This is a genomic window from Streptomyces sp. NBC_01808 (genome assembly GCF_035917395.1).
Lineage (GTDB): Bacteria > Actinomycetota > Actinomycetes > Streptomycetales > Streptomycetaceae > Streptomyces.
In genome coordinates this window covers 4,389,732-4,447,105 of record NZ_CP109072.1, presented here as the reverse complement: position 1 = coordinate 4,447,105, position 57,374 = coordinate 4,389,732, and the positions used below count along the sequence as shown (strand labels likewise).

At 73.0% G+C, this 57,374-nt stretch carries 47 protein-coding genes and 1 pseudogene (2 of these 48 cut by a window edge); 30 read left to right on the top strand and 18 right to left on the bottom strand.

The window, feature by feature from the left end; translation table 11 throughout:
* From OG946_RS19430 to purD, 4 genes are all read right to left on the bottom strand, one after another.
* Positions 1–184: the 5' portion of a hypothetical protein gene (locus tag OG946_RS19430; RefSeq protein ID WP_326797329.1), read on the bottom strand. It extends 23 nt beyond the left edge of the window; only the first 184 of its 207 coding nucleotides appear in the window; it begins with the start codon at positions 182–184; the stop codon falls past the left edge of the window.
* A gap of 207 nt (positions 185–391) precedes the next feature.
* On the bottom strand, positions 392–1,843 hold the full coding sequence (locus OG946_RS19425) for a N,N-dimethylformamidase beta subunit family domain-containing protein (protein WP_326797328.1): 1,452 nt from the start codon (positions 1,841–1,843) through the stop codon (positions 392–394).
* 136 nt (positions 1,844–1,979) lie between these two features.
* Entirely contained in the window at positions 1,980–3,974 is a 1,995-nt protein-coding gene (locus OG946_RS19420) for a hypothetical protein (protein WP_326797327.1), read from the bottom strand.
* A 274-nt stretch (positions 3,975–4,248) separates the two neighbouring features.
* Positions 4,249–5,520, bottom strand: coding sequence for a phosphoribosylamine--glycine ligase (gene purD, locus OG946_RS19415; RefSeq protein ID WP_326797326.1), 1,272 nt, complete (start codon positions 5,518–5,520; stop codon positions 4,249–4,251).
* Positions 5,521–5,790: 270 nt separating this feature from the next.
* Between purD and OG946_RS19410 the strand changes: the two genes are divergently transcribed.
* Both OG946_RS19410 and OG946_RS19405 read left to right on the top strand, forming a co-directional pair.
* Positions 5,791–6,648 carry an SLATT domain-containing protein gene (locus OG946_RS19410; RefSeq protein ID WP_326797325.1) on the top strand — a complete coding sequence of 286 codons (858 nt, stop codon included), beginning with the start codon at positions 5,791–5,793 and terminating at the stop codon, positions 6,646–6,648.
* 204 nt (positions 6,649–6,852) lie between these two features.
* Entirely contained in the window at positions 6,853–7,815 is a 963-nt protein-coding gene (locus OG946_RS19405; protein WP_442814415.1) for a M23 family metallopeptidase, read from the top strand.
* Here OG946_RS19405 and OG946_RS19400 read toward each other — a convergent pair.
* Positions 7,808–8,458, bottom strand: a complete 651-nt coding sequence (locus tag OG946_RS19400; RefSeq protein ID WP_047017051.1) for a hypothetical protein — start codon at positions 8,456–8,458, stop codon at positions 7,808–7,810. The genes OG946_RS19405 and OG946_RS19400 overlap by 8 nt on opposite strands.
* Positions 8,459–8,586: 128 nt before the next feature.
* Complete coding sequence (locus tag OG946_RS19395; protein WP_326797323.1) at positions 8,587–9,267, bottom strand: GntR family transcriptional regulator; 681 nt, start codon at positions 9,265–9,267, stop codon at positions 8,587–8,589.
* Between the two features lie 188 nt (positions 9,268–9,455).
* Between OG946_RS19395 and OG946_RS19390 the strand changes: the two are divergent.
* From OG946_RS19390 to OG946_RS19380, 3 genes and pseudogenes are all read left to right on the top strand, one after another.
* A pseudogene (locus tag OG946_RS19390) lies at positions 9,456–10,010 on the top strand (MarR family winged helix-turn-helix transcriptional regulator); the annotation flags it as partial.
* A gap of 227 nt (positions 10,011–10,237) precedes the next feature.
* Complete coding sequence (locus OG946_RS19385) at positions 10,238–12,577, top strand: serine/threonine-protein kinase (protein WP_326797321.1); 2,340 nt, start codon at positions 10,238–10,240, stop codon at positions 12,575–12,577.
* Positions 12,578–12,607: 30 nt separating this feature from the next.
* Complete coding sequence (locus OG946_RS19380) at positions 12,608–14,479, top strand: protein kinase domain-containing protein (RefSeq protein ID WP_326797320.1); 1,872 nt, start codon at positions 12,608–12,610, stop codon at positions 14,477–14,479.
* A gap of 24 nt (positions 14,480–14,503) precedes the next feature.
* Here OG946_RS19380 and OG946_RS19375 read toward each other — a convergent pair whose 3' ends face one another.
* Positions 14,504–15,787: an adenylosuccinate synthase gene (locus tag OG946_RS19375; RefSeq protein ID WP_326797319.1), complete on the bottom strand. Its 1,284-nt coding sequence runs from the start codon at positions 15,785–15,787 to the stop codon at positions 14,504–14,506.
* A gap of 145 nt (positions 15,788–15,932) precedes the next feature.
* Between OG946_RS19375 and OG946_RS19370 the strand changes: the two genes are divergently transcribed.
* Positions 15,933–17,036: a diacylglycerol kinase family protein gene (locus tag OG946_RS19370; RefSeq protein ID WP_326797318.1), complete on the top strand. Its 1,104-nt coding sequence runs from the start codon at positions 15,933–15,935 to the stop codon at positions 17,034–17,036.
* Between the two features lie 88 nt (positions 17,037–17,124).
* Positions 17,125–17,325: a hypothetical protein gene (locus tag OG946_RS19365; protein WP_101423106.1), complete on the top strand. Its 201-nt coding sequence runs from the start codon at positions 17,125–17,127 to the stop codon at positions 17,323–17,325.
* A gap of 9 nt (positions 17,326–17,334) precedes the next feature.
* On the opposite strand, the gene OG946_RS19360 is transcribed toward OG946_RS19365, so the two are convergent.
* Positions 17,335–17,895 carry a GbsR/MarR family transcriptional regulator gene (locus OG946_RS19360; protein ID WP_326797317.1) on the bottom strand — a complete coding sequence of 187 codons (561 nt, stop codon included), beginning with the start codon at positions 17,893–17,895 and terminating at the stop codon, positions 17,335–17,337.
* A gap of 93 nt (positions 17,896–17,988) precedes the next feature.
* Between OG946_RS19360 and OG946_RS19355 the strand changes: the two genes are divergently transcribed.
* The 3 genes from OG946_RS19355 to OG946_RS19345 all read left to right on the top strand — a co-directional run bounded on the left by OG946_RS19355 (position 17,989) and on the right by OG946_RS19345 (position 21,592).
* Positions 17,989–18,912, top strand: a complete 924-nt coding sequence (locus OG946_RS19355) for an ABC transporter ATP-binding protein (RefSeq protein WP_326797316.1) — start codon at positions 17,989–17,991, stop codon at positions 18,910–18,912.
* Positions 18,912–20,621 carry an ABC transporter permease gene (locus OG946_RS19350; protein WP_326797315.1) on the top strand — a complete coding sequence of 570 codons (1,710 nt, stop codon included), beginning with the start codon at positions 18,912–18,914 and terminating at the stop codon, positions 20,619–20,621. The genes OG946_RS19355 and OG946_RS19350 overlap by 1 nt, the downstream gene beginning before the upstream one ends.
* Positions 20,622–20,860: 239 nt before the next feature.
* Positions 20,861–21,592 carry a class I SAM-dependent methyltransferase gene (locus OG946_RS19345; RefSeq protein WP_326797314.1) on the top strand — a complete coding sequence of 244 codons (732 nt, stop codon included), beginning with the start codon at positions 20,861–20,863 and terminating at the stop codon, positions 21,590–21,592.
* Here OG946_RS19345 and OG946_RS19340 read toward each other — a convergent pair whose 3' ends face one another.
* Positions 21,593–21,736 carry a hypothetical protein gene (locus tag OG946_RS19340; protein WP_326797313.1) on the bottom strand — a complete coding sequence of 48 codons (144 nt, stop codon included), beginning with the start codon at positions 21,734–21,736 and terminating at the stop codon, positions 21,593–21,595.
* Positions 21,737–21,808: 72 nt separating this feature from the next.
* Positions 21,809–22,999, bottom strand: coding sequence for a pyridoxal phosphate-dependent aminotransferase (locus OG946_RS19335; protein ID WP_326797312.1), 1,191 nt, complete (start codon positions 22,997–22,999; stop codon positions 21,809–21,811).
* Between the two features lie 100 nt (positions 23,000–23,099).
* Here OG946_RS19335 and OG946_RS19330 point away from each other — a divergent pair, with 100 nt between their 5' ends.
* From OG946_RS19330 to fbaA, 7 genes are all read left to right on the top strand, one after another.
* Positions 23,100–23,336 carry a hypothetical protein gene (locus OG946_RS19330; RefSeq protein WP_326797311.1) on the top strand — a complete coding sequence of 79 codons (237 nt, stop codon included), beginning with the start codon at positions 23,100–23,102 and terminating at the stop codon, positions 23,334–23,336.
* A 227-nt stretch (positions 23,337–23,563) separates the two neighbouring features.
* Positions 23,564–24,082, top strand: coding sequence for a DUF2617 family protein (locus OG946_RS19325; RefSeq protein ID WP_326797310.1), 519 nt, complete (start codon positions 23,564–23,566; stop codon positions 24,080–24,082).
* A gap of 118 nt (positions 24,083–24,200) precedes the next feature.
* Positions 24,201–25,883: a polyamine aminopropyltransferase gene (locus tag OG946_RS19320; RefSeq protein WP_442814414.1), complete on the top strand. Its 1,683-nt coding sequence runs from the start codon at positions 24,201–24,203 to the stop codon at positions 25,881–25,883.
* Between the two features lie 166 nt (positions 25,884–26,049).
* Complete coding sequence (locus tag OG946_RS19315; RefSeq protein WP_326797309.1) at positions 26,050–26,982, top strand: SRPBCC family protein; 933 nt, start codon at positions 26,050–26,052, stop codon at positions 26,980–26,982.
* 183 nt (positions 26,983–27,165) lie between these two features.
* A complete protein-coding gene (locus tag OG946_RS19310) occupies positions 27,166–27,921 on the top strand; it encodes an aldose epimerase family protein (protein ID WP_326800311.1) in 756 nt (251 codons plus the stop codon).
* A gap of 10 nt (positions 27,922–27,931) precedes the next feature.
* The gene (pyrE, locus tag OG946_RS19305; RefSeq protein WP_047017035.1) at positions 27,932–28,489 is read left to right on the top strand and encodes an orotate phosphoribosyltransferase; all 558 of its coding nucleotides are present in this window, start codon (positions 27,932–27,934) and stop codon (positions 28,487–28,489) included.
* A gap of 175 nt (positions 28,490–28,664) precedes the next feature.
* Positions 28,665–29,687: a class II fructose-bisphosphate aldolase gene (gene fbaA / locus OG946_RS19300; protein ID WP_027744095.1), complete on the top strand. Its 1,023-nt coding sequence runs from the start codon at positions 28,665–28,667 to the stop codon at positions 29,685–29,687.
* A 356-nt stretch (positions 29,688–30,043) separates the two neighbouring features.
* Here fbaA and OG946_RS19295 read toward each other — a convergent pair whose 3' ends face one another.
* On the bottom strand, positions 30,044–30,451 hold the full coding sequence (locus OG946_RS19295; protein WP_326797308.1) for a hypothetical protein: 408 nt from the start codon (positions 30,449–30,451) through the stop codon (positions 30,044–30,046).
* A gap of 277 nt (positions 30,452–30,728) precedes the next feature.
* Between OG946_RS19295 and OG946_RS19290 the strand changes: the two genes are divergently transcribed.
* The 4 genes from OG946_RS19290 (at position 30,729) to OG946_RS19275 (ending at position 34,291) form a co-directional block, all read left to right on the top strand.
* A complete protein-coding gene (locus OG946_RS19290) occupies positions 30,729–31,142 on the top strand; it encodes a DUF3151 domain-containing protein (RefSeq protein WP_326797307.1) in 414 nt (137 codons plus the stop codon).
* A gap of 168 nt (positions 31,143–31,310) precedes the next feature.
* Positions 31,311–32,225, top strand: a complete 915-nt coding sequence (locus OG946_RS19285) for a tryptophan 2,3-dioxygenase family protein (protein ID WP_326797306.1) — start codon at positions 31,311–31,313, stop codon at positions 32,223–32,225.
* Positions 32,218–33,546: a kynureninase gene (gene kynU / locus OG946_RS19280; RefSeq protein WP_326797305.1), complete on the top strand. Its 1,329-nt coding sequence runs from the start codon at positions 32,218–32,220 to the stop codon at positions 33,544–33,546. The genes OG946_RS19285 and kynU overlap by 8 nt, the downstream gene beginning before the upstream one ends.
* Positions 33,533–34,291 carry an alpha/beta hydrolase family protein gene (locus OG946_RS19275; protein ID WP_326797304.1) on the top strand — a complete coding sequence of 253 codons (759 nt, stop codon included), beginning with the start codon at positions 33,533–33,535 and terminating at the stop codon, positions 34,289–34,291. Before kynU ends, OG946_RS19275 begins: the two co-directional genes overlap by 14 nt.
* 24 nt (positions 34,292–34,315) lie before the next feature.
* Here the strand turns inward: OG946_RS19275 and OG946_RS19270 are convergent, their stop codons facing one another.
* Both OG946_RS19270 and clpB read right to left on the bottom strand, forming a co-directional pair.
* Positions 34,316–34,882 carry a YbjN domain-containing protein gene (locus tag OG946_RS19270; RefSeq protein WP_326797303.1) on the bottom strand — a complete coding sequence of 189 codons (567 nt, stop codon included), beginning with the start codon at positions 34,880–34,882 and terminating at the stop codon, positions 34,316–34,318.
* Positions 34,883–35,041: 159 nt separating this feature from the next.
* Complete coding sequence (gene clpB, locus OG946_RS19265; protein ID WP_326797302.1) at positions 35,042–37,648, bottom strand: ATP-dependent chaperone ClpB; 2,607 nt, start codon at positions 37,646–37,648, stop codon at positions 35,042–35,044.
* Between the two features lie 892 nt (positions 37,649–38,540).
* Here clpB and OG946_RS19260 point away from each other — a divergent pair.
* From OG946_RS19260 to OG946_RS19250, 3 genes are read left to right on the top strand one after another with little or no spacing between them, the layout of a single operon-like run.
* Positions 38,541–39,542: a hypothetical protein gene (locus OG946_RS19260; protein ID WP_326797301.1), complete on the top strand. Its 1,002-nt coding sequence runs from the start codon at positions 38,541–38,543 to the stop codon at positions 39,540–39,542.
* A 31-nt stretch (positions 39,543–39,573) separates the two neighbouring features.
* Positions 39,574–40,554 carry a helix-turn-helix transcriptional regulator gene (locus OG946_RS19255; RefSeq protein ID WP_326797300.1) on the top strand — a complete coding sequence of 327 codons (981 nt, stop codon included), beginning with the start codon at positions 39,574–39,576 and terminating at the stop codon, positions 40,552–40,554.
* Positions 40,555–40,561: 7 nt separating this feature from the next.
* Positions 40,562–41,527 carry a helix-turn-helix transcriptional regulator gene (locus OG946_RS19250; RefSeq protein WP_326797299.1) on the top strand — a complete coding sequence of 322 codons (966 nt, stop codon included), beginning with the start codon at positions 40,562–40,564 and terminating at the stop codon, positions 41,525–41,527.
* A 172-nt stretch (positions 41,528–41,699) separates the two neighbouring features.
* Here OG946_RS19250 and OG946_RS19245 read toward each other — a convergent pair whose 3' ends face one another.
* On the bottom strand, positions 41,700–42,017 hold the full coding sequence (locus tag OG946_RS19245; RefSeq protein WP_326797298.1) for a helix-turn-helix domain-containing protein: 318 nt from the start codon (positions 42,015–42,017) through the stop codon (positions 41,700–41,702).
* 221 nt (positions 42,018–42,238) lie between these two features.
* Here OG946_RS19245 and OG946_RS19240 point away from each other — a divergent pair, with 221 nt between their 5' ends.
* Complete coding sequence (locus tag OG946_RS19240) at positions 42,239–45,478, top strand: NACHT domain-containing protein (protein WP_326797297.1); 3,240 nt, start codon at positions 42,239–42,241, stop codon at positions 45,476–45,478.
* A gap of 16 nt (positions 45,479–45,494) precedes the next feature.
* Here the strand turns inward: OG946_RS19240 and OG946_RS19235 are convergent, their stop codons facing one another.
* From OG946_RS19235 to dnaK, 4 genes are read right to left on the bottom strand one after another with little or no spacing between them, the layout of a single operon-like run.
* Entirely contained in the window at positions 45,495–45,965 is a 471-nt protein-coding gene (locus OG946_RS19235) for a heat shock protein transcriptional repressor HspR (RefSeq protein ID WP_326797296.1), read from the bottom strand.
* Positions 45,966–45,970: 5 nt separating this feature from the next.
* A complete protein-coding gene (dnaJ, locus tag OG946_RS19230) occupies positions 45,971–47,158 on the bottom strand; it encodes a molecular chaperone DnaJ (protein WP_326797295.1) in 1,188 nt (395 codons plus the stop codon).
* A gap of 42 nt (positions 47,159–47,200) precedes the next feature.
* Entirely contained in the window at positions 47,201–47,992 is a 792-nt protein-coding gene (grpE, locus tag OG946_RS19225) for a nucleotide exchange factor GrpE (RefSeq protein WP_326797294.1), read from the bottom strand.
* On the bottom strand, positions 47,989–49,854 hold the full coding sequence (dnaK, locus tag OG946_RS19220) for a molecular chaperone DnaK (protein WP_326797293.1): 1,866 nt from the start codon (positions 49,852–49,854) through the stop codon (positions 47,989–47,991). Before dnaK ends, grpE begins: the two co-directional genes overlap by 4 nt.
* A gap of 382 nt (positions 49,855–50,236) precedes the next feature.
* On the opposite strand from dnaK, the gene OG946_RS19215 reads away from it, so the two are divergent.
* The 5 genes from OG946_RS19215 to OG946_RS19195 form a co-directional block, all read left to right on the top strand.
* The gene (locus OG946_RS19215) at positions 50,237–52,537 is read left to right on the top strand and encodes a (Fe-S)-binding protein (protein WP_326797292.1); all 2,301 of its coding nucleotides are present in this window, start codon (positions 50,237–50,239) and stop codon (positions 52,535–52,537) included.
* Positions 52,538–52,792: 255 nt separating this feature from the next.
* A complete protein-coding gene (locus tag OG946_RS19210; RefSeq protein WP_326797291.1) occupies positions 52,793–53,386 on the top strand; it encodes an FG-GAP repeat protein in 594 nt (197 codons plus the stop codon).
* Positions 53,387–53,554: 168 nt separating this feature from the next.
* On the top strand, positions 53,555–55,036 hold the full coding sequence (locus tag OG946_RS19205) for an FG-GAP and VCBS repeat-containing protein (RefSeq protein WP_326797290.1): 1,482 nt from the start codon (positions 53,555–53,557) through the stop codon (positions 55,034–55,036).
* 135 nt (positions 55,037–55,171) lie between these two features.
* On the top strand, positions 55,172–56,638 hold the full coding sequence (locus OG946_RS19200) for an FG-GAP and VCBS repeat-containing protein (RefSeq protein WP_326797289.1): 1,467 nt from the start codon (positions 55,172–55,174) through the stop codon (positions 56,636–56,638).
* Between the two features lie 329 nt (positions 56,639–56,967).
* Positions 56,968–57,374 carry the beginning of a Yip1 family protein gene (locus OG946_RS19195; RefSeq protein WP_326800310.1) on the top strand. Its footprint extends 469 nt past the window's final position, so the window shows 407 of its 876 coding nt (coding positions 1–407); the start codon lies at positions 56,968–56,970; its stop codon lies off the right edge, out of view.

Here is a 57,374-nt window from a genome sequence, read left to right as displayed (position 1 = left end):
CCTCCCTCAGGGTCTCTTCGGGAACCTCAACGAGCCCTTCGCCGTCCGGCGCGGTGAACGCCTCGGACACGTCCCCCTGGACCACGAACGAGCCGGAGGTGGTCCGGTAGACGTTCGGGCAGTCGTCGTTGTTGCAGTTGCCGCTCCCGGTGCCGGTCAGTCGCATCAGTTCCTCACGAGCCATAGCCACGAACCCCTTGGTGTGGGCCCCTTACGGGCCGGTCGTCACGACCGTACGAGCGGAGCGGGTGGACCGTCTATGCAGGAACGCGGCTATGCGCGTCTTTGCATAAACACGGTCGGAAGCCGAGGAGTTCCGTGGTCTCGGTGCGTGTCTGAGAGCAGCGAGGGCCAGGCGGCCGGAGTGAGCCGCGTCTGATGGTGAGTGCGCTCAGTCCCGTTTGCAGATACGGTCCAGCAGGTTCGCGGTCGCCCGCTGGATCACCGGGTTCACGTGGTCAGGACGGTCCAGTGCCGGCGACCACGCGAACGTGCCCGCCGCGAAGACCAGCCCGCCCGCCGGCGTCTCGTACAGCGACGTCTCCTGATACCGCCGCATGCCGCGCGAGTCCGGGTACGGCGAGTGGGCCAGCAGCTTGCGCCCGGTGTGCTTCGGGAGCGGGGCGCGCGGGAAGTAGCGGTCCGCCTCGCCCGCGACCAGGCCGGGCAGCTCGTCGCCCTCCAGGGCGCCGGTCGCCTCCCACAGCCAGTGGTCCGCGTTCCGTACGACCAGGGGGCGCGGCTCCGGCACCCGGCCCACGTACTGCACGCCCAGCAACTCCTGCTCCGGCGCGCCCTGTTCGCGCCAGAGCGCCGGGCGGCCCGGACCCTGGCGCTTGGTGCAGTGCAGCAGCCGGTCGGGCTCGCCGGCCGCGGAGGGGGCGAGGCCGACCTGCCAGTACATGGTGTTGGCGGAGAGGAACACCAGCGACGTGCCCGCGTCCCTGGCCTTCTCCGCGGCCCGGCGCATCGGCACCGACCAGTACTCGTCGTGGCCGGGGAAGACGATGCCGCGGTAGCGCGTCGGGTCGACCCGGCCGGCGTGCAGGTCGCGGGCGTCCGCGTACGCGAGGTCGTAGCCGTAGCGCTCGGCCCAGCGGATGAAGTCGTAGGCGTGGCCGGCGTGCAGCGGCAGCCCGGCGCCCGCGTAGGGCCGGTCGAAGGAGACCGTGGTGGCGGCCTCCGGCTCGCCGAGGAGGCAGCCCTCGTCGTCCCAGGCGTGGTAGAGGCTGGCGCCCGTACGGCCGTCCTCGGGATAGAGGTTGTACGCCTGCCACGTGACGTCCGGCAGCAGCAGGAGCAGGTCGGCGGGCTCGGTGGAGCGGACGGTGAACGGCGCGTGCGAGCGGTGGCCGTCGGCGGTGGTGAGCACCGCGACGTACGCGCCCGGGGAGAAGTACGACGGGATCTGCAGCCGCCAGGACAGCCACCAGTGGTGGCAGGAGACCGTGCGCCCGGCGGCCAGCGGCACCGGCTGCACGATGCCGGCGAGCCGCGGGCTGCTCGTCACCTTCGCCGCGCCGTCGCCCGCGTAGTGGCCGATGCGGTAGATGTCGACGGCGAACTCCTGCGGCGGGTCGACGGAGATGCGGAAGTCGATCGATTCGCCGGGCTCGGCGCAGGAGGGCGCCGCGAATCCCTTGATCTGCTGGAGTACGTCGTTCGCGAGGTGGACACCGCCGTCGCCGGTGGTGGCGGCGTCGACGTACCAGGGGACCAGGCGGCCGTCCTCGAAGGACTCCTCCCCGGCGTGCAGCCACGGCAGCGGCCCCGCCGCGAACGGGTCGGAGACCGCATGCGCGAGCGCCCCGGACTCCCATCGCCGGATGCTGTCGTGAGCCACGGGCCGATTCCCTCCCTCGCCCCCGCGTGGATCGGCGAGTCCAGGACATCACATAACGCGAACAGGTCTTCACGGAACGCCGACATTCGTTCGACATGACGCCCGTACGAGGGTGGCGGTTCCGGAAACCGTCAGGTCAGACCAGGAGAACCGGCTTCTCGGCCCGTACACCCGCGGCTGTCAGCCAGGAGCGCAACTGGGTCTCGTCGCGGGTCTCGACCAGCGTGCGGACCGCCGCCGCCGGGCTGCCGCCGCGGCGGGTGCGCAGCACGGGGCCGTCGAGCCAGTCGAGTCCCGGGGCGGCGCCCGCGGTGTCGACGGCGGCGCAGCAGACCATCGCGAGGACGTGGTCCACGAGGAGTTCGCGGCCGGTACGGGGCGGCGTCAGCGGCGCCGGGGCGCCGGCCGGTACGTTCTCCTGCTGCACCCGGGCGAGGGCGGCGCCGATCCGGTCGGCCTCGTCCGGGCCCGTGGTGAGCCGGTCCACGACGCGGGCGAGCGTGCCGCGGTCGGGGCGGCCGGCGGGCTCCGGGCAGTCCTCCAGCCGGTCGAGCACGGCGTGCAGCCGGGCGGCCTCCAGCCGCCACTTGCGGTCCACGACCTCGTCGGGATACTGGTCCCAGCTCACCCCCGCGAACCCGGCCGCCGGCTCGCCGCCGACCACGGCGCCGACCGCCGCGCCGCCGGGGCCGCTGAACAGCTCCGCGGCCAGCAGCGACGCCGCCTCGTCCACCATGCCGGGCTCCTCCAGCAGGTCGCAGGCGGGGCGCTCGCCGAGCCGGGTGGCGAAGCCCTCGGCGAGGCGGTCGCGGCGGGACAGCTCGGTGAGGGCGGAGACGACGCCCGCGTTGAGCCGGGAGGGCCAGCGGCCCATGCGCCAGGCGGGCAGCGCGACCCGGGTCAGCAGCCGGTCCCAGCCCGCGTACGCGAGCCCGACCTGCTCCTGCGCGACGATCCGCAGCCCGTAGTCCACGGCCTGGGCGCGCTCGGCCGCGGCGGCGGCGACGGCGCGCTCCATCTCGACGGGGTGCTCGCCGCAGGCGCGCAGCAGCAGCCGCGCGATGCCGCCGGTGAACCGCCGCCAGAGCCGGTCCGCGCGGGCGCGGGGGCCCGGGCGGGCGGCGCCGGGGGCCGGGTGGGGCCCGGCGGCGTACGGGTCAGGACCGCCGAGCGGCGCGCCTGCGCCCGCCTCGTACGTCCCGGGGCCCGCCTCGTACGTGCCGGGCCCCTCCGCGCTCCCCGGCGCGCGGGACGGCAGCGCCGCCGCCGCATCCAGGGCCCGTACGAAGCGGCGCGCCGCGGCGATGTCGGGCTGGGCCGAGGCCGCCGTCCCGGCGACGACCGGGGCGAGGACCGCGCGCAACTCGCCGACGCGCATCCACCACAGGAACGGCGAGCCGATGACGAGGACGGGGCCCTCCGGGTCCGCGGTGGCGCGCTCGACGACCTCGCGCCAGTTCGGCGCGTACGACGCCTCCGCCGACGCCTGCCGCCGGGCCGCAGCCGCGGCGGCGTGGCTCTCCGCGGCGGGGCCGCGCGGCGCGCCCTGCCCGTCGCCGGAGCCGAACACCGCGGCGTCGCCCGCGCCGTACGCACCCGGCACGCCCGAGCCCGTACGCGAACCGGGGACGGGGACGGAGCCGGAACCGCCGGGCCCGCGGGGGCGCAGCGCCCGGGCCACCCGGCCGCCGAGGCGCCGCAGCCAGCTCCGCACGCCGGTCGGGGCGGGGCCCGGGTCCTCCAGCCAACTGTCGCAGTCCGGGGTGAGCGCCACCGCCGCGGGCACCGGCACGCCGAGGCGCTCGGCGAGGTCGCCGACGAGGCGGTAGAGGTCAGGGGCGGCCCGGCGCGGCACCGGGACCGTCAGCGTGGCCGCGGGCTCCGCGCGCGAGATGGACCGCGCGACGGCGGCGGCCAGCGCGGGCGCCAGCACGGCGAGCACGACGACGGGCCAGCGAAGCGCCGCGAACACCCCGTCGACACGCCCCATGGCCGAGCCGGCCAGCAGCACGACGGCCGCCGCCCCCGGCAGCAGGACGACGCCGAGGGCCGCCCCCCGTACGCGCAGGACGGCGAGAGCGCGGGAGCGGGCGGCTTGCGCACCCGCGTCCGTACCGGTCGCTGTGGACACGTCCGTACCTCACCCCCTCAACCGCCGACGGGTAGGGCGACGGCCGTAACGAGGCGAAACGGCCGTACTCCACCACTGTCGCACCGGCCACGGCCAGTGCAATGCCGGTAGGCCAGTTGGCCTGATCAGGCCCCCACTGCCCGGACGAAGCCGACCGGACGGCCGGTACGTCGAGCAGGTGCACCATAGTTGGGGGGCGCGGCCACGTCAGCAGGACCGCCGCCCGGTCACCCGATGGTATGGCCTTGGGCAAAGGTCAGGACGCCGTGGAATTTCAGTCGGCGGCGGCCTCCGCGGCGCGCGCGGCGATGTCGCCGCGGTAGTGCGCACCGTCGAGATCGATCCGCCGAATCGCCTCGTAGGCGCGGTCGCGGGCGGCGGTGAGGTCCGCGCCCACGGCGGTGACGCACAGCACCCGGCCGCCCGCGCTGACGATGTGGCCGGAGTCATCGAGCTTGGTACCGGCGTGCAGGACGTACGCATCCGGGGCGTCCTCGGCCTCGACCGCGTCCAGTCCGGTGATGACGTCGCCCGTACGCGGCTTCGCCGGGTAGTCCCGGGCGGCGAGGACGACGGTGACGGCCGCGTCGTCGCTCCACACCAGCGGCGGGAAGGCTGCGAGCCGGCCCTGCGCGGCGGCCTGGAGCAGCCCGGCGAGCGGGGTGCGCAGCCGGGCGAGGACGGCCTGGGTCTCGGGGTCGCCGAAGCGGGCGTTGAACTCCACGACCCGTACGCCGCGCGAGGTGAGCGCCAGACCCGCGTACAGCAGACCGGCGAAGGGGGTGCCGCGGCGGCGCATCTCGTCGACGGTCGGCTGGAGCACGGTCTCGACGACCTCGTCGACGAGCTTCGGGTCGGCCCACGGCAGCGGCGTGTACGCGCCCATGCCGCCGGTGTTCGGGCCGGCGTCGCCGTCGTACGCGCGCTTGAAATCCTGTGCGGGGGACAGCGGTACGACGCTCTCGCCGTCCGTGACCGCGAAGAGGGACACTTCGGGGCCGTCGAGGAACTCCTCGATCACGACCTGCCCGGCGGCGGTGCAGGCGCGCGCGTGCGCGCGTGCCGCCGCCAGGTCCCCGGTGACCACGACGCCCTTGCCGGCCGCGAGCCCGTCGTCCTTGACGACGTACGGCGGGCCGAAGGCGTCGAGCGCCGTGTCGGCCTCCTCGGGGGTGGTGCAGACGTAGGCGCGGGCGGTGGGCACGTCGGCCTCGGCCATCACGTCCTTCGCGAACGCCTTCGACCCCTCCAGCCGGGCCGCCTCCGCGCCCGGTCCGAAGCAGTCGATGCCGCGCGCCCGTACGGCGTCGGCGACACCGGCGACGAGGGGCGCCTCCGGGCCGACGACGACGAGGTCCGCGCCGAGGCCGGTGGCGAGCTCGGCGACGGCGGGGCCGTCGAGTACGTCGACGGCGTGCAGCCGGGCGACGGCGGCGATGCCGGCGTTGCCGGGGGCGCAGTGCAGTTCGCGGACGCCGGGGTCGAGGGAGAGTGCGCGGCACAGGGCGTGTTCGCGGGCGCCGCCGCCGATGACGAGGACCTTCACGGGGTCAGCCTAACGGTCGGCTTCCGGGCCACCGGTCCGGGTGACGGCGCTTTCGCCCCCATACCCGGTCAACCACTCCTTACGAGGGTAAATAACGCCATTTTCGGCTCGTGTCCCCTCGTTCGGCGGTAGGAAGGCCGCCGCGGGCGCACCATCCGATTGCCCAGTCATCACACGTCACGCCCGTCACACAGAGCCCACAGAACCCAGAGGTCACGTCGGAAACCCGCAGAGGCAGGCGAGTTCGAGCGACGAGCAAGGAGACACGTCATGAACCACTCGGAGGAGACCCGGACGACCGGCACCGCGACCGGCGCCGCCCACGAAGGCGGCGGCGGGCGCGGCCTCTTCGGCCGCAGGAACCGGACGGGGCGCAGTGGCCGCGGGGACCGCGGCGCGGGCGGTGCCGGCGGCGTGGGCGGCCCCGGCGGCCCCGGCTCCGTGGCGCGGCCCGGCGAGCTGCTGGCCCGGCCGTTCCCGCTCGGCGACTGGGGCGACCCGGCCAAGCGGCTGGACGAGCTGTACCTGTGGGCGGAGGAGGGCGCGCTGGCCACCGCGGAGTCGTACCTCGCCGCCCGCCGCGTCAAGCGCCGCGCGGCGCGGGCGCTGCGCGCCTCGGCCGCGGTGTGCGCGGCGGCGGGCGCGGCGCTGCCGGTGCTGGACCTGACGGAGACGGTGCCGGACCGGTTCGCCGGCTGGGCGTTCGTGGCGCTGTTCGCGGCGCTGGCGTGCCTGGCGGCGGACCGGTTCTTCGGGGTGACGGCGGGCTGGATGCGCGACGTGGCGACGGCGCAGGCGGTGCAGCGGCGTCTGGAGGCGCTGCAGTTCGACTGGGCGTCGGAGTCGGTACGGGAGGTGCTGGGCCCGACGGAGGGCACCGCGAGCGAGGCGGCGGAGCGGTGCCTGGTGGTGCTGCGGCGCTTCACGGAGGACGTGACGGAGCTGGTACGGGCCGAGACGGCGGACTGGATGGTGGCGTTCGGCGGCGGCCGGGCGGCGCTGGCGACGCAGTCGCTGGCGTGGGCCCGCTGCCCCGAGACCCAGCCCCAGGCCCGCGCCCCCCTCCCGCCGGCCGGCCTACGCCCCACCATGCCCCGCCAACGCCCGCCGGAACCCCCGGCGCGTTAGCCGAGGGCCCGGGGGGAGCGGGAGGACGGGTTCGGACCCCCGCTCCGAGCCGCTTCCTCACCCCGGACTCACGGCGCGAGCCGCCACCTTCCCCGCCCTGCCCCCCCGCCCGTCGGGCACAGTGGTAAGGGGTAGTCGGCAAGGGACGAGTGGGGGTTACGTGTGAGGTGGGCACGGGTTGTCGGGGTGGTGCGGGGTGCGCAGGTGGTGGCCACCGTCGCGCTGGTGGGCACGGCGCTGACGGGCATCGAGACCGGCGGCGCCGCGCGCGTGGTGCTGTGGGGCGCCGTCGTCCTCTGGGGTACCGCCATGGCGGAGATCGCCGTGCGGCTGGCCCTCGGTGCCGTACGGGCCCTGCGGCGGCGCGGCGCGAAGGAGGCACCCGGCGCCGACGGGGCACTCCCCGGTGCCGTCGACCTGCACGCCCCCGTCGCCGGCCGGTGGCGCGCGTTCAACAGCCCCGCGGACAAGGTGCCCAGCCACGGCACCCACTTCCTCGCCCAGACCTACGCCATCGACATCATCCGCACCCCCGAAGACACCACCGAGGACGCCCCCGAAAACGCCCCCGACGGCACCCGGAAGGGCGCCTCCGCCCCCGCGCTCCGCTGGTGGCCGCCGTTCCCCGCCAACCGGGACTTCCCCGCCTTCGGCGCCCCCGTCCTCGCCCCCGCCGCCGGCCGCGTCGTCACCGTCGCCGGCTCCGCGCACCGCGACCACCGCGCCCGCAACACCGTCCTCGGGCTGGCGTACCTCATGGTCGTCGAGCAGGTGGTCCGCTCGGCCGCCGCCGGTACCGGCATCGGCGCGATCGTCGGCAACCACGTCGTGCTGGAGCTGGAGGACGGTTCGTACGCCCTCTTCGCGCATCTGCGCCGCGGCTCGGCGACCGTCCGCGAAGGCGAGGCCGTACGGGCCGGGCAGCAGCTCGCCGCGTGCGGCAACTCCGGCAACTCCAGCGAGCCGCACCTGCACTTCCAGCTCATGGACGGCCCCGATCCGCGGCGGGCCGCGGGCGTGCCGTTCACCTGGCGCGGCGTCGGCGTGCCGGGCAACGGCACGGACTTCACCGCCGCCCCGGCCCGTACCCCGGAAGCCGACCGCCCCGAAGCCGGCGGCCCCGGGGCGTCATCCGGCGACGGCCGCGCCGCCGACCGGGTCAACTGAAGACGATCATCGACCCCTGCGCCAGGCTCCGCGTCGCCGCCGCGTGCAGCCCCAGCCACACGTGCCGCTCCTGCGCGAACTCCCCGCCGTCCGCCGGCGCCGTCGCCGCCGGCTCCGACAGCTCCGTCGGCCCCGGCGGCGGGGCCGGGGCCGGGGGCGGGTTGTCCGGGTCGATGCCGATCGCCGGGGCGACGGCCATGAGTTCGCGTACGAGTCCCTGCGCCGAGCCCAGCGGCCCGCCGCCGGCCAGCAGTTCCTCCGTCACCAGCGGATGCGGGAAGTCGACGGGGACGTACGCCCCCGCGTGGTCGTAGTGCCAGACCAGGTGCGACTGCTGCGCCGTGGACTCGAACATCTCCAGCAACTGCTCGTAGTCCCCGCCCAGCTCGCCGACCGGCGTGACTTCGAGGCCGCACAACTGCAGCAGGTACGCGCGGCGCAGGAAGTGCAGCGCGTCGTAGTCGAAGCCGGCGACCGGGGCGACGTCCCCGGACAGGCCCGGCATATAGCTCTGCACCGGCACCGGCGGCAGCCCCGCCTGCGCCAGCGCGGCATCGTAGGCGGCGATCTCCTCGGCGAAGGGGTTGTCGGGGCTGTGGCAGAGGACGTCGACGAGGGGCACCAGCCAGAGGTCGCAGGCCAAGCGGTACGCTCCTTAACTGCGCGGTTCGGCTCAGCGTAGCCGCTGACGGCGGCCGCGCAGCACCCCCCGGCCGGGTAGCGCGCCCCGCCTCCGCCGGGTCTCGGCCACCCGGCCCCGGGATCGCCCCTTCAGCCGCCCGCGAGCCGTTCGATCAGCTCCAGCGAGTGCCGGTTGTAGGTCCGTACGACCTCCTCGGCGGCGGCCACGTCGCGCCGCTCTATGGCCTCGACGAGCTGCATGTGCCCCTGCCAGAACGTGCCGGGCACGCAGTCCTCGCTCGCCCCGCGCAGATACGGCACGGCGAACACCCAGCAGTGGATGCGCACCCGCTCCAGGAACTCGGTGATGTAGTCGTTGCCGATCAGGCTGGTGATCTCGCGCCAGAAGCGCAGGTCGTAGTGGACGAGCACGTCGAGGTCCCCGGCCTTCGCGGCCCGTTCGGCCTCCTCGCCGCGGCGGCGCATCGCGACGAGCGCGCCCGGCGGGGGGTCGACGGTGTGCGGAGGGGTGGCGCGGAAAACGCCCATCTGGACGACGGTGCGGGCGTCGGCCATGGCGCGGAAGTCGTCGAGGGTGAAGGCGTGCACGCGGTAGCCGCGGTGCTGCTCGACGTCGAGGAGACCCTGGGCGGAGAGGTCGACCAGGGCTTCGCGTACGGGGGTTGCGGAGACCCCGTACTGCTCCGCTATCTCGCCGACCGTGATGTTCTGCCCGGCCGCGAGCCGGCCGGCCAGGATCTCGTCGCGCAGGGCGTCGGCGATCTGTGCACGCAGCGTGTCGCGCCGGACCACGGCGCCTGCGGGGGTCATGCGGTGGGCCTTCCTGATGGGGGATGCCCCCACACGATAAGCGCACCGGGTGACGGTGATCGACAGCATGCTGTCCTTTTGACAGCATGCTGTCGTGACGGAACGCGGGCGCCGGGCCTGCAGAACCGTTTACCTGGCCGTCTGCGCGTAACCGGCCGAAAAGCGATGGAGCGGGAAGGCGGCGGACCATGCGCGAGAGCACCGGCGACGGCGGGGCGGACGAGGACGGCGTGGCGGCCCTCGACGCCGCCGCGCTCCTCGACGCCGCCGCGGCGGCGTCGTTCCGGCTCGGCGGCCAGTTCCTCGCCCGCGGCGACCGGTTGGCCGCGCCCGCCGGGCTGACGGCGGCGCGCTGGCAGGTGCTGTACGCGGTCCGCCGCGAGCCGCTGTCCGTGGCCGGGGTCGCCCGCGGTCTGGGCATGGCCAGGCAGAGCGTGCAGCGGATCGCGGACGTGCTGGTGGCGGACGGGCTCGCGGCGTACGAACCGAACCCCGCGCACCGCCGCGCCAAGCTGCTCCGCCCCACCCCCGCGGGGCGGCGGGCGCTGGCGCGGCTGGGGCCCGGGCACGCGGAGTTCGCCGGCCGGCTCGCGCACCGGCTGGGCGGGGAGGCCCGGTTCGGCGAGACGCTGGCGGCGCTGCGGCGGCTCTCGGCGGCGCTGGAGGCGCTGCGGGCGGAGGACGCGGAGGCGGCGGAGGAAGCGGGGGAGGCCGGGGAGCCGGGGGGAGCGGTCGGCGGAGGAGGAGGTGCGGCGGGCCGCGCCTCCGGTGCGGAGAAGACCGCTGACCTGGCCCGGAACCCCGCGGCGCCGAGGACCCGCAAGGCTCGTACCCGCCGCTGATCCGCCGCCCGCGGAGATCACCGCCCCACGACGATGGTGTGACAGCACCGCAACGACAATCCCGGCCCCCCTCATCCCCACCCCCGGTCACCGCCTACGCTCTCCGGGTAGACCACGGGGGTAGGGGAATGGAGAGCGTGGAACCGCTGGCGCCGCAGGATCCGCAACAGATCGGGGCGTACCGGCTGCTCGGCAGGCTCGGCGCCGGTGGCATGGGCCGGGTCTACCTCGGCCGGACCGCGGGCGGCAGAACGGTGGCCGTCAAGCTGGTCAAGCCGGAGCTGGCCGTCGAGGAGGAGTTCCGCGCCCGCTTCCGCACGGAGGTGCGCGCCGCGGCGCGCGTCGGCGGCAAGTGGACGGCGCCGGTGCTCGACGCCGACACCGAGGCGCCGGTGCCGTGGGTCGCCACGGGGTACGTCGCCGGGCCGACGCTCCAGGAGGTCGTCGAGCGGTACGGGCCGCTGCCGCCGGAGTCGCTGTTCACCCTCGCGTACGGGCTGGCCTCCGCGCTCCGCGACGTCCACGCGGCCGGGCTCGTGCACCGCGACCTCAAGCCGTCCAACGTGCTGGTCACCATCGAGGGCCCGCGCGTCATCGACTTCGGCATCGCCCGCGCGCTGGACTCGCTGTCCGACGGCACGGTCACGCGCACCGGCATCGTCGTCGGCTCGCCGAGCTTCATGTCCCCGGAGCAGATCATCGGGCAGGACGTGTCGGCGGCGAGCGACGTGTTCTGCCTCGGCGGGCTGCTCGCGTACGCGGCGACGGGGCGGGCGCCGTTCGGGTCGAGTTCGTCCGGGATGCACGCGGTGATGTTCCGCGTCGTCCAGGAGGACCCGGACCTGGCGGGTGTGACGGACCCGGCGCTGCACGGCCTCATATCCGGCTGCCTGGCCAAGCTCCCGGGGAACCGCCACGGCACGGAGGCGATCGCCGGGCTGACGGGCCCGCCGGACCCGGAGGCGGCGTGGCTCCCGGCCGCGCTGACGGCCGACCTGGGCCGCCAGGCGGTACGCCTCCTGGACACGGACACGCCTCCGGCCGGAGACCGTGACACGAGCCCGCTCCGCACGGTGCCGCCTGCGGACCCGACCCCGCCGACCCGGAGCCACCCGACGGCGGGCGCGGCGGTCGGCGACGGACCGACGAGCGCGGGGCCGCCGGGTGCGGGTGCCGGGTCGACGGGCGCCGGGGGCGCGGGCGACGCCCCGAAGGGCGCCGCCGCCACGGGCGAACCGGCCGATGACGGAACACCCCCCGGAGCGGACGCTCGCCGGAACTCCGGCGCGGAGCGCCGGGGGGCGGGCGGTGACGGCGCAACCGCCTCGGCCGGGGCCTGGCCCCGGGCCGCGGGCTCCGAGGACGTCACCGTCCAGCGTTCCGCGGGCGGCACCGCCGGCGCGCGGCCGCAGGCTGCGGGCCCGGGTCCGGGTCCGGGTCCGGGCCCAGGTCCGGGAAGGGGCACGGACGGGGAGGACTCCGGTTCCGGGCCGCGGCCCGACCCCTCCCGGCCGTACGAGGTCCCCGCCGCCACCGGCACCGCCGGCGACTCCCCCGCCCCGCCCCGGCGCCGCCGCCGTGCCCGGCTGCTCGCCGCGCTCGCCCTCCTCGTCGCCGCCGGCGTCGTCGTGCCGGTCGCCCTCGCCACCCAGCGCGACGGCGGCACCCCCGCCGCCCGCAGCTCCGATGTCCCCGACGAGTACCTCGGCGCCTGGCTCGGCACCCAGCTCAGCGACGGGGAACCCACGAACACCTACCGCCAGTTCACGATCCGCCCCGGGGAGAAGGGCGAGGTCGTCGCCACCAGCATCGTGCTCAGCGGCGAGTCGCAGTGCACCAGCGAGGGCGAGCTGACCTCCACGGACAAGGGGCTGCACCTCGACACCGAGGTCGTCGAGGCCGCCCCCGCCGGCGAGTGCAGGCCGGTCGGCGGGCACGTGCTCACGTACGAGGACGGCAAGCTGCTCTGGCGCGCCGACAACGGCCGCACCGCCGAGCTGACCAAGGTCGAGCCCCGCGACCGCCGCATGCCGCGCGAGCTGCTGGGGAACTGGCAGCGGCCCGCCGGGTCCGGCACCCAGGTGATGAAGGTCGTGCAGGCCGCGCCGGGGCGGATCGCCGTGCACTTCACGACCCGTACCGGCGACGGCGACACCTGCCAGGCGAAGGCCGACTTCGTCGGCGTCGACCAGCGCGACGACCGCGTGCTGCTCGGCCCCTCCGAAATCACCTCCGTCACGGGACCGGGGAACCCGGACGACCCCGGCACCGGCACCGGCGAGACCCCCGACGGCCTCGGCGACGACTCGGGCACCGGCAAGCTCGGCGGCCCCTGCGTGCCCGGCTTCCCGTCCGTGATGCAGGCGACCGCCGACGGCTCCGTGCTGGACCGCCAGTTCCTCGGCGGCGAGCAGCGCACCCGGCATTACACAAGGGCGGACGGCTCTCCTGCCGACCCGACACAATAGGCTCCCCCGACGAGGGGGGAAGGGGGCAGCATGGACAGCCTCGGACCGGACGATCCACGCCGCGTCGGCTCGTACCAACTGCTGGGACGGCTCGGCGAGGGCGGCATGGGACGCGTCTACCTCGCCCGCTCCGAGCGCGGCAGGACCGCCGCGGTGAAGCTGGTCAAGGCCGAGCTGGCGCGTGAGCCGGAGTTCCGGCGGCGCTTCACGCAGGAGATCACCGCCGCACGCCGGGTCGGCGGCGAGTGGACCGCCCCCGTGCTCGACGCCGACACGCACGCCGCGACCCCCTGGGTGGCCACCGGGTACGTCGCGGGCCCCTCGCTGCACGAGGTCGTCGCCAAGGACCACGGCCCGCTGCCCGACGCCTCCGTGCGCGCGCTCGCGGGCGGACTGGCGCGCGCGTTGCAGGCGATCCACGCCGCCGGGCTCGTCCACCGCGACCTCAAGCCGTCCAACATCCTCGTCACCATCGACGGTCCGCGCGTCATCGACTTCGGCATCGCCCGCGCGCTGGACTCGGTCACCGCCGCGGGCGACGGGCTCACCCGCACCGGCGCGGTCATCGGCTCGCCCGGCTTCATGTCGCCCGAGCAGGTGCGCGGCGAGCGGGTCACGGCGGCGAGCGACGTGTTCTGCCTGGGTACGGTGCTTGCGTTCGCGGCGACCGGGCGGATGCCGTTCGGTACGGAGGACAGCGGCGCGCACGCGCTGATGTTCCGGATCGCCGCGGAGGAGCCGGAACTGTCGGGCATCGAGGGCGAGTTGCACACGGTGATCGAGCGCTGTCTCGCCAAGGAGCCGGGCGCGCGGCCGCAGGTCGCGGAGCTGGTGGCGCTGACGGAGGAGGCGGCGCAGCTCAAGCCGTGGCTGCCGGGGGCGCTGCTGGAGCTGCTGGCGCGGCGGGCGGTGGAGCTGCTGGACGCGGAGACGCCGCAGGCGGCGGGCGGGATGACGGGGACGGCCGGGGCGGCCGGGTCAGCCGGCGCCGCGCCCGCGTACGGGCCCCCGCTCACGGGCGCCACCCCCGGCCCGTACGGGCACACCGGCATGCAGCCCCAGCACCACCAGCCGTACGGCACCCCGCCCCACGCCCAGCCGCACACGCCACAGCACACCCCGCCGCAGCAGCACCGCCCCGCCGCGTACGGCACCGCGCCCACCGCGCACCCGCCGCCCTACCGCACCCCGCCGCCGCCCTACGGCCAGACCGGCTGGCAGACCCCGCACCCGTCGCTGCCGGTTCGGCCGCGCTCGGCGCGGCCGGTCGCCACGGCGCTCCAGGTGCTGCTGGGCATCTACGCGGCGTTCGTCTGCCTCCAGGTCATCCAGGAGATCAACCTCCTGGTCCTGCTGGGCGAGGACGGCGCCGACACCTGGTACATGGCCGAGGACCTCGACCGGATGGAGAACTTCACCGCCGGCAACGTCCTCCTCTTCATGGTGTGCGCCGTGCTGTGGTCGGTCTGGTTCTACCGGCTGCGGACGAACTCGGAGGCGTTCGCGCCCGGCCAGGTGCGCTACTCCACCGGGCTGGCCGTCGGCTCCTGGTTCATCCCCGTCGCCCAGTTCTGGTTCCCGCTGCAGATCGCGAACGACATCTTCCGGATATCCAGCCCCTTCCCGCACCACGCGCGCCCTCCCGTCGGCTACGGGCCGCAGCCCGTGTCGTACGGGAAGGGCGTCGTGAACTTCTGGTGGGCCACCTGGGTCGCCACCATGGTGCTCGCCCTGGTCACGGCGGAGGACTGGGAGGTCGGCAGCTCGATCGACTCGGCGATCCAGGTCGTGCTGCTCGACCTGCTGTTCTCGTTCGTGCTGATCGTGACGAGCATCATGGCGCTGCTTGCCGTGCAGCAACTGACGACGCTGCAGGACCAGCGCCTCAAGGGAACGGTCTGACTGCTGACTGACTTAGCGGCAGGCTCAGAGGAACGAGTTGATCTGGATCGTCTCGTCCCGCCCGGGGCCGACGCCGATCGCCGACACGGGGGCGCCCGACATCTCCTCCAGCGCCTTGACGTAGCCCTGCGCGTTCTTCGGCAGCTCCTCGAAGGACTTGGCCTTCGAGATGTCCTCGGACCAGCCGGGCAGCATCTCGTACACGGGCGTGGCGTGGTGGAAGTCGGTCTGGCTGTAGGGCAGTTCCGTGACCCGGCGGCCGTCGATGTCGTACGCGACGCAGACGGGGATGCGCTCCCAGCCGGTGAGCACGTCGAGCTTGGTGAGGAAGAAGTCCGTCAGCCCGTTGACGCGGGTCGCGTAGCGGGCGATCACCGCGTCGAACCAGCCGCAGCGCCGGTCCCGGCCGGTGGTCACGCCGCGCTCGCCGCCGATGGTGCGCAGCCGGTCGCCGTCCTCGTCGAACAGCTCGGTCGGGAACGGTCCGGCACCGACGCGCGTTGTGTACGCCTTGAGGATGCCGATGACCCGGCTGATCCGAGTGGGGCCGACGCCGGCTCCCGTGCAGGCGCCCCCCGCGGTCGGGTTGGACGAGGTGACGAAGGGGTACGTGCCGTGGTCGACGTCGAGGAGCGTGCCCTGCCCGCCCTCGAAGAGGACGACCTTCCCGTCGTCGATCGCCTCGTTGAGCACGAGGGTGGTGTCGGCGACGTACGGGCGCAACTGCTCCGCGTAGCCGAGGAGCTGCTCGACCACGGCGTCGGGGCGGATGGCGCGGCGGTTGTAGAGCTTGGCGAGGACCTGGTTCTTCTGGTCCAGCGCCGCGTCGACCTTCTGCCGCAGGATCGACTCGTCGAAGAGGTCCTGCACCCGGATCCCGACGCGGTTGATCTTGTCGGCGTAGGCCGGGCCGATGCCGCGGCCCGTGGTGCCGATCTTCCGCTTGCCGAGGAACCGTTCCGTCACCTTGTCGAGGTCGGTGTGGTACGCCGTGATGAGGTGCGCGTTCCCGCTGAGGAGCAGCTTGGACGTGTCCACGCCGCGCTGCTGGAGCGCGCTCAGCTCGCCGAGCAGCACCTCGGGGTCGACGACCACGCCGTTGCCGATCACCGGCGTGCAGCTCGGCGACAGGATGCCCGACGGCAGCAGGTGCAGCGCGTACTTCTGATCGCCGACCACCACCGTGTGCCCGGCGTTGTTCCCGCCCTGGAAGCGCACCACGTAGTCCACCGAGCCGCCGAGCAGATCGGTGGCCTTCCCCTTGCCTTCGTCACCCCACTGAGCACCGAGCAGCACAAGTGCGGGCACAGGCGTACACCCCTTCCGGGCGGGGCATGTCCAACGTGCGGTGCGCCGTGCACCGGGGATCGGACCGGGCCCCGGATAGACGAAGCCCCTGGCACAAGTGCGACAGGGGCTCTTGCACCGAGAGATTACCTGAGGAAGGACCGTGGTGTCGGCTCCAGACCCCACCGGGCGCTCACTGCTCGTGCTCATCGACCCCGCTGCACGGCGGGCGGACGGGGAAGCCGTACGGATCGCGAGGGACGTGCTCTCCGCGGCGGCGGCCACGAAGATCTGCCTGCCGGAGACCGCGCCGGAACTGGCGCGCGCCCTGGCCCGCCGGGGCGCCCGCCGGCCGGTGGTCATCGGTGACGACCGGGCGTTCCTGCGGGTGGTGAGCGAGCTGCGCCGCCAGGAGACGCTGGCGGACGCGCCGCTGGCGCTGGTCCCTGTGGGCACGGCGAGAACGCTGGCGGCGACGCTGGGCGTCCCCACGGGCACGGTGGCCGCGGCCCGGACGGTGCTGGACGGCGAGGAGCGCCGGCTGGGGCTGCTGGTGGACGACGGTGGCGGGGTGGTGCTGGACGCGCTGCGCCTGCCGGCGGCGGGGGCGGGCCGGGAGGCGGGGCGGCCGGAGGCTGCCAGGACGCCGGAAGGCGCAACCGCACAGGCCGGTACGCCGGCCACTGCTCCGGCCGCCACTGCGCCCGGCGGCCTCGCGGGCCTGACGCAGCGGATGGGCTCGGGAGCGAGCGCGGTGGGCCGCCGGTGGACCCCGGCGGCGGGCCTGCGGGCGCTGGCGGCCCGTGCGGTGGGCCAGCGGAACGGAACGGGCCGCGAGCCGGGTACGCCGCCGGTGGTGACGGAGTGGGGCGCGGAGGACGCGACGGGCGGCTGGGAGTCGGGCGGGGCGGAGGGCTGGCCGCCGACGCCGGAGGACACGGCAGACGCGACCGGCGGCGGCCCGGCGGAGACGACGCCTCCGGACGCGGACTTCCGCCTCCGCGTGGAGGCGGACGGCGTGCTGCTGGCGGACCTGGACGGCCCGTCGACGCAGGTACGGGTGGTCACGGACCCGACGAGCGGCCTGGCCCAGGTGGTGATCCGCCCCCGCGGCCCCGGCGACCCGCTGCACGCGGAGGCCCGTAGCGTACGAGTCTGGGGCAGCGACTTCCGCTACCGCGCCGACGCCCTCCTCAGCCCCCCGGTAAGCCAACGCACCTGGACCGCCCACCCCAACGCCTGGCGCCTCATCACGGCCCCGATGCCGTGACGGTTCGCCGCTGAGCACACTCCGGCCCCGGGGACCCGGTTGCTGCGTTGGAGAGGCGGGGGGATGCGGGGCGGGGCAGGGTCGGGGTATGAGTGAGTTCGATCCGCCGCCGGGGGTGCCCGTTCGGTATCGCGGTGCACGGGGGCGGCGGGTCGAGGTGGTCACCGGGCTCGTGGTCGCCGCGACGCTGTTCGGGGGTGGCGCCGCCTTCGGGGAGTGGCTGGCCGTGGGGGAGGATGCCGGTGCCGCTACCGGGGTTTCTCTGGAGCGCTGCGCCGCGGACGACTGAGAGGCCCGTTCACTCCGCCGCCGTCGCCTCCTGGCGCCGTTTGACGTAGTCCCACCAGCGCTGTTCCAGGCGGCCGTTCTCCTCCCGCAGGAACGCGAAGAACTCCGTCGTCTCCTCGATCCGCCGGCCCGCCGGGGTGTCCGGGCCGAGGATGCCGACGCCCGAGTCCAGGGTGTGCTCGAAGCGCCTGATGATCTGCTCCCGCTGGGCGAAGATCTGGTACCAGCGGTCGCTCTCGATCCGGTACCGCTCGCGCCGCGAGCCCGGCTCGCGTTCCCGGCTGATGAAGCCGACCAGCCCGAGATAGCGCACCGCGCCCGAGACCGCCGCCGGGCTCACGTGCAGCCGCTCGCTCACCTCCGCGGCGGTGAGGGCGCCCGCGTCGTCCGCCAGGAGGCACGCGAAGACCCGGGAGGCCATGCGCTGCATGCCCATCTCGGTCAGCTCGCCGGCCACCCGTTCCACGTATCTCGCCACGGCCTCCTTGTCGCGGACCGCGCCTTCTCTGCGCTCCGCGCCGTCGCCGCGCTCTTCGCGCCCACCGCGCTCGTCACGCTGCTGATCTGCCACTTTTCTGCGTTCTCCCCGTCAAGCCCCGTCAGGGTCGACCCTAACGCTTCCTTAACTTCACAAATTTGTGAATGTTCGTGTAGCTTACATGCTATGACCAAGGCAATCACCGTCTCCGGCCTGACCAAGACGTTCGGCCGGACCCGTGCGCTCGACGGCCTCGACCTCGACGTGGAGACGGGCGAGGTGCACGGCTTCCTCGGCCCCAACGGCGCCGGCAAGTCCACCACCATCCGCGTGCTGCTCGGCCTGCTGCGCGCCGACACGGGCACCGCCCAGGTGCTCGGCGGCGACCCGTGGGCCGACGCCGTCACGCTCCACCGCCGACTGGCCTACGTGCCGGGGGACGTCGAGCTGTGGCCCAACCTCACCGGCGGTGAGGCCATCGACCTGCTCGCGCGCCTCCGCGGCGGCATCGACAAGCAGCGTCGCGACGACCTCATCGAGCGCTTCGACCTCGACCCGACCAAGAAGGGCCGGAGCTACTCCAAGGGGAACCGGCAGAAGGTGGCCATCGTCGCCGCCCTCGCCTCCGACGCCGAGCTGCTCCTGCTCGACGAGCCCACCGCGGGCCTCGACCCGCTCATGGAGGTCATCTTCCAGGACGTCATCACCCAGGCGAAGGCCGAAGGCAAGACCGTCCTGCTGTCCAGCCACATCCTCGCGCAGGTGGAGAAGCTGGCCGACAAGGTGAGCATCATCCGGCTGGGGAAGATCGTGCAGTCCGGCACGCTCAGCGAGATGCGCCACCTGACCCGTACGACCATCGAGGCCGAGACCGAGCGGCCCGCCACCGGCATCGACCAACTTCCCGGCATCCACCAGCTCCGCACCGACGACAGCCGGGTGCACTTCGCCGTCGACGGCGAGCACCTCGACGCCGCCGTACGGCGGCTCGGCGAGTTCGGCATCCGCAGCCTGGTGAGCCATCCCCCCACCCTGGAGGAGCTGATGCTCCGCCACTACGGCGACGAGCTGGAGCACAACGGCCACCACTCGGAGGCGGGAGCGGCCTGATGTCTGCCACCCCCTCCGCCACCAACGACACCGAGGGCATGGGCGCCCCCGGCGCGCCGGGCGGCACGAAGACCCGGCCGCTCGCGCCCCCGCGCGCCGCCGACGGCGGCGGTACGCTCGCCGGCACCGGGACGCTCTTCCGGTTCGCCCTGCGCCGTGACCGCGTACGGCTGCCCGTGTGGGTGCTCGCGCTGTTCCTCGGCACCGCCTCCAGCGTCAGCAGCTTCGACACGTCGTACGACACGGCCAAGAAGCGCGCCGACATCGCCGAGACCATGGACAGCCCCGCCGGCCTGGCCATGACCGGCCCGCGGCACTACCTCGACGACTACAACATCGGCTCGATGACCGGCCACCAGATGCTCGGCTTCACGGCCGTGCTCGTCGGCATCATGAGCGTGCTCATCATCTCCCGGCACACCAGGACCGAGGAGGAGACCAACCGCGCCGAGCTGGTGCGCTCCGGCGTCGTCGGCCGGCACTCCTACCTCGCCGCCGCGCTCGGCGTCGCCGTCGTCGCGAACGTGGCGCTCGGGCTGCTGCTGGCCGCCGGCATGTCCGGCATGGGCGTCGACGGCGTCGACGGCCAGGGCGCGCTGCTCTACGGCCTCGCGCACACGGCGGTCGGCATCTTCTTCGCCGCCGTCGCCGCGATCACCGTGCAGGTCACCGCGTACGCGCGCGGGGCGTCCGGCATGGCGATGGCCGTCATCGGCGCCGCGTACGCGCTGCGCGCCGCCGGCGACGTCGGCAACGACTGGGTGTCGTGGCTCTCGCCGATCGGCTGGGTCCAGCGCACCTACGTCTTCGTCGACAACCGCTGGTGGCCGCTGCTACTGGTGCTCGCCGCGGCCGTGGTCTGCGCGGCCGCCGGCTTCTACCTCAGCACCCGCCGCGACGTCGGCGCGGGCCTGCGGGCCTCCCGCCTGGGCAGCCCCGTCGGCTCGGAAGGGCTCACCACCCCGCTCGGCTTCGCGCTCCGGCTGCACCGCGGCCTGCTCGCCGGCTTCGGCGCGGGTGCGCTGCTGCTCGGCGTGATGTACGGGTCGATCCTCGGCGACGCCGAGGAGATGATCGAGGGCGTCGACGAGCTGGAGGAGCAGCTCGCCGAGGTCGGCGGCGCCAACGTGGCGGAGTCGTTCGCCTCGGTGGTGATGATCGTCATCGCGGTCGTCTGCTCGATCTACGTCGTGATGGCCGCCCTGCGCCCGCGCGCGGAGGAGTCCGCGGGCCGCGCCGAGCCGCTCCTCGCCACCGCGCTGTCGCGCGACCGGTGGGTGCTCAGCCACACGTTCGTCGGCGCGGCCGGCGGCACGGCGCTGATCCTGCTCGCCGGCATCGGCTTCGGCGCCTCGGGCGCGGCCTCCACCGGCGACGGCGGGCTCTTCCTCAAGCTCGTCGGCGCGGCCCTGGCCTTCGCCCCGGCCCTGTGGGTCACGATCGGCCTGGCGGTCGCCCTCTTCGGCTGGTTCCCACGGGCCGTGGCGGTCGCCTGGGTGGTCCCGGTGTACGGCTTCGTCGTCGACTACCTCGGCGAGATCCTCAAGTTCCCGGACGTCCTGGGCGACCTGTCCCCCTTCGGGCACATCCCGCAGCTCCCGGCGCAGGACATGTCCTGGCCGCCGCTGCTGGTGCTCACGGCGATCGCCGGGGGGCTGGTGTGGCTGGGCCTGCTGGGCTTCCGGCGGCGGGATCTGGAGACGAAGTAGCGGTACGGGGGCGGGCGTCCGGCCGTAAGGCGGGGCGCCCGCCCCCGACGCGTGCGCCGTACGGCCCGCAGGCGCGCCCGCGTACGACCGCAGGCCCACGCGCGTACGACCGGCAGCCCGCGCCCCGTACGCCCCGCAGGCCGGCGCCCGTACGACCCCCGCGCCCCGGTCCGTACGGCCCGCGCCCCCGCGTTAATTCGCTCGCCCCGCCCCCGCCCGCGCTGCTTGACTCCCGCCCCGTGACCGTCTTCCACGATCCCGCGTTCTTCGACCGCTACGCCCACGAATACGACCACGCCGACCCCTACGAGCCCACCCCCACCGTCGACTTCCTCGCCGGCCTCGTCCCGCCCGGCGCCCGCACCCTCGAACTCGCCATCGGCACCGGCCGCGTGGCGCTCCCCCTCGCCGCCCGCGGCGTCGCCGTCGAGGGCGTCGACGGCTCCACGGCCATGGTGGAGCAACTGCGCGCGAAGCCCGGCGGTGCCGACATCCCGGTGACCATCGGCGACATGGCCGACGTGCCGGTGGACGGCCCCTTCCACACCGCGTACCTGGTCTTCAACACCCTCTTCAACCTGCCCGACCAGGAGCGGCAGGTCGACTGCTTCCGCAACGTCGCCGCGGTCCTGGAGCCCGGCGGGCTCTTCGTCATCGAGTGCTTCGTCCAAGACCTCAAGGAGTTCGACCGCAACCAGCGCGTCGCCACCCGTGCGCTGACCGAGGACAGCGTGAAGATGGAGTTCCTCGTCCACGACCCGGTCGCCCAGGCGGTCACGTACCAGCGCGTGACGTTCGACGCGAACGGGACCGCGCTGCGCCCGCTGCGGCTGCGCTACTGCTGGCCGAGCGAGCTGGACCTGATGGCGCGGCTCGCCGGGATGCGGCTGCGGGAGCGCTACGCCGGGTGGGACCGCCGGCCGTTCGACGCGGCGAGCCGGTCGCACGTCTCGGTGTACGAGAAGGTCTGATCAGGCGGAACCGGCGGGCGGGAGCAGGAAGTTCTCGCCCGTACGGCCCGCCAGCCAGTCCCGTACGTTGGCGAGCGTCGCGGCGAAGGCGGGCTCGATCACCGGCAGCTCGTCGGCCTGCACGCCGTACGCGACGATCTCCATGGCTGCGCCTCCTCTGCCCACCCGTGCTCTGCCCACCATGCTCCGGGCGGGCCGTCCCCGCGGCCTCCCGGCTTACGCCGAACGGCCCTCCTTCAGCCGCCGCACCGCCTCCGTCAGCACCTCGTCCTTCTTGCAGAAGGCGAACCGCACGATGCTGCGCCCGGCGTCAGGATCGTCGTAGAACACCTGCGTCGGCACCGCGACGACCCCGCAGCGCTCGGGCAGCGACATGCAGTACGCGACGCCGTCCTTCTCGCCGAGGGGGGTGATGTCGGCGGTGATGAAGTACGTGCCGGCCGGGCGGAAGACGCGCAGGCCGGCCTCCGTGAGCCCGGCGGCGAGGAGGTCGCGCTTGCGCAGCAGGTCGGCGCGGAGGCCGGTGAGATAGGCGTCCGGCAGCGCCAGCGCCTCGGCTACGGCGTACTGGAAGGGGCCGGCGCTGACGTACGTCAGGTACTGCTTGGCGGTGCGCACGGCGGCGACCAGCGGCGCGGAGGCGGTGACCCAGCCGACCTTCCAGCCGGTGAAGGAGTAGCTCTTGCCGGCCGACGAGACGGACACCGTGCGCTCGCGCATGCCGGGGAGGGTGGCGAGCGGGATGTGCGCGCCGTCGAAGACGAGGTGCTCGTAGACCTCGTCGGTGACGACGAGGAGGTCGCGCTCGCGGGCGAGGGCGGCGACGGCCTCCAGTTCGGTGCGGTCGAGGACGGTGCCGGTGGGGTTGTGGGGTGAGTTGAGGAGGATGAGGCGGGTGGCGGGGGTGACGGCGGCGCGCAGCTCGTCGAGGTCGAGCCGGTACGCGGGGGCGCCGGCGCCGGCACCCGTGTCGGGGCGCAGGGTGACCGGGACGCGGCGGGCGCCGGCCATGGCGATGCCGGCGGCGTACGAGTCGTAGTACGGCTCCAGGGCGATCACCTCGTCGCCCGGCTCCAGCAGCGCGAGCAGCGCCGCGGCGACCGCCTCGGTGGCCCCGGCGGTGACGAGGACCTCCGACTCGGGGTCCCACTCCAGCCCGTACCACCGCCGCTGGTGCTCCGCGACGGCGTGCCGCAGCTCGGGGATCCCGGGCCCGGGCGGGTACTGGTTGCCGCGGCCCTCCCGGATGGCCCGTACGGCCGCCTCGGCGACTTCCGCGGGGCCGTCGGTGTCGGGGAAGCCCTGGCCCAGATTGATCGCCCCGGTGCGTACGGCGAGGGCCGACATCTCGGCGAAGATCGTGGTCACGAAGGGGGTCAGACGGCTGCTCAGCGGTGGGCGTCCCATGGGGACATGCTTGCACGGCGGAGGGTTGAGGAGGCCGTGCGCGGGGCACATCCGGTGATACAGCGGACCTCCGCGGGGGCGGGGGAGATGGGAAGGTCCGATGGGATTCATCGTTTTCGGCGTGGCCGCGATCGGGCTGGTCGTGGCACTGTCCGTCACCCTCTCCAGGCGTACCACCTACCGCGGCGCGCCGTCCGGCACGGGCCGCCGGGGCTTGGCGGGCGGGAGCGGCGGCGGGGCGGACACGGGCTACTGGGGCGGGGACAGCGGCGGCGGGGACTGCGGCGGGGGTGGCGGCGGGGGTGGCGGCGGTGACGGAGGCGGCGGCGGGTGCTAGTCGTCAGAAAAGTGAACAACTGATCAGTTGCGCGCCCGCGCGATGGAAACCCGGTGAAGAAGGGTAAAAACGCTGTCGGCGGGCCGCACTTCATGATTCCGTATTTCCCGGGCGCATTCCCCTTCTGCCCGGGGCGTGCCCGCCTGCCTCTCGGCCTGCGCCCGCACCCGTGGTCCCGCCATGTGGCGGCGGCCCGATGTCTTTCCACCTGCCTGCGGAGCCGACCCATGCTCACCACTCTCAAGACCTCGTACACGGATACCCGGGCCCAGGACCTCGCATGGCGGCTCGGGATGGACCCCATGCCGGCCCTCGCGGTGCTCGACCTGCGCCTCGGCTCCGCCGACGTACAGCTCAGACTGCTCGGCGCCTCACATCAAGTGCTGCTCAGCGACGGCGACTCGGCCTGTTCCGAGACCGTCGCCTGCCTGCCCGGCAGCAACACACCGCTCCCTCTCGGCGTGGCCAAACAGGTCGCCGGGTGGGAGTACGAGTTCGCCGCCCGGGTCGAGACGCTGACCCGGGGGGCCTTCGAATCCCGCGCGCAGGAGCTGCTGGCGCTGGTCGCCGACCACCCGCGCGGGCTCGCCGGCACGTTCCCCGGCAGCCCGCACGCGTTCACCGCGCTGCTGGTGCACCGTCAGGGTGACGTCGTCGGCTGGCGCACGTGGCACTCGTATCCGCAGGAAGGACGCCTGGTGGCGACGCGTACGACGATGGCCGCGCGGGTCGCGGAGCCGGTCTAGGACGGTCGCCGGGCGCGCCGCCGATGCCGTGGACAGGGGGCAATTCGCCTATGTTCAGGGCATATTGCACACGTGTGGGTGACAAGGGACGGCACCGGCGCAAACGTATCGTTCCTCCGTGATCGAACCGTACGAGCAGACGACGCGCGCCCCCGGCCGCGCCCCCGCGCTGCCGGGCGCGCCGCCGCCCGCCCTCCCGGTACGGCCCGCCACCGGGCGGTTTCTCGTGCTCGCCACGGTCTTCGTCTGCGCGGCCTGCGGGTTGGTGTACGAGCTGGAGCTGGTGGCCCTCGGGTCGTACCTGATCGGCGACTCCGTCACCCAGGCGTCCGTCGTGCTGTCCGTCATGGTCTTCGCGATGGGCGTCGGCTCGCTGCTGGCCAAGCGGCTGCGGATCCGCGCGGCCGTCGCCTTCGGCGGAGTCGAGGCGGTGCTCGCGCTGCTCGGCGGGCTCTCGGCGATGGCGCTGCACGCGTGCTTCGCGTGGTTCGGCCAGCCGCGGTTCGTGCTCGTGGCGTACGCGTTGGCGATCGGCGTGCTGATCGGCGCTGAGGTGCCGCTGCTGATGACGCTGATCCAGCGGGTCCGGCGGCAGGACCCGGGCGGCGCGGTGGCCGACCTCTTCGCCGCGGACTACGTGGGGGCGCTGGCCGGCGGCCTGGCCTTCCCGTTCGTGCTCCTGCCGTGGCTCGGGCAGCTCTCCAGCGCGCTCATCACGGGGGCGGTCAACGCCACGGCGGGGTGTGCGCTGGTGCTCTATCTCTTCCGGCACGACCTGAGCCGGCGCGCGCGCTGGGCGCTGTTCGCGGGGAGCGCGACGGTCCTGGCGCTGCTCGCGCTCGCCGCACTCCTTTCCGCCCCCTTCGAACGTGCGGCCAGAAACGCGGTCTACGGCTCGGAGGTGCGGGTGGCGCAGACGACCGACGTCCAGGAGATCGTCCTCACGGCGGACAAGGGCGGGGCGGTGGAGCTCTACCTCGACGGGCAGTTGCGCGTCGACTCCGCGGACGAGCAGCGCTACCACGAGGCGCTGATGCGGCCCGCGCTGACCGCGCCGGACTCGCGGCGGCGGGTCCTCGTCCTCGGCGGCGGCGACGGCCTCGCGGCCCGCGAGGCGCTGCGGCACGCGGACGTCGCGGAGGTGACGATCGTGGAGCGGGACCCGGCGCTGAGCCGGCTGGCGGCCGAGGACCCGCGGCTGACGAGGCTCAACGAGCACGCGTACGGGGATCCGCGGCTGCGGGTGGTGCACGCGGAGGCGTTCGACTGGCTGCGGCGGTCGGCGCCGCGGGGGCGGTACGACGTGATCGTGTCGGATCTGCCGGGGCCGCGGAACACGGGGAGCACGAAGCTGTATTCGCAGGAGTTCTACGGGCTGGCGGGGCGGGCGCTGGCGGACGGGGGCCGGCTGGCGGTGCACGCGGCGTCGTGGGCGGGGCGGGGTACGGAGTCGGGGTCTGCGGCCGGGTCTGGTTCTGGGTCTGCGGCCGGGTCTGGTTCTGGGTCTGGGGCCGGGTCTGGTTCCGGGACCGGGGACGGGGGCGAGGCCGGGACGGTGGCGGGGCCGGGGTCCGGGGACGCGGCGCACAGCCTGTGGACGGTGGCGGCGACCCTACGGGCCGCGGGGCTGGCCCCGTGCGCGTACGAGGCGGGCGACAGCGACGACCGCTGGGGCTTCGTGCTCGCCGCCCGCCGCCCCCTCGCCCCGACGCTGCCCCCCGGCGCGGGCCCCCTGGCGGCGCCGCCGGAGGCGGCGGACCTGGCGCCGTCAACGCTGCTGCACCCGAGGTATCGGCGGTGAATACGGGGCGGGTTGCGGTCGTGCGGGGTCGGTGCCGCGTCGGATCGGGTGGCCTTTCCGCTGGTCGGGGTGGGTGCGGTGGACTTCGGGGGCGGTGGAGTGACCCGTTCCCCCACCCGCCGCAGACCCTGTGCCGGGCAGGTTCCCCGTGGGTAGGCTCCGCTCCATGGAGCGAGAGGTGCACGTACCGCAGCCCGCAGAAACCGTTCGCCGCGCCCTGTCCGACGCCGAGCGGGTCGCCCGCAGCGTCCCGGGGCTGACGCCCGACGAGGACGGGGCGGAGGAGCCGGGCACTCTGCGCGGCCGGCTGCGGCTCCGCGTCGCCGGCTCCAGCATCACCTACCGCGGCACGCTGCGGCTGACGCCGGGCGGCCCCTCCGTCGCCGTGGAGGCCGAGGGCGAGGAGTCGCGCGGCAGCGGGTCGGTGACGGCGTCGCTGACCCTCACGCCGCGGGAGGCGGTCGAGGAAGGGACGACGACGCTGCTGTGCACAGGCACGGTGACGAGCACCGGGCGGCTGGCGGCGGTCGAGGCGGCGCAGGCGGAGGCGGCGGGCGTACGGCTGCTGGAGCGCTTCGTGGAGAGCCTGGCCGCGGACCTGGAGGCGGAGCCGCTCGCGGAGGGGTCCCCCGAGCCGGGCGGGGAGCCCGAGCACCCGGACGACGCCGTACAGCCGGGCGACGGCACCGACGTCGGGCTCGGCGACGACAACGAGCGGGCCATCCCCGGGATCCCGGCACCCGAGCAGTCCGGCGAGACGCCGCCCGGCACGGGCAAGGTCTTCGACGCCGAAGTGCCGCCGCCGTCGCTCGACCCGCTGGCCGACGACGTACTGGACGCCCTCGCCGACGAGGATGAGGACGCGGACGAGCCGGGCGACGGCATGCTGGAAGAGCCGGAGGCCGCGCACGCCAGGCGCACGATGATCGGCCGCAGCGCGGAGGAGGTCGACCACGCCCCGCCGCGGGGCCGGTACGCCCCGACCCCGGCCGCGGACGCACCGGTACAAGCGGCGGGCCTGCGCTGGCTGGCCCCGGCGGCGGCGCTGGCGGTGGCCACGGCGGTCATCCTGAGCCGAGCCCTACGCCGCCGCCACTGACCGCCTCCGGCGGGCGCGGAGGGGCACAGCCGGGCACGGGCGCCGGCTCCGGGTCCCACGCGTTCCTGCCGTACGCGCGGTCCGCCCCCGCCGTCCCCGGGTCCTGCGCGGCCGGGTGGCCTGACCCTCGTCTAGGCTCGGGGCGTGCCCACACGTCTCACCGCCGGTGACGCCGAGTTGACGATGGATCCCCGCAACGGCTGCCGGGTCGCGAGCCTGCGCGTGGCCGGGACCGAGTTGCTGCGGGCCGGCGATCGCTACGGCTGCTTCCCCATGGTCCCCTTCTGCGGCCGCCTGGAGCTGGGCGAGTTCCGCAACGGCGGCGTCAAGCACCGGCTCCCCGCCGACGCCCCGCCGCACGCCATCCACGGCACCGGCCGCGACACCGCCTGGCGCACCGTGCGCGCCGACGACGCCTCCGCGGCGTTCTCGTACGACCTCGCCGCCCCCTGGCCGTACCCGGGGCGCGTGACCCAACTGGTCGAGCTGGAGCCGGACAAGGTGACGCTCACGCTCGCCGTGGAGACCACCGGCGACTCCTTCCCCGCGCAGGCCGGCTGGCACCCCTGGTTCGTACGCCACCTCTCCGGCGACGGGAACGAGCCCGGCGTACGCATCGACTTCGCCGCCGCCTGGCAGGAGCAGCGCGGCGAGGACCACCTCCCCACCGGCAAGCGCATCGAGCCGCAGCCCGGCCCGTGGGACGACTGCTTCGGCATGCCCGACGGCGTCGACGTGACGCTCACCTGGCCCGGCCGGCTGGAGCTGACCGTCACCAGCCGCGCGGAGTGGGTCGTCGTCTACGACGAGCAGCCCGCGGCCGTCTGCGTGGAGCCGCAGTCCGGCCCGCCCAACGGGCTCAACACCCACCCGCGCCTCGTCACCCCCATCGATCCGCTGGAGGTATCGACCACCTGGGCGTGGCGCACGCTCGGTTAGGCTCACCGCCATGAGCGACGCACACGCCGACCTGCTGGGTCAGATCAAGGACAAGGCCGTCGTGCACGGCAAGGTGACCCTCTCCTCCGGCATCGAGGCCGACTACTACCTGGACCTGCGCCGCATCACCCTGGACGGCTCCGCCGCGCCGCTCGTCGGCCGCGTCATGCTCGACCTGGCCAAGGACTTCGCGTACGACGCGGTCGGCGGCCTCACCCTCGGCGCCGACCCCATCGCCGACGCCATGCTGCACGCCTCCGCCGCCGCGGGCGACCGCGCGCGCCCGCTGGACGCCTTCGTCGTGCGCAAGGCGAGCAAGACGCACGGCATGCAGCGCCGCATCGAGGGCCCGGACGTCGCGGGCCGCCGGGTGCTGGTCGTCGAGGACACCTCGACGACGGGCGGTTCCGCGCTGACGGCCGTGGAGGCGGTGCGCGAGGCGGGCGCGGAGGTGGTCGCCGTCGCGACGATCGTGGACCGCGACACGGGCGCGGCCGAGCGCGTGCGCGACACGGCGGGCGTGCCGTATCTGTACGCCTACGGGCTCTCCGACCTGGGCCTCGGCTGAGCCGAACGGAGCGCTCCCACGGACCGGCGCGGGGTTGTCCACAGGGCCGGGAAGCGCGGGCGGACATCTGGGAGGATGGGGGCACTCCAGGGGCGCCACGGCAACGGAGCCGGTCGCACTCGTACACGCACTGCAGACACCCGCACACACCCGCACGTCTCCAAGGAGCGGACAGATGCCCATCGCAACCCCCGAGGTCTACAACGAGATGCTGGACCGGGCGAAGGCAGGCAAGTTCGCCTACCCGGCCATCAACGTCACCTCGTCGCAGACTTTGCACGCCGCGCTGCGCGGCTTCGCCGAGGCCGAGAGCGACGGGATCGTCCAGATCTCCACAGGCGGCGCCGAGTTCCTGGGCGGGCAGTACAGCAAGGACATGGTCACGGGCGCCGTCGCCCTCGCGGAGTACGCGGCGATCGTCGCCGCGAAGTACCCGGTCAATGTCGCCCTGCACACCGACCACTGCCCCAAGGACAAGCTCGACGGGTACGTGCGCCCGCTGCTCGCCGCCTCCGAGGAGCGCGTCGCCCGCGGGGAGAACCCGCTGTTCCAGTCGCACATGTGGGACGGCTCCGCCGAGACCCTCGCGGACAACCTGTCCATCGCCCAGGAGCTGCTGCCCCGCGCCGCCGCCGCGAAGATCATCCTGGAGGTCGAGATCACCCCGACCGGCGGTGAGGAGGACGGCGTCACCCACGAGATCAACGACGAGCTGTACACGACGGTGGACGACGCGCTGCGCACCGCCGAGGCGCTGGGCCTCGGCGAGCAGGGCCGCTACCTGCTGGCGGCCTCCTTCGGCAATGTGCACGGGGTCTACAAGCCGGGCAACGTCGTGCTCCGTCCCGAGCTGCTGAAGGACCTCCAGGAGGGCGTCGGCGCGAAGTACGGCAAGCAGAGCCCGTTCGACTTCGTCTTCCACGGCGGCTCCGGCTCCTCCGAGGAGGAGATCGCCACGGCCCTGGAGAACGGCGTGGTCAAGATGAACATCGACACGGACACGCAGTACGCGTTCACCCGTCCCGTCGCGGCGCACATGTTCCAGAACTACGACGGCGTGCTGAAGGTCGACGGCGAAGTGGGCAACAAGAAGGCGTACGACCCGCGTGCCTGGGGCAAGGTCGCCGAGGCGTCGATGGCCGAGCGCGTCCGGACCGCGTGCGACCACCTGCGCTCGACGGGTACGAAGCTGAAGTGACGCCGCACGGACACCGCCCCGGCCGGGCCACCCGGGCCAGGCCAGTGGCCGGGGGTGTCCGTGAGGTGAGGGGCGCGTGAGGGGTGCCGCGGTGACCTCCGCGGCGTCGTCGGCAAGCCCGGACCGGACGGCGTCCAGGATCCGGCGCCTGAAGATACGGCCCGCTTCCTGGGCAGCCCCGAAGGGGTACGGGCGGCGGACTCGCGCATCGCTCCGCGCGCCTTCGAAAGCGCGTATCAGCGGGCAGCACACAGGAAAGAAACTCGGCGTCAGCGTGTGCCCAGGGGCACTGCCGACGCCGAGTTCCGTGTTCCATCAGACCTCTTCCCGAGCAAGAGGTCTATGGATCAACGACCTCAGAAGAGGTCCAGCAGGTCGCCCTCGTTCTCGGTCTCGGCCTCGCTCTCGCTGGAGTTCTCGTCGTTGCCGATGCCGCAGATGTTCTGGTTCGAGGTCGAGTCCGCGTTGCCCGAACCCAGGATCGGCACCGTGATGTCGCCCAGGTTGACGAGGCCGTACTGGCGCCGGTCGACGCTGTTGTCGATCGCCTGCTCACATTCGACGACCGTGGTGATCTTGTCGCCCTTGTCGTGGTGCTTGCCCTTGGGCGCCGACTGAGGCGCCGCCGTCGTGCCCTCGGTCGAGGTAACACCCTGCGGTGCCGCGGTCTCCGTGGTGTCGTCGGCGGAGGCCACACCGGCGCCGAGCATGGTGATGCTGCCGAGCATCGCGCCCACAACCACGGCCTGACGAAGCTTGCGCATTCCGTCCCTACTTTCTGTGTTTTTGAGTGTGAATATCAGTCATCACACACTTGGTAGCCTTTTTACCCGTTTTCCAGCACTACTTCGAGAAGACACGCCACGCGTCGCCGAAGATGTCGTCGAAATTTCGGTGCGACGACGGCCGGCCGGCGAGCACCCGGTCACCTCGCATCGACCAGGCAGGGCCGGCTCTCCGTGGTGAGGACCCGGCCGGGAACCGTCGTCCATGCCGACCGCGGCGGTCACCCCCTGACCCGGTCGTGGCAGGCTGGAGCCCATGGCGATTCACGAGAACCTCCTCGGCGGCACACCCCCCACCTACCTGCCCGAGGACCCGGGGCCGCGCGACCTGCTCGCGAGCGGCGCCGCCCCGTCCGAGGTGGCGGCGAAGTTCCCGGCGTCCTCGCTGGCCTGGGCGCAGCTCGCGGACGAAGCCTTCGAGGCCGGCCGCGCCGTCGAGTCGTACGCGTACGCCCGCACCGGCTACCACCGCGGCCTGGACGCCCTGCGCCGCAACGGCTGGAAGGGCCAGGGCCCGGTGCCGTGGGAGCACGAGCCGAACCGCGGCTTCCTGCGCGCCCTCGCGGCGCTCGCCCGTGCGGCGCAGGCCATCGGGGAGACCGAGGAGCACGAGCGGTGCAGCACGTTCCTGCGCGACAGCTCGCCGACCGCCGCGGCAACCCTGTCCTGACAGGCCGGGCCGGCCGGAGCGGCTGCTCTTGCCTCCCGCCGCCGTGCCGCGGATGATGCGAAGCGGGTACGGCACACCGGATGCGGCCGTACCCGAGGGGACCGGGGCCCTGCTGCCGGCAGGAAGGGGCGGACCGCTACCCGGTGGCTCTTGTGTGGGAGACAGCTCATGGACAGCCGTGCTCACGACCCCCTGCCGGCGGAGACCGACGGTCACCAGACCCCGGCCCAGCAGCCCGGCGGGCACCACCCCGACGGCCCTCAGCCCGACGGGCACCAGCCCCCGAACCTCGACTTCCGGGGCACCACTCCGTACGAGGACTACGTCCAGGCGGACGTCCTCACCCATCTGCAGCACCCGCTCTCCGACGACCCCGGCGAGCTGGTCTTCCTGGTGACCACGCAGGTCATGGAGCTGTGGTTCACCGTCATCGTGCACGAGTGGGAGACCGCCGCCGAGGCGCTGCGCCGCGACGACCTGCCGGTGGCGCTGGCGGCGCTGCGGCGCAGCACGTACGAGCTGCGCTCGCTGAACGCCTCCTGGGAGCCGCTGGCGCGGCTCACGCCGCGGCAGTTCAACTCCTACCGCGCCGCGCTCGGCGAGGGCTCGGGCTTCCAGTCGGCGATGTACCGGCGGATGGAGTTCCTGCTCGGCGAGAAGTCGGCGTCGATGCTCGTGCCGCACCGCGGCGCCCCGCGGGTGCACGACGAGCTGGAGAAGCAGCTCGGCGAGCCGAGCCTGTACGACGAGGTGCTGCGCTACCTCGACGCCAAGGGCCACCGCCTCTCCGCCGACGTCCTGGACCGCGACCCGGCGCGGCGGTACGAGCCGCACCCCGAGGTCGAGGCCGCGTGGGCGGCGGTCTACGCGGGCCCGCAGGACTCCGGTCTGATCAAGCTCGGCGAGGTGCTGACGGACATCGCCGAGCTGGTGTGGCGCTGGCGCAACGACCATCTGGTGGCCACCCGCCGCGCGATGGGCGGGAAGGTCGGCACGGGCGGCTCGGCGGGGGTGTCGTGGCTGGAGAAGCGCGCGGCGAAGCAGGTGTTCCCCGAGCTGTGGACGGCGCGGAGCCATGTCTGAGGCGTACGGGCCCGGGACGGCCCGGGCCGGCGGCGGGGCGGTGGCGGAGTTCGCGACGCTGGCGGAGCGGGCGGCGGAGCTGGACCTGACGGACCCGCTGCGGGCGAAGCGGGCGGAGTTCGTGCTGGACGACGCGGAGCCGCCCGGCGCGGTGCGGTCCGACGGGACGCCGTCCGGCGCCGCGTCCTCCGGTCCGCCGGTCGTCTACCTCGACGGCAACTCCCTCGGCGCCCTCCCGGCCGCCGTCCCGGCCCGCGTCGCGGACGTCGTGGCGCGGGAGTGGGGAGAGCTGCGGATCCGGTCGTGGACGGAGTCCGGGTGGTGGACCGCGCCCGAGCGGATCGGCGACCGGATCGCGCCGCTGCTGGGCGCCGCGCGGGGGCAGGTGGTCGTCGGCGACTCCACCAGCGTCAACGTCCTCAAGGCCGTCGTCGCCGGGGTGCGCATCGCGCAGTCCGGCGCGGGGGCGGCCCGGGACGAGGTGCTGGTCGACGCGACGACGTTCCCCACCGACGGCTACGTCGCCGAGTCCGCCGCCCGGCTGACCGGCTGCGCGCTACGGGCCGTGGAGCCGCACGAGATCGCCGCCACCGCGGGACCGCGGACCGCCCTCGCGCTGGTCAACCACGTCGACTACCGCACGGGCCGGCTCCACGACCTGCCCGGCACCACCGCCGCGCTGCACGCGGTCGGCGCGCTCGCCGTGTGGGACCTGTGCCACAGCGCCGGCGCGCTGCCGGTCGGGCTCGACGAGCACGGGGTGGACCTGGCGGTGGGGTGCACGTACAAGTTCCTCAACGGCGGCCCGGGTTCGCCCGCGTACCTCTACGTACGGCGCGACCTCCAGCCCCGCTTCGACTCCCCGCTGCCCGGCTGGAACTCCCACGCCGACCCCTTCGCCATGTCCGCCGGCTACCAACCGGCGGACGGCTCCGTGCGCGGGCGCGTCGGGACGCCGGACATCCTGTCGATGCTGGCGCTGGAGACGGCCCTTGAGGTGTGGGACGGCGTGGCGATCGAGGCGGTGCGGGAGAAGAGCCTGGCGCTGTCGGACTTCTTCCTGGAGTGCGTCGCCGCCCTCCCGGGCGGTCCTTCACTCACGCCGATCACCCCGCTGCCGCACGCCGAGCGCGGCAGCCAGGTCGCGCTGCGGTGCGCGGACGCGGAGGCGGTGATGGGCGAGCTGATCGCGCGCGGGGTGGTCGGCGACTTCCGGCCGCCGGATGTGCTCCGTTTCGGCGTGACGCCGCTGTATACCTCGTTCTCGGACGCATACCGCGCTGCCGGAGTGCTGGGAGAGGTGCTGGATGACCGCCGTTGACGAGTTGGACGACGAGGCCCGCACGCTGTTCGCCCTGAAGCGGGTCCCGCCCACCCGCACGCTGGCGTACGGGGACCACCCCTCGCAGGTCGTCGACCTCTACGGGGACCTGTCCGCCCGGCCGGTCGTGGCCCTGCTGCACGGCGGCTTCTGGCGGGAACGCTACGACCGCACGTACCTGACCCCGCTGGCGGCGGCGCTGGCGAAGGACCTGAACGGGTGCGTGGCGCTGATCGAGTACCGCCGCGTGGGCGGTGCGGAGGGCGACGGCGGCGGGGGGTTCCCCGCCACGTTCGACGATCTGCCGCCCGCGCTCGCCGCGCTGCCCGGGGCCGGGCCCGTGGTGCTCGCGGGGCACTCCGCGGGCGGCCACCTCGCGCTCTGGGCCGCCTCGCGGTGCCCGACCGCCGTCTCCCGCGTCGTCGGCGTCGCCGCGGTCGCGGACCTGGCCCGCGCCCACGAACTGGGCCTCAGCGACGGCGCCGTCGCCGGGCTCCTCGGCGGCGCCGAGCGCGTGGCGGAGCGGCTCGACGAGACGGACCCGATGCGGATGCCGGCCCCGGCGGCGCCGGTCGTGCTGCTCCACGGCGAGGCCGACGCCGACGTACCGGTGGAGCTGTCCCGCCGCTACGCCCGCGCCGTGGGCGGGCGGTTGCTGGAACTGCCCGGCACCGGCCACTACGCACCCGTCACCCCGGGCACCCGCGCGTACGAGACGCTGCGCACCGCACTGACGGAACCCTGACCACCGCGCCGGACCGCCGCGCCCTCAGCCCTCCTTCGGCCCTTCGCCCCCCGCGTCGTCAGGACCGTCCTCGCCGTCACCGCCCTCGTCCAGCTCCTGCTGCAGCCCCAGCGTCTCCACCAGCCACTTGTCGAACTCGATCGACGCCCGCACCCAGCTCACGGTGCTCGACACGAAGTGCTCCAGCGCCACGCCCGTGCCGATCAGCATCTGCGCCTCGCCGATGAGCCGGACGGAGCCGTCGTCATGCGTGTGCGTGTAGACCTTCGGCCACAGCGTGCGCCGGTTCCAGTCGTCGATGGCCTCCAGCAGCTCCGGCTTGTCGTCCAGCGAGTGCTGCCGGTCGTAGAAGGTCCGCACCGAGTAGAGCTGCTGCTCGTCCTCGCCGCGGAACATGAAGTACGTACGGAACTGCTCCCACGGCGCCGCGAGGTCCCCCTCCTCGTCGACGACGTACTTCAGCTCCATCTGGTCCAGGAGCTGCTTGACCAGATCCTGGTCGGGCACGATGGGCCCCTGCGGGCCGCCGCTGCCGCGGGATTCGGGCTTCTGGCCCCCGAAGTTCGGAATCGAGGACGGGTCGATGCTCACGTGGGGTTCCCTTCGAACGGTTCGGCGCCCATCCTCCCCCACCGAGGGCCCGTGCCCGCAACCCGGCGGCGACACCCTGTGGATAACTCGCTGCGCCGGAGCAGCGTGCCGGGCGGCACCACCGCCCGGCACGGAAGAACAGGCTCCGCTCAGCCGCCCCTACTGCGCCGCGCCGACCAGCAACTGGTCCCCGAAGACGTCCACCCACACCGTGTCCCCGTCGCGCACCTCGCCCGCCAGGATCTCCTTCGCGAGCTGATCCCCGATCGCCGTCTGCACCAGCCGCCGCAGCGGCCGTGCCCCGTAGCTGAGGTCCGGCTCCGGCTCGTCCTCCGGAACGCCCAGGCGCGCCAGCCAGGCCAGCGCCGCGTCGCTGACGTCCAGCGTCAGCCGGCGTTCGGCGAGCCGTTCCTGCAGATGGGCGAGCTGGATGGCGGCGATGCGCTTGAGCTGGTCGCCGCCGAGCGCGTTGAAGACGACGAGGTCGTCGAGCCGGTTGAGGAACTCGGGCCGGAAGACCTTCCGCACCGTCTCCAGCACCCCCTCCCGCTTCTGCTCGTCCTTGATCATCGGGTCGACGAGGAAGGTGGAGCCGAGGTTGGAGGTGAGGATGAGGATGGTGTTGCGGAAGTCGACCGTACGGCCCTGACCGTCCGTCAGCCGCCCGTCGTCCAGCACCTGCAGCAGGATGTCGAAGACCTCGTTGTGCGCCTTCTCCATCTCGTCCAGCAGGATCACCGAGTACGGGCGCCGCCGTACGGCCTCCGTGAGCTGACCGCCCTCCTCGTACCCGACGTACCCCGGGGGCGCGCCGACCAGGCGGGAGACGGAGTGCTTCTCGCCGTACTCGCTCATGTCGATGCGGACCATGGCCCGCTCGTCGTCGAAGAGGAAGTCGGCCAGCGCCTTGGCCAGCTCGGTCTTGCCGACGCCGGTGGGGCCGAGGAAGAGGAACGAGCCCGTCGGCCGGTTGGGGTCGGCGATGCCGGCGCGGGTGCGGCGTACGGCGTCGGAGACGGCCTGTACGGCCACCTCCTGCCCGATGAGCCGCCGGCCCAGCTCCTCCTCCATGCGCAGCAGCTTCTGTGTCTCGCCCTCCAGCAGCCGGCCGGCGGGGATGCCGGTCCAGGAGGAGATGACGTCGGCGATGTCGTCGGAGCCGACCTCCTCCTTGACCATCGTGTCCCGCTTGACCTCCTCCTCGGCGGCGGACGCCTCCTCCAGCTCGCGTTCGAGGGCGGGCAGTTCGCCGTAGAGGAGCTTGGAGGCGGTGTCGAAGTCGCCGTCGCGCTGCGCGCGCTCGGCGGTGCCGCGCAGCTCGTCCAGCCGCTCCTTCAGCTCGCCGACCCGGTTGAGGCCCTGCTTCTCCTTCTCCCAGCGGGCGGTGAGGCCGCGCAGCTCCTCCTCCTTGTCGGCGAGGTCGCGCTGGAGCCGCTCCAGCCGCTCGCGGGAGGCGACGTCCGACTCGTTCTTCAGCGCCAGCTCCTCCATCCGGAGGCGGTCGACGGCACGCTGCAGCTCGTCGATCTCGGTGGGCGAGGAGTCGATCTCCATCCGGAGCCGGGAGGCGGCCTCGTCGACGAGGTCGATGGCCTTGTCGGGGAGGAAGCGGGAGGTGATGTAGCGGTCGGAGAGGGTCGCGGCGGCGACGAGCGCGGAGTCGGCGATGACGACCTTGTGGTGTGCCTCGTACCGCCCCTTCAGGCCGCGGAGGATGGCGATGGTGTCCTCGACGGTGGGCTCGGCGACAAGTACCTGCTGGAAGCGGCGCTCCAGGGCGGCGTCCTTCTCGATCCGCTCGCGGTACTCGTCGAGGGTCGTCGCACCGACCATGCGCAGCTCGCCGCGGGCGAGCATGGGCTTCAGCATGTTGCCGGCGTCCATGGCGGACTCGCCGCCCGCGCCGGCGCCGACGACGGTGTGCAACTCGTCGATGAACGTGATGACCTGTCCTTCGCTCTCCCGGATCTCGGCGAGCACGGTCTTCAGCCGCTCCTCGAACTCGCCCCGGTACTTCGCCCCGGCGACCATCGCACCGAGGTCGAGCGCGACGAGCCGCTTGTTCTTCAGGCTCTCGGGCACGTCCCCCTTCACGATCCGCTGGGCGAGCCCCTCGACGACGGCGGTCTTCCCGACGCCGGGCTCGCCGATGAGGACGGGGTTGTTCTTCGTACGCCGGGAGAGCACCTGCACGACGCGGCGGATCTCCTGGTCCCGCCCGATGACCGGGTCGAGCTTGCCGTCGCGGGCCGCGGCGGTCAGGTCGGTGCCGAACTTGCCCAGCGCCTGGTACGTGCCCTCGGGGTTCTTCGTGGTCACGCGCCGGTCGCCGCGGATCTTCTCGAACGCCTGCACAAGCGCCTTGGCGCTCGCCCCCTGCTTCTTCAGCAACTCCTTGGCGGCACCGCCCTCGGCGGCGACACCGATGAGCAGGTGCTCGGTCGACACATACTGATCGCCGAGCTTCCGCGCCCGCTCGGCGGCATCGGCCACGACGGCGAGCAACTCCCGGTCCGCCCGCGGCGGCGACACGGTCGCCCCCTGCACGCTGGGCAACCCGCCGAGCAGCGCCTCGGCCCCGGACCGCACGGCGGCCTGGTCGGCGTCGACGGCGGCCAGCAGGTCCTGAAGGTTCTCGTTGTCCGCTACGTCGAGCAGGGCGAGCAGCAGATGTACGGGGGTGATGTCCGGATTGCCGCCGGACACGGCACGGCTGTTGGCGCCGGCGATCGCTTCCTGGCTCTTGTTGGTCAGCTCCGCGTCCACTGCTGTGTGCTCCTCCTTGCCGGGGTGCCGATCCTGGGTACGCCTCGGCCGCACTCGGCGTGCCTGAGGCCACGTAAGCTAAGTTGAGTCTACTCCACTCAACTCCAACCCAGCACCGGCCACCGGCGACCGCGACGCGACCGCCGCCCTCTAAGCATGCGCGCAGGAACACGCAAAAGCGGTGCCATCGCGGGGTTGCGTCCGCGATGGCACCGCTGGTGTGCCCTCGGGCGATCTGGACACGGGGGATACCGCCCGGTCAGGCACAGTGGGGGGTGATGCTCTCGCTATCAGGTACGCCGTCGGCCGCTACGGGAACGTGATCCTCTTCGCCAAGATTGACGAAGATCACGCCGCAGCGCACCACGCAGCGTACATAGCGCCCGGACCTCCGGCGGAAGGCCTGGACGACCCCGCTTCCGTCGCGCAGGATGGTGATCGGCTCTCCGAGGAGGGCAACCGCCAACCTGTCTCCGGGACGGGGCACCGCCGTAGCGAGATCGACGGAGTGCCAATGGTTCTCCGTCTTTCGGCGGTGGTCTGGGTTCATCGTGATACCTGTGTCTGTTAAGTCCTTGTCTGTCTGAGGTTGTCAATGTCCAGTCCCCGGGCTAGCCCCAGGTCGGGTCTTGCTGTGCCGCCACCGCCGCCTGGCCCGAACCCTGCTCACTCGGACCGGCATCGGAGCCTGCGCCAAAGGGACTTGCTATGACGCTGAGTACAGCCGCAGTCACGAATGCAACTGCCCACCGTGTCAGTCTTTTTGCCATCGGGAGTCCCGGCCTCCCTAATGAATCCGCTTCCCACAGAAGAAGGTGCCTCACGCGAGGGCTGTTCACCACCTCTGCACTGCATCATGTTCCTGAATCACATCTTCCTGTGGGAAGGATAAATGGGCAAAAATCAAGGCGAATCAGACCATCCTCATGGATACGCCGACCTCTGTGCCGCGAGTTCGGAGCTTTACGCCCGCGCGCTGCGGGCCGGGCGCGTCTCCCGGCCGGAGGGAGAAAACGTGCCGTGTCTGATCGACCTGATGCTGCTCCTCCCCGACCCGGACGACTCACGATGGCTCCGGCCGGTGCCTCCGTCCGCCGCGCTGGCCCGACTTGAGCACCCCATCGAGCGCGAGATTCAGGAGCGCAGGGCCCAGACCCTAGCGCTGGCGGACGCGTTCGAGCCGTTCCTCTCCATCACTCAGGGGCGCACCACCGTCAGCAGCGCCATCACCGAACTGAGCGGCGTGACCAACATCGACGCGATCGTCGGCAGGGCGACGGCGGAGTGCGAGAAGGAACTCCTTACGGTCCAGCCCGGCGGGACGCGTCCCCCTGCGCTCCTCGACAAGGCCGTGGACCGGGTGCGTCCGCTGGTCGATCGCGGCGTGCGCATTCGCAGCCTCTACCAGCACACCGCACGGCACAACTACGGCCTGCTCGCCTATCAGGAACGGGTCGCCAACGACCTGATGGAGCTGCGCACGCTCGAGGAACTGGTCGATCGTCTGATCATCATCGACCGGAAGGTTGCCTTCGTTCCCGCGCACCGGGACCGGCCGGTGAAGTTGAACCGGGATACGGCGGTGGAGGTCCGGCATCCCGGTCTCGTCGAATACTTCGTCGGCGTATTCCACCACCTCTGGCAGCTCGCCACGCCCCTCGACGAGGAGGTGCACTACGAGCATCCGGAGCCGGATGGCATAACCGGTGTCCAGCGCAGCATCGCCAAGTTGCTCGTCGAAGGGCACGTCGACGAGATCATCGCCGACCGGCTCGGCATGAACGTACGCACCTGCCGCGCCCACATCGCCAAGCTCGCCACCACCCTCGGCAGCAACGGCCGGGCCCAACTCGGCTACCTCATCGCACGCTCCGGCATCCTCGACCAGTCCTGACCCCGATCATCGCTCCTGGGAGTACACGGAGATGCACGCAGGGCACGATCACGAGCACGGCCACAGCCTCCAAGAGCCCTGCCCGGCCGCCCGCGAGGCATACGCCGTCGCCGTGCGGGACGGCCGGATAGCGGCTGCGGACGCGCGGCACGCACCGTGCCTGAACGACCTCGCCCTCCTCTCCCCCGACCCCGACGACCCGGACTGGCTGCTGCCGGTCCCCGCATCCGAAGCCATGATGGGGCTTCTTGTATCCCGGGAACGGGAGATCCGTGAGCGGCAGCAGCACGCGGCCGATCTCGCGAAGAGCTTCAGCCGGTTCATCGATATCGGCATGGAGGTCGCCTCCGACAACTCACCGATCACGGTGCTGGAGGGCCTCGGCACGATCAACACCGCGCTGGATCTGGCGGTCGGCGAGTGCTCACACGAACTTCTCACCATCCAGCCCGAGGCGGCCACCCGCCGTGCCCGCGCCCTCGGCGAGGCACTGCAGCGGGTCCGCCCGCTCGCCGAGCGCGGCGTACGGATGCGCACCCTCTACCAGCACGCGGCCCGTGAAGCGCCCATGACGCTGGCGTACCTGCGGTTCGTCGGCCCACAGCAGGTCGAGGTCAGAACGCTTGAGGAGATCATCGAGCGCCTGATCATCGTCGACCGCCAGGCTGCCTTCCTTCCCGCGCGCCCGGACCGCAAGGTCGCGCTGGAACTCCGCCACCCCGGGCTCGTCTCCTATCTCGTCGGCGTCTTCGAGCAGTTCTGGCAACTGGCCACACCCCTGGAGGAAGCCGCCTACACGGAGGCCACCCACGAAGGCGTCACCGGCGTCCAGCGCAGCATCGCCCGCCTCCTGGTCGAAGGCCACCTCGACCAGAACATCGCGCGCCGGCTCGGCATGAACGTACGCACCTGCCGGGCCCACATCGCGAAGCTCGCCACCACCCTCGGCAGCAGCAGCCGCACCCAACTCGGCTATCTCATCGCACGCTCCGGCATCCTCGACGAGACCTGAGAGAGACATGTCACACCCCCACCACACCACTGGCCTCTGCGCCCCGGGGAGGAAGCTCTATGCCTCGGCCCTGCGCTGCGGCCGCATCTCACATGAGGCCACGGCGACCGCGCCCTGCCTCCTCGACCTGGACCTGTTACGGCCCGAGCCCGGCGACACCGATTGGCTGGTGCCGACGCCCCCGACACAGGCGCTCGCCGGGCTCGTCGAGCCCCTGGAACGGGAGCTGAGCGAGTACCGGCTGTTCGTGACCGCGCTCGCCGACACGGTCGAGCAGGTGACGTCGCCCGGTCCGGAGGACCCGGCCACGGCCGCTTTCACCGTCTGGACGGGGAAGGAGCGGATCGACGCCGCACTCGTGCGGGCGCTGGAGGACTGCACGGAGGAGTTCCTCGCCATCCAGCCGGCCGGCGGCCGGACCAACTGGAACCCGACGACGATGCGCGCCACCACCCACCGCGTACGGCAGATGAGCGAACGCGGCGTCATCCAGCGGACCTTGTACAACCACACCTACCGGCACCACCCCGCGATACTCGCGTATCTGAACGAGCTGAGCGACACGGGACCGGAGGTGCGCACGCTGGAGGAGACCTCCGAGCGGCTCCTCATCCTCGATCAGCAGGTCGCCTTCGTCCCGGCGCAACCCGATCGGGCGGTGGCCTTGGAGATACGCCACCCCGGCCTGGTCTGGTTCCTGCGCGCCATCTTCGAACGCTTCTGGGAACTCGGCGTCCCCTGGAAGCGCAGGATCCCCGAGCACGACACACCGGAGGGCATCACCGGCGTCCAGCTCAAGATCGCCCGGCTGCTCGTCGAGGGCCATCTCGACGAGGCGATCGCCCGCCGGCTCGGCATGAACGTCCGTACCTGCCGCGCCCATATCGCCAGGCTCGGCGCGGCGCTCGGCAGTGACAGCCGGACCCAGCTCGGCTACCTGCTCGCGCGCTCCGGGCTCATCGACGACGGCTGACGGGGCGCGGAGCGGGCGGAGCGGAGGGGCGGAGGAAGAGAGGTACGGAGTCGCTGGTACGTATGAGGCCGGGAAGCGAACGCACCAGCGCTCCGTCCGAGGGGTGCCGCCGGCGCCCGCGTACGACGATGGCAGGTCGCCTCCGCGGCACCCCAGAGGGCACTGGCCCACATCATTCACGAACGTGGCGCCCACGGCCATTGCCTCTTGGGGCAACCCGGTCGGGACCCGCCACGGCCGGCATCAGGGCGCGGCGGTGGCGGTCGGCGACCAGGGCGGCCTGGACGCGGGACTCCACGTTCAGCTTGCGGCAGATGTTCGTCAGATGGGCGCGGACCGTACGCTCCGCCACCCCCAGTTGCGACGCCAGCCGGCGATTGGTCGGGCCGTCGGCGAGCAGGAGGAGCACCTCGCGTTCCCGGTCGGAGAGCAGCGCGAGACCGACCGGGGGAGCCTGTCGCGCCGTATTGCCCGAAGCGTGAGACCTCACTGTATGAACTCCCGGACCAACTGAGCCGTACGTGCATCACGTTCGGCGACTTGTCCCCCGTTCTTCACCAGAACATTGGCTTACTGTCCGTATCAACTCCACCCGAACTCAGCATCATCTTCCTGAATTTCATGATGATGAGGGTGTACATAGCAGAACGAACAGGACGTTCGGCGAACACCGCCGGTGACCTGTCACCGCCCGCTTATATCGTCTGCCCCATGGAACCCGCAGCCGTCGGCGCCAGGCTCGCGTCCGCCGTCGTGGCTCCCCTCGTCCGGCGGCTGTTCCGCAGCGAGGGCCCCGGGGCGGGGCTCGCGGGGCGGCCGGTGCGGATGGCGGCGCTGGTGTCGTTCCGCGGCGAGCAGCGGGAGCTGGACGAGGACGGCCTGCGCAAGCTCGCCGACACGCTCGTACGCCGCGCCCTCCGGGGCCCCGGAGGCGAGCCCCCTCCCGTCCCCGCCGACGAGACCGCCGCCGTCGCCGGCGCGCTCGCCCGCAGCCTCACCGCCCTCGGCGACCTCGACCTGGACGACGTACAGGCGGTCCAGCTCGGCCCCGAAGCCCTCGCCCGCCGGCTCCGCCGCGCCGCGGCACAGAGCGGCGGCGGCGATCCCGTACGCGAACTCTCCGCCGACGCCGCCTCCTTCCACGACACCCTCCTCGACACCGCCTGCCTGCACATCCTGCACTTCTTCAGCCAGCGCTCCACCTTCGTCGCCCGCACCCTCGTCGAGCAGTCCCGCCGCCAGGCCGACCAGATCGCCCGCCTCGACGCGCTCATCGCCCGCACGCCGCTCCCCGCCGCACAGGACGCGGCCTTCGAGCGCGAGTACTTCGCGTACGCCGCCAAGAAGCACGGCAGACTCACCATCTACGGCGTCGATCTCGCCGACTCGCCCGCGAAGTGGCCGCTGGACGTGGCGTATCTGCGGCTGGAGGCCGCCGCCTCGCCGCAGAACGCCCCGGCACCGTTCCCCTTCGAAGACACCGACCCCCTCCCCGACCCCGTGCTCCCCGCCGACCAGGCCCTCGCCACCTACGAGCGCGTCCTGCTCCGCGGCGCCGCCGGCTCCGGCAAGACGACCCTCGTGCAGTGGCTCGCCCTCTCCGCCACCCGCGCCGGCTCCGGCGCGGAACACTCCGCGGAACACTCCATGGACTACCTCGCAGGCCGCGTCCCCTTCGTCCTGCCGCTCCGCACCCTCACCCGGCACGGCCAGCGCCTCCCCGCACCCCGCGACTTCCTCTCCGCCACCGGCAGCCCCCTCGCCGGCGCCCAGCCCGACGGCTGGGAGCACCGCGTGCTCACCGCCCGCCGCGGGCTGCTCCTGGTCGACGGCATCGACGAGGTCCCCCGCGCCGAACGCGACCGCGCCCGCCGCTGGCTCTCCGACCTCGCCGACGCCTACCCCGGCAACCGCTGGCTCGTCACCTCCCGCCCCTCCGCCGTCGGCGAGGACTGGCTCGCCGCCGAGGGCTTCACCGAGCTGGCCCTCGCCCCCATGCGCCCCGCGGACCTCACCCGCTTCATCGCCCGCTGGCACGAGGCCGTACGCGCCGGCGCCGTCCGCACCGGCGCCCCCGCGGCGGACGACGCGCAGCTCACGGCGTACGAGCAGCAGCTCACCGCCGCCGTACGGCACACCTCCGACCTCGGCCGGCTGGCCACCAACCCGCTCATGTGCGGCCTGATGTGCGCCCTCAACCGCGCCCGCCGCGGCTACCTCCCGCGCGGGCGCAAGGAGTTGTACGAGGCCGCGCTGTCGATGCTGCTCAGCCGCCGCGACCGCGAACGCGACATGGCCGTCCCCGACCTGCGCGAGGAACCCCAGCTCCAGGTGCTCCAGCGGCTCGCGTACTGGCTGATCCGCAACGGCCGCACGGAGCTGGACCGCGCCCGCGCCGAATCCCTCGTCGCCGCCGCGCTCCCGGCGGTCCCGGAGGTCGCGGCCCTGGGCGACGCGGCGGCCGTACTGGAGCACTTCCGCGACCGCAGCGGCCTCCTGCGCGAACCCGGCCCCGGCGCCGTGGACTTCGTCCACCGCACGTTCCAGGACTACCTGGGCGCCCGCGCGGCGGTGGAGGAGGGCGACATCGGCGTCCTGGCGGCACACGCGGCCGACGACCAGTGGGAGGACGTCATCCGCATGGCGGTGGCCCAGGCCCGTCCGCGGGAGCGCGAGGAGATCCTGCGGGAGCTGCTGGCGGCGGCGGAGGCGCGGGAGGGGGTCGAGGGCGTACGTATCCGGCTGCTGGCGGCTGCTTGCCTGGAGCACGCGGCGGAGCTGGCACCGGCGGTACGAGAGGCGGTGGAGCGGGCGACGGAGGCGCTGGTCCCGCCGACGACGACGCTGGAGGCACGGGCGCTGGGCGCGGCCGGTCCCCTGGTGCTGGAGTTGCTGCCGGGCCCGGAGGAGACCGATGTCCCGGACCTCGTCGCCGTAGCCGCCAGCCACGTGGACTCGGACCGCGCCATCCCGTTCCTCGCCCGCTACGCCACCCATCCGTCGTTGGACGTACGCCGGCAACTCGCCTGGGCCTGGCACCGCTTCGACACCGAGGAGTACGCGAACGAGGTCATCGCAAGGCTCGACCCGGACGAACTGTTCTTCACCGTCACCTCCGACGCCGAGCTGCGGGTCCTGCGCCGACTCGGCGGTCGCCCGATGCTCGACATTCGTGGCCCCCTCGACCCCGCCGGGCTGCACGACACACTCGCCACGACCCGCCTCACCGAGCTGATCGTCCGCAGCCAGCCGAGGTTGATGAATCTCGACTTCCTGCGTGAGCAGAACGAGCTGCGCCACCTGCGGCTCAGCGATTGCGTCGACCTGTACGACGCCTCGGCTCTGGCCGGGTTGCCGCTGACCGACCTGATCCTGGACACGGTGCCGGGCCTGGCGGAGGCCGTCCCCGAAATCCTCGCCGCCATCCCGCGGTTGAAAGTCCTCTCGCTGTCGCCGGAGCGGCGACGCCCGCTGGACCTCGATACGCTGCCGCCGCTGCCGACACTGTTGACGCTCAACCTGCTGACCGCCCGGACCTCCGGGCTGCGCCCCCTGGCCAAGCACCCCAGACTCCGCGACGTCTTTCTCGGCTGGCGGCACGAGGCCGCCGCGGACGACTGGCCGGCACTGGCCGAGCTCCCCCGGCTCCAAGGGCTGCGGTGCCGACCGGACCTGCTGGCCATCGCCCCCGCCAACGCCGCACTGCCGGGCCTCCAGTTCCTCGCACTCGTCGACGACCGGCCCGCCGACGAACTCGGCCTGAGCCGGCTCCCGCAGCTCTTCCCGCGGATCGTCCAACTCGGGCTCAACCTGCCGCCGGGCAGCCGCCCGCTGGACCTCTCCCCGCTCGCCGGACTCGGCTCCCTGCGCGAGGTCTCCCTGCGTCCGTACATGAAAGACCTCCACGCCGGGCTCCCGCCCCACGTGGAGGTCCAGTACCTCGCCGACTGAGCCGGCGGCCGCGAAGCTAACCCCGCTTCTTCTTCGGCTTCCACACCACCAGCGCACTCGTCTGCTGCACCTGCTGGTACGGCACCAGGTCCCGCCGGTACGACGCGTGCACCTGCGCCTCCCGCTGCGCCATCGCCGACGCCGCGCCGTCCACCGCGTCCGTCAGCTCCGCCACCTTCGCCTGGAGCGCAGCGACCTGCGTCTCCAGCTCGATGATCCGCTTGATCCCGGCCAGGTTGATGCCCTCGTCCTGGCTCAGCGCCTGGACCTGCCGCAGCAGCGCGATGTCCCGCGCCGAGTACCGCCGGCCGCGGCCCGCGGTGCGGTCCGGGGAGACCAGGCCCAGACGGTCGTACTGGCGCAGGGTCTGGGGGTGCAGGCCCGAGAGTTCCGCGGCTACGGAGATGACGTAGACCGGCGTCTCCTCGGTCAGCTCGTACGGATTGCGGCCGCGGGGGCCGCCGCGTCCGCCGTTTCTGCCGTTCATCGTCGTCAAGCTCCCTTCGCGGCCTTGAACAGCTCCGCGCGCGGGTCCTCGCCCGCGGTCGCCTTCCGGTACGACTCCAGCGACTCGCGCGCCGTGCCGTCCGTCTCCTTCGGCACCGCCACTTCGACGGTGACGAGCAGGTCCCCGCGCGTGCCGTCCTTGCGGACCGCGCCCTTGCCGCGGGCGCGCATCGTGCGTCCGTTGGGCGTGCCCGGGGGCAGCTTCAGGGTGACCGGCGGGCCGCCGAGCGTGGGCACCTTGATGTCCGCGCCGAGGGCCGCCTCCGGGAACGAGACGGGGACCGTCACCAGCAGGTTGTCGCCCTTGCGGCCGAAGACCGGGTGGCCGTCGACGTGCACGACGACGTACAGGTCGCCGCCGGGACCGCCGCGCTCGCCCGGGCCGCCCTTGCCGCGCAGCCGGATCCGCTGCCCGTCCTGCACCCCCGCGGGGATGCGGACCTGCATCGTGCGGGACGACTTGGCGCGGCCGCTGCCCTTGCAGACGTCGCAGGGGTCCTGGGCGATGAGCCCGCGGCCCTTGCAGTCCACGCACGGGTCGGTCAGCGAGAAGCCGCCACCGCCGCCGCGGGAGACCTGACCGGTGCCCACGCAGGTCGGGCAGACCCGCGGGGAGCCGTTCTTGTCGCCCGTGCCGGCGCAGGTCTTGCAGGGGGCGGACGACGACATCCGCAGCGGGACCGTGGCGCCCTCGATGGCCTCCGTGAAGCTGAGCGTGACCTCCGACTCGATGTCCTGGCCGCGGCGCGGCTGCGTACGCCCGCCGCCGCGGTTGAACAGCCCGCCGAAGACGTCGCCCAGGCCGCCGCCGAAGCCGCCGGGGGTGGTCTGGCCGCCGCCGGGGGCGCCGGGGCCCGAGCCGCCGAAGAGGTCGCCGAGGTCGAAGTTGAACGAGCCGCCGCCGCCCGCGCCCGGGCCCGGGCGGAAGCCGCCGTTGCCGAAGAGGGTGCGCGCCTCGTCGTACTCCTTGCGCCGCTGCGGGTCGCCGAGCACGTCGTTGGCCTCGGAGACCTCCTTGAAGCGCTCCTCGGCCGCGGCGTCGCCCTTGTTGGCGTCCGGGTGGTACTGCCGGGCGAGCTTGCGGTACGCCTTCTTGATCTCGGCCTCGGTGGCGTCCTTCGGGACGCCGAGAACCTTGTAGTAGTCCTTCTCGATGAAGTCCTTGGTACTCATTCCCGGCGTCCCTCCTCTCGTCCCTCGGCGGCCGCTACGGCGTCACCCCTCGTCCGGGCCACCGCTGTCCGTCTCTCCGCCGGACCCCGGCTTCGCGGATCCGGAGGCGTCCGAGCCGCCGCCGTCCGCGGCGCCGGCGGACTCCGGTCCGCCCTCGTCCGCGTCCGCCTGCTTCTCGTCCGGCTTCTCGCCCTCCTTGCCCTGCGACCCGGACGACGCCCCCGGCTGCGGCTCCGCCACGGCGACCCGCGCGGGGCGGATCGTACGCTCGCCGATCCGATACCCAGGCTGGAGAATCTGCACGCACGTCGTCTCGGACACATCCGGCGAGTAGCTGTGCATCAGCGCCTCGTGGATCAGCGGGTCGAAGGGCTCGCCCTCCTTACCGAACTGCATGAGGCCCATCTTGGCCACGACGGTCTCCAGCGATTCGGCGACCGATTTGAACCCGCCGACCAGTTCCTCGTGGTCCCGGGCCCGGCCGATGTCGTCGAGCACGGGCAGCAGTTCGGTCAGCAGGTTCGCGTTCGCGACCTCCTTGACCGCCACCCGGTCCCGCTCGACCCGCCGGCGGTAGTTCTGGTACTCCGCCTGGAGCCGCTGCAGGTCCTTCGTCCGCTCGTCGAGCGCCTTGCGGGTCTCGTCCAGACGAACCGCAAGCGGGCTGTTCGCGTCCCCGTTCCCGGCGGTGGCACCCGGCCCGGCTCCGTCGGCGCGCCGTGCGCCGACGGGCGAGTTGCCCGCCCCGTCCGGGCCGCCCTGCTGTGCCTCCGCTGTCTTTGCGTCGGTGGGGACGTCGGGCTTCTCCTCGAAGCCCGGGGTCTCCTCCGTCACGCGGCACCACCCTTGGGCTTGTCGTCGTCCACGATCTCGGCGTCGACGACGTCGTCGTCGGCACCGGCGGGCGCGTCGTTCTGCGCCTGCTGGGCGCCCTCGCCGCCGGCGGCGGCGGGGCCGGACGCCTGGGCGTCGGCGTAGAGCGCCTGACCGAGCTTCTGGCTGGTGGCCGCGGCCTTCTCCGTCGCCTCGCGGATCGCCGCGGTGTCCTCGCCCTTCAGCGCCTCCTTGAGGTCGGTGATCGCGCCCTCGACCTCGGACTTCACATCGCCGGGCACCTTGTCCTCGTTGTCCTGGAGGAACTTCTCGGTGGTGTAGACGACCTGCTCGCCCTGGTTGCGCGTCTCCGCCGCCTCGCGGCGCTTGTGGTCCTCCTCCGCGTACTGCTCGGCGTCGCGCATCATGCGCTCGATGTCGTCCTTCGGCAGCGCGGAGCCGCCGGTGACGGTCATCTTCTGCTCCTTGCCCGTGCCGAGGTCCTTCGCGGCGACGTGCATGATGCCGTTGGCGTCGATGTCGAAGGTGACCTCGATCTGCGGCACGTTCCGCGGGGCCGGCGGCAGGCCGGTCAGCTCGAACATGCCGAGCTTCTTGTTGTACGCGGCGATCTCGCGCTCGCCCTGGAAGACCTGGATCTGCACCGACGGCTGGTTGTCCTCGGCCGTGGTGAAGGTCTCCGAACGCTTCGTCGGGATCGTGGTGTTGCGCTCGATGAGCTTGGTCATGATGCCGCCCTTGGTCTCGATGCCGAGGGACAGCGGGGTGACGTCGAGCAGCAGGACGTCCTTGACCTCGCCCTTGAGCACACCGGCCTGGAGGGCGGCGCCGACGGCGACGACCTCGTCCGGGTTGACGCCCTTGTTGGCCTCCTTGCCGCTGGTCAGCTCCTTGACCAGCTCGGCGACGGCCGGCATGCGGGTGGAGCCGCCGACGAGGACCACGTGGTCGATCTCGCCCAGCTCGATGCGGGCGTCCTTGATGACGTTGTGGAACGGCGTCTTGCAGCGCTCCAGGAGGTCCTGGGTGAGCTGCTGGAACTGCGCCCGGGTCAGCTTCTCGTCGAGGTGCAGCGGGCCTTCCGCGGAAGCGGTGATGTACGGCAGGTTGATCGTCGTCTCGGAGGACGAGGACAGCTCGATCTTCGCCTTCTCAGCGGCCTCGCGGAGGCGCTGCAGCGCCATCTTGTCCTTGGACAGGTCGACGCCGTGGCCGTTCTGGAACTGCTTGACCAGGTAGTCGACGACGCGCTGGTCCCAGTCGTCACCACCGAGGTGGTTGTCACCGTTGGTGGCCCTGACCTCCACGACGCCCTCGCCGATCTCCAGCAGGGAGACGTCGAAGGTGCCGCCGCCGAGGTCGAAGACCAGGATGGTCTGGTCTTCCTTCTCCATGCCGTAGGCGAGGGCGGCGGCGGTGGGCTCGTTGACGATCCGCAGGACGTTGAGGCCCGCGATCTCGCCGGCCTCCTTGGTGGCCTGGCGCTCGGAGTCGTTGAAGTACGCCGGGACGGTGATGACCGCGTCGGTCACCTTCTCGCCCAGGTACGCCTCCGCGTCCCGCTTCAGCTTCTGCAGGATGAAGGCGGAGATCTGCTGGGGGGTGAACTCCTTCTCGTCGATCGGCTGCTTCCAGTCGGTGCCCATGTGGCGCTTGACCGACCGGATGGTCCGCTCGACGTTGGTGACCGCCTGGCGCTTCGCGACCTCGCCGACGAGCACCTCGCCGTTCTTGGCGAAGGCGACGACGGACGGCGTGGTCCTGGCGCCCTCGGCGTTGGTGATGACGCTGGGTTCACCGCCCTCGAGAACACTGACGACAGAGTTCGTCGTGCCCAGGTCGATGCCGACCGCACGTGCCATGTTGTCTATCCTCCGGATCAGATGCTCTGCCTTGAGCTGGACAGGCTCAAGAGTGCCATGCCGACCACTCCCGGCGCAATTCACCTGAGTCAGCTCCACTCAAGTTTTGTGCGTCAGTGCAGGTGGGAACGGGTTTTCGGGCTACGGGCCGAGGGCCGCGGCGGCACCGGGAGCGCGACGCACATCACCGGCCGGGCGGCTTCAGGGGGCCGGGGCCACCCGGGTACCCTCAGGCGGAGAAGAGATAAGTTACCGCTTAGTAGTAGCTGGGTAAGCCGAGTAGCGGGGCACGTACTACACGTGCGGCCCACACACGCACACAGAGCAGATACAGCAGACACGCAGAGCAGACACGCAGAGCAGTCCGGTCGAGGAGCCCTCCATGCAGCTCGCCGCCATCGTCGTATCGCTGGTGATCACCGCGGTCGGCACCGCGCTCTTCGCTCGCGCCGTCGGGCAGATCATCGCCTTCGTCCGGCTCGGCAAGCCGGTCCCCGCCGGCAGCCGCACGGACGACCCGGTCGCGCGCAGCGTCACGCTGGTCAGGGAGTTCCTCGGCCACACCCGGATGAACCGCTGGGGCGTCATCGGCTTCGCCCACTGGTTCGTCGCCATCGGCTTCCTGACCCTGGTGCTGACCCTCGTCAACGCCTTCGGCCAGTTGTTCGTCGCCGACTGGCTGCTGCCGGTGATCGGCGAGTGGCTCCCGTACGAGCTGTACGTCGAGTTCCTCGCGCTGATGACCACGCTCGGCATCCTCACGCTCATCGTGATCCGGCAGCTCAGCCTGCCGTCGAAGGCCGGCCGCAAGTCGCGCTTCACGGGCTCGACGATGTGGCAGGCGTATTTCGTCGAGTACGTCATCCTCGTCATCGGCATCTGCATCCTGGTGCTGCGCGGGCTGGAGGGCTCGCTGCACCACGTCGGCGGTTACGAGGCCGCCTACTTCGCGTCGTACCCGGTCACCGCCGCGGTCGACGGGCTGAGCACCGGCGCCGTGCAGAACCTCGTCTACCTCGTCGCGATGATCAAGATCTCGACCTCCTTCATCTGGGCGCTCGTCCTCGGCCTCAACACCACGATGGGCGTGGCCTGGCACCGCTTCCTCGCCTTCCCCAACATCTGGTTCAAGCGCAACGCAGACGGCGCGGTGGCCCTCGGCGCGCTCCAGCCGATGGCCTCCGGCGGCAAGCCGATCGACTTCGAGACCGTCTTCGACGACGAGGACGGCGAGGAGACCGTCTTCGGCGTCAGTCAGGTCGAGCACTTCTCGTGGAAGGGGATCCTCGACTTCTCCACCTGTACGGAGTGCGGCCGCTGCCAGTCGCAGTGCCCGGCCTGGAACACCGGCAAGCCGCTGTCGCCCAAGCTGCTCGTCATGTCGCTGCGCGAGCACGCCGCCGCCAAGGCCCCGTACCTCCTCGCCGGCGGCGGCAAGTCCGCCGAGGGCGAGGAGAAGGCCACCGCGGAACAGCTCGCCGACGTGCCGGCCGACGCGCTGGCCGAGGCGGAGCGCGCGCTGATCGGCACCGCGGCGGAGCAGGGCGTCATCGACCCCGACGTGCTGTGGTCCTGCACCACCTGCGGCGCGTGCGTCGAGCAGTGCCCCGTCGACATCGAGCACGTCGACCACATCGTCGACATGCGCCGCTACCAGGTGATGATCGAGAGCTCGTTCCCGTCCGAGGCGGGCACGATGCTGAAGAACCTGGAGAAGAAGGGCAACCCCTGGGGGCTGGCCAAGAAGCAGCGGCTGGAGTGGACCAAGGAGCTGGCGGCGGACACGGGCATCGAGATCCCGGTCGTCGGCAGGGACGTCGAGGACCTCTCCGAGGTCGACTACCTGTACTGGGTCGGCTGCGCGGGCGCGTTGGAGGACCGGGCGAAGAAGACCACCAAGGCGTTCGCGGAGCTGCTGCACATCGCCGGCGTGAAGTTCGCGATCATGGGCGGCGACGAGAAGTGCACGGGCGACTCGCCGCGGCGGCTGGGCAACGAGTTCCTCTTCCAGCAACTGGGCGAGGAGAACGTCGCGATGCTCAACATGGCGTTCGGCGAGGACGCAGACGAAGGTGTGACGGTCGAGAAGGCGAAGAAGAAGATCGTCGCCACCTGCCCGCACTGCTTCAACACCATCGCCAACGAGTACCCGCAGCTCGGCGGCCACTACGAGGTCATCCACCACACGCAGTTGCTCCAGCACCTCGTGGACGAGGGCCGGCTGGTCCCGGTGACGCCGGTCGAGGGGATCATCACGTACCACGACCCCTGCTACCTGGGCCGGCACAACAAGGTCTACACGCCGCCGCGCGAGATCATCGCCAAGGTCCCGGGCGTACGGAACGAGGAGATGCACCGGCACAAGGAGCGCGGCTTCTGCTGCGGCGCGGGCGGCGCGCGCATGTGGATGGAGGAGCGCATCGGCAAGCGGATCAACGACGAGCGCGTGGACGAGGCGCTGTCGCTGAACCCGGACATTCTGTCCACGGCGTGCCCTTTCTGCCTCGTGATGCTTACGGACTCCGTAAACGGCAAGAAGAACGCGGGAACGGCGAAGGAGTCGCTGGCCGTCGTGGACGTGGCGCAGCTTCTGCTCGACTCGGTGAAGACGCCGGCGGAAGAGCCGCCGGGGGACGGCACCGAGGCGGCGGAGAGCGAGCCGGAGCCGCAGCCGGCGACGTAGTCGGTGCGGCGGCGCGGTACGGCGCCGTAGTACGGCGAGGAACGGCCGTACGGCGTGCGGCAGACGTGACGTAGGACGGGACGCCACAGGCAACCCCCCACGGCGGCCGGCCCCGTGAGCCACACGGGGCCGGCCGTGGGGCGTCAAGCGCCGATCCCTGCGCCCGGGGCGGACAACCATCGCCGGGCGGGGCGTGTCGTATGACGCGGGAGTGAACGCAACCCGCCCGTCAGACCGTCACCGGAAGGACCCCCCATGCGCATCCGCACCCTTGCCGCCTTGACCGCCTGTCTCGCCACCGCCGGCACGGCGGCCGTCACCGCCCCGGCGGCGGGGGCGGAGGACCGGGGCGGGACGGCCGACGCCGCTGCTGTCTCTGCGGGCGCCGCCGCCGACGACCGTGCCGTACGGGCCGACTTCGACGGCGACGGCTTCGCCGACCTCGCCGTGGGCGTGCCGTACGAGGCCATCGGCAGCAAGCAGTCGGCCGGCTCCGTGGTGCTCCTCAAGGGCGGCTCCGACGGGCTCAAGACCCGTGGCGCGCAGGCGTTCCACCAGGACACCCCCGGTGTGAAGGGCGTGGCGGAGACCGGGGACCGGTTCGGCCTGGCGCTGGCGTTCGGGGACGTCACGGGTGACGGCCGGGCGGAGCTTGCGGTGGGCGCGCCCGAGGAGAACGGCACGGGCGCTATCTGGTCGCTGCGCGGCGCCGCGGGCGGGCTGACGGCGACCGGCTCCGTGGCGTTCAGCCCGGACAACTTCGAGGGGCCCGGCCGTACGGGCGGGGCGCGGTTCGGCACGGGCTTCGCGGACGAGGACCTGGGTCACTACCTGATGGGCCAGGAATGACCGGATGAATCCTGCGAACTAGGTTCATTACCCAACAAGTTCGCAGAAAGCTGCATGAGCCGCATGAAGGGCGGTAGTTCGTACAACCTCGAATGAACGTCAGGTGTCTCACAGGGTGAGAGGCCCACTGAGTAGCCGTACTCCGTCACCTACGTTCAGGAGCCCGACATGCCACGCAGCCGCCGTACGCCCGCGACCGCCACCGCCTTAGCGGCCTCTCTGGCCGTCGTCGCCGGCGCCGCCCTCGCGGGCGGCGCCGCACCGGCCGCGGCCGCGCCCGCAGAAGGCGCGGTCGCGGCGCCCGCGAAGTTCCACGACGACTTCAACGGCGACGGCTACCCCGATCTGGTGGTGGCCGCCCCCTCCGGCACCGTGGACGGCGCCGCGCGCGCGGGGTACGTCGCCGTGCTCTACGGCTCGGCCGGCGGGCTCGACACCGCCAGGCGCACGGTCGTCAGCCAGTCCACCGCAGGCGTCCCCGGCACCTCCGAGGCCGGCGACGCCTTCGGCGCCACCCTCGCCTCCGCCGACTTCGACCGCGACGGGCACGCCGACCTCGCCGTCGGAGTCACCGGCGAAGACCTCGGCGGCGTCGCGGACACGGGACGCACGATCGTCCTCTACGGCTCCTCCGGCGGCCTGTCCGGCAGCGGCGCGCAGGACCTGCGCCCCGCCTCCCCGACCGAGGGCAACGCCTACGCGACCGGCCTGGCCGCGGGCGACTGGTTCCACGACGGCTCGACCGCGCTGGCGATCCTGTCGAAGGACCACCTGGAGCTGTACGGGGGCTGGGGCCGGGCACGTACCCCTTCGCGCGCGCAGACGGGCCACCCCTTCACCGACTTCCCGCAGGACTTCACGCCCACCGGCCTGGTCGGCGGCGACTTCGAGGGCGACGGCGCCGACGACCTCGTGGTCACCGGCAAGAAGTGGTCTCTGGAGTATCTGCAGGGCCACTCCCTGTACCTCAAGGGCGGCGGCCCGGAGGGCTACACGCGCACGGAGTTCGCCGGCGGGCCCGTCGGCGTCGCGGGCGACATCGACAAGGACGGCGCCGACGACCTCGCGATCGGCGATCCCTCGGTGCTGGAGCACGGCGAGTACGAACTGTCGGGCGGCGCCGTCCAGGTCTGGTACGGGGCCGCGGGCGGGCCCGGCGCGGGGCAGCCCGAGGTGTGGCAGCAGGGCAGCGGGGGCGTCCCCGGGGCGTACGAGGTGGAGGACCGCTTCGGCAGCGACGTCTCGATCGGCGACGTCAACGGCGACGGCTTCCCCGACCTCGCGGTCGGCGCAGAGGGCGAGGCGATCGGCACCAGTGCCGGGGCCGGCGCCGTCTGGCTGCTGCGCGGCTCCGCCGGCGGGCTGACCACGACCGGGGTGCAGCACTTCAACCAGGACACCCCCGGGATCCCGGGCACCGCGGAGGCCGGCGACCTCTTCGGCTCCGACGTAAGGCTGCACGACCCCAACCGCGACGGCCGGTCCGGCCTGATCGCGGGCGCGCCCGGCGAGAACGCGGGGCAGGGGTTCGCGTGGGTGCTGCAGGCCCGTAGCAGCGGGCTGATCGCGGACGGGTCGTGGAACTTCAGCGGCGCGTCGGTGGGCGCGAACGGGACGAACGCGCGGTTCCCGGAGACGATCGCGGAGTAGCTCCCCCGCCGCCTCTCCGTAGGCGGAATGACACCTTCTGTCACTACATGAACCAACTAGCCATATTCCTACAACCTTTGGCCGCGGTACGGGGTCTTCTGATCGCCGTCATCGACCGCTCCCGGGAGCTGCCGCATGCATCACCGACTCCGTACCGCACTTGCCACCGCGACCGCCGCCGCCGCGCTCTCGGGCGGGCTGGCCGCCCTCGCCGGCCCCGGCGCCTCGGCCGCGGAACCCCCGGGCGCGATGGTCGACTTCAACGGGGACGGCGTCCGCGACATCGCGGTCTCCGCGCCCGACGCGTACGTCGCCGGAGTAAGGGGCGCCGGCCAGATCGTCGCCCATTACGGGGCGAAGAACGACGGCACCACCGCCGGCATCTCCGCCGGCCGCGCCAAGCGGCTCAGCCAGCACAGCGCCGGCGTCCCCGGCACCGCCGAGGACGGCGACGGCTGGGGCGGCTGGACCGCCGCCGCGGACTTCGACGGCGACGGGTACACCGACCTCGCCGTCGCCGCCCCCGGCGAGAAGGCCGGCGGCGACGTCGACGGCGGCACGATCCAGCTCCTGTGGGGCGGGGCGAACGGCCTCGCCGGCGGTACGACGCTGCCCGACCCGCGCCCGTACGGGCACGACCTCTTCGGCCGCGGCCTGACGGCCGGCGACTTCGACGGCGACGGCACGGCGGACCTGGCCGTGGCCTCCACGAGCGCGTCCATGGACGTCTTCACCGGCGGCTTCGGCCGTACGAAGGGCGACTACGGGGCGTGGGACACGGTCGCGGTGCCGCTGGACAACGGGAAGCTCTGGGGCCGGTTCAACCTCACCGCGGGCGACGTCGACGGCGACGGCGACGACGATCTCGTCGTCAGCGGCCACGTGGACTGGGAGCAGCGTGGCGTCTACGTGCCGGGCTCCCCGGACGGCCTGACCGACGCGGGGCAGCGGCAGCTCCCCGGAGGCGACACCACCGTCATCGGGGACGTGAACGGCGACGGCCGCGCCGAGATCATCACCGGGCTGGGGCGCGACGACGGGAGCACCCCCGGCTCGCTGCCGGGCGGCAAGGTCACCATCACCCGCGGCTCGGCGGACGGCCCCGCCGGATCGACGGAGCTGAGCCAGGCCACCCCCGGCGTTCCCGGCACCCCCGAGCCGGGCGACTCCTTCGGCACCGAGCTGGGGCTCGGCGACGCGGACGGCGACGGGCACCTGGACCTGGCCGTCGGCGCGGCGAACGAGACCCTGGGCGCCGCCGAGAACACCGGAACCGTCACGGTGCTCTACGGCGCGCCGGACGGCTCTGGCTTCGGCGCCGCGGGCGCCACGCTGGTCCACCAGAACGCCCCGGGCGTCCCCGGCACCAACGAGACCCGCGACCGCTTCGGCACCGAGCTCCTCCTCTCCGACCTCAACGGCGATGGCTTCGACGACCTGACGGTCGGCGCGGTCGGCGAGAACGACGGCAACGGAGCGGTCTACGCCCTGCGCTCGGACGCCGGCGGAGTGGCGGCGGACGGGGCGGTGGCGCTCTACCCGTCGTCGGTGGGCATGCCGACGACGGGGGACCCGGGGTACGGGTCGGCGTTGGCAGGCTGAGGACGCGGCGCCGCAGGGACGGCGACGTACCGCGTACCGCCGCCGGACGCCCGGCGACGCCGTAGCCCCGCCGGACGCCCGGCGGCGCAGCGCCTCGCCGCAGAGACTGCCAGGGCCCGGACCTCCCCCGGCCGGGCCCTGGCTCATGCCTGGGGAACACCCGCACCCTGTGCCCCCCACGCCCTGCCCGCCCCACCCACCCCCGGCCCCAGTAGGGCGGATCCCCTACGGGAAGTACCGTCTTGGCCATAAACATCCCCCGTATTCCCGGGGCACGGTGACCTCGGCGGGCAAGACCAGGTACGTTCGATCGCGTGGCAGGATTCAGAATGGGCCGGGGACGCGAGCCCCACGGCAGTCGGCAGCAGGGGCGGCCGCAGGGCCCGGCGCAGGGCGGCCCCCCGCCTTACGGCGGCCCGCAGTACGGCTCTCCCCCGCCGCCGCACGGGCAGGGGCACGGGCAGCCGTACGGCGCCCAGTGGCGGCAGCCCCCCGGCAGCCACGGCCCGGGGCCCGAGTACTACGGCGGCGGCCACGACCCGTACGCCGCCGACCGCCCCGGCAACACCCAGCCGTACGGTGTCGGCGGCGTGCCGGACGACTACGGTCCGTACCAGGACGGCCACGTCTACCGCGCCGGCGAGGCGGCGGCCCCGCCCGTAGGCCCGCGGCTGCACTGGAAGGACCTGCTCAGCGGGATCGTCTTCCACCCGAGCCGCACGTTCTGGCAGATGCG

Excerpts from the sequence above, each read along its gene's own strand:
- OG946_RS19275 (WP_326797304.1), top strand. The coding sequence starts at position 33,533 with ATGACCGCCGTTGACGAGTTGGACGACGAGGCCCGCACGCTGTTCGCC.
- OG946_RS19235 (WP_326797296.1), bottom strand. The coding sequence starts at position 45,965 with ATGAACGGCAGAAACGGCGGACGCGGCGGCCCCCGCGGCCGCAATCCG.
- OG946_RS19255 (WP_326797300.1), top strand. The coding sequence starts at position 39,574 with ATGCACGCAGGGCACGATCACGAGCACGGCCACAGCCTCCAAGAGCCC.
- OG946_RS19410 (WP_326797325.1), top strand. The coding sequence starts at position 5,791 with ATGAACCACTCGGAGGAGACCCGGACGACCGGCACCGCGACCGGCGCC.
- OG946_RS19210 (WP_326797291.1), top strand. The coding sequence starts at position 52,793 with ATGCGCATCCGCACCCTTGCCGCCTTGACCGCCTGTCTCGCCACCGCC.
- OG946_RS19260 (WP_326797301.1), top strand. The coding sequence starts at position 38,541 with ATGGGCAAAAATCAAGGCGAATCAGACCATCCTCATGGATACGCCGAC.
- OG946_RS19380 (WP_326797320.1), top strand. The coding sequence starts at position 12,608 with ATGGACAGCCTCGGACCGGACGATCCACGCCGCGTCGGCTCGTACCAA.
- OG946_RS19365 (WP_101423106.1), top strand. The coding sequence starts at position 17,125 with ATGAGTGAGTTCGATCCGCCGCCGGGGGTGCCCGTTCGGTATCGCGGT.
- OG946_RS19205 (WP_326797290.1), top strand. The coding sequence starts at position 53,555 with ATGCCACGCAGCCGCCGTACGCCCGCGACCGCCACCGCCTTAGCGGCC.
- pyrE (WP_047017035.1), top strand. The coding sequence starts at position 27,932 with ATGAGCGACGCACACGCCGACCTGCTGGGTCAGATCAAGGACAAGGCC.
- OG946_RS19215 (WP_326797292.1), top strand. The coding sequence starts at position 50,237 with ATGCAGCTCGCCGCCATCGTCGTATCGCTGGTGATCACCGCGGTCGGC.
- OG946_RS19200 (WP_326797289.1), top strand. The coding sequence starts at position 55,172 with ATGCATCACCGACTCCGTACCGCACTTGCCACCGCGACCGCCGCCGCC.
- OG946_RS19315 (WP_326797309.1), top strand. The coding sequence starts at position 26,050 with ATGGAGCGAGAGGTGCACGTACCGCAGCCCGCAGAAACCGTTCGCCGC.
- OG946_RS19385 (WP_326797321.1), top strand. The coding sequence starts at position 10,238 with ATGGAGAGCGTGGAACCGCTGGCGCCGCAGGATCCGCAACAGATCGGG.
- OG946_RS19290 (WP_326797307.1), top strand. The coding sequence starts at position 30,729 with ATGGCGATTCACGAGAACCTCCTCGGCGGCACACCCCCCACCTACCTG.
- OG946_RS19325 (WP_326797310.1), top strand. The coding sequence starts at position 23,564 with ATGCTCACCACTCTCAAGACCTCGTACACGGATACCCGGGCCCAGGAC.
- OG946_RS19340 (WP_326797313.1), bottom strand. The coding sequence starts at position 21,736 with ATGGAGATCGTCGCGTACGGCGTGCAGGCCGACGAGCTGCCGGTGATC.
- OG946_RS19310 (WP_326800311.1), top strand. The coding sequence starts at position 27,166 with ATGGATCCCCGCAACGGCTGCCGGGTCGCGAGCCTGCGCGTGGCCGGG.
- OG946_RS19395 (WP_326797323.1), bottom strand. The coding sequence starts at position 9,267 with ATGACCCCCGCAGGCGCCGTGGTCCGGCGCGACACGCTGCGTGCACAG.
- OG946_RS19240 (WP_326797297.1), top strand. The coding sequence starts at position 42,239 with ATGGAACCCGCAGCCGTCGGCGCCAGGCTCGCGTCCGCCGTCGTGGCT.
- OG946_RS19285 (WP_326797306.1), top strand. The coding sequence starts at position 31,311 with ATGGACAGCCGTGCTCACGACCCCCTGCCGGCGGAGACCGACGGTCAC.
- OG946_RS19330 (WP_326797311.1), top strand. The coding sequence starts at position 23,100 with ATGGGATTCATCGTTTTCGGCGTGGCCGCGATCGGGCTGGTCGTGGCA.
- OG946_RS19355 (WP_326797316.1), top strand. The coding sequence starts at position 17,989 with ATGACCAAGGCAATCACCGTCTCCGGCCTGACCAAGACGTTCGGCCGG.
- kynU (WP_326797305.1), top strand. The coding sequence starts at position 32,218 with ATGTCTGAGGCGTACGGGCCCGGGACGGCCCGGGCCGGCGGCGGGGCG.
- OG946_RS19295 (WP_326797308.1), bottom strand. The coding sequence starts at position 30,451 with ATGCGCAAGCTTCGTCAGGCCGTGGTTGTGGGCGCGATGCTCGGCAGC.
- dnaK (WP_326797293.1), bottom strand. The coding sequence starts at position 49,854 with ATGGCACGTGCGGTCGGCATCGACCTGGGCACGACGAACTCTGTCGTC.
- OG946_RS19350 (WP_326797315.1), top strand. The coding sequence starts at position 18,912 with ATGTCTGCCACCCCCTCCGCCACCAACGACACCGAGGGCATGGGCGCC.
- dnaJ (WP_326797295.1), bottom strand. The coding sequence starts at position 47,158 with ATGAGTACCAAGGACTTCATCGAGAAGGACTACTACAAGGTTCTCGGC.
- fbaA (WP_027744095.1), top strand. The coding sequence starts at position 28,665 with ATGCCCATCGCAACCCCCGAGGTCTACAACGAGATGCTGGACCGGGCG.
- OG946_RS19335 (WP_326797312.1), bottom strand. The coding sequence starts at position 22,999 with ATGGGACGCCCACCGCTGAGCAGCCGTCTGACCCCCTTCGTGACCACG.
- OG946_RS19250 (WP_326797299.1), top strand. The coding sequence starts at position 40,562 with ATGTCACACCCCCACCACACCACTGGCCTCTGCGCCCCGGGGAGGAAG.